This window comes from Pseudomonas sp. PSKL.D1 (assembly GCF_028898945.1).
Taxonomy (GTDB): Bacteria; Pseudomonadota; Gammaproteobacteria; order Pseudomonadales; family Pseudomonadaceae; genus Aquipseudomonas.
In genome coordinates, this window is record NZ_CP118607.1 from 3986373 (window position 1) to 4043824 (window position 57452).

A 57452-nucleotide genomic window follows, 5' to 3' on the forward strand; every position below is an offset into this window, starting at 1 on the left:
GGCTGCCCGAGCTGAGCCACGGCATTTTGGTGGTGCCGATCACCACGGCCCTGCACCGCCTGGCGCCCACGCGCTTTTTGCTGGGCAGCAGCCTGGTGCTGGACGTGGGCCAGACCATCGACGTGGAACAGATGCGCACACGCCTGGAAGCCAGCGGCTACCGGTGTGTCGACACCGTATACGAGCATGGCGAATTCGCCGTGCGCGGGGCGCTGATCGACCTGTTCCCGATGGGCAGCAAGCTGCCCTACCGCATCGACCTGTTCGATGACGAAATCGAAACCCTGCGCACCTTCGACCCGGAGACCCAGCGCTCCATCGACAAGGTCGACTCGATCCGCCTGCTGCCGGCGCGCGAGTTCCCCATGCAGAAGGAAGAGGTAACGCGCTTCAAGGCCCGTTTCCGCGAGCGCTTCGACGTGGACTTCCGCCGCAGTGCGATCTTCCAGGACCTGACCAGCGGCATCATCCCCGCCGGTATCGAGTACTACCTGCCGCTGTTCTTCGAAGACACCTCCACCCTGTTCGACTACCTGCCCAGCGACACGCAGGTGTTCTCGTTGCCGGGCGTGGAACAGGCCGCCGAGCACTTCTGGAACGACGTGCGCGGGCGCTATGAAGAGCGCCGTGGCGACCTGAGCCGCCCGCTGCTGCCACCCGCGGAATTGTTCCTGCCGGTAGAAGACTGCTTCGCCCAGCTCAAGCAATGGCCACGGGTGGTGGTGAGCGCCGACGATCTGGAGCCCGGCGTGGGCCGCGAGCGCTTCCCGGCCCGCGCCCTGCCCAACCTGGCCATCGAGGCCAAGGCCAACCAGCCACTGGCCGCACTGGCCGAGTTCCTCGACCAGTTCCAGGGCCGCGTGCTGTTCACCGCCGAATCCGCCGGCCGGCGCGAGGTGCTGCTGGAGCTGCTCGAGCGCCTGAAGCTGCGCCCGCACACGGTCGAAGGCTGGGCCGACTTCATCACCGGCAACGCGCGGCTGGCCATCACCATCGCCCCGCTCGACGACGGCCTGGTGCTCGACAACCCGGCCATTGCCCTGGTGGCCGAAAGCCCGCTGTTCGGCCAGCGCGTGATGCAGCGCCGACGCCGCGAGAAGCGCGGCGAGGCGGCCAACGACGCGGTCATCAAAAACCTCACCGAGCTGCGCGAAGGCGCGCCGGTGGTGCACATCGACCATGGCGTGGGCCGCTACCTGGGCCTGGCCACGCTGGAAATCGACGGCCAGGCCGCCGAGTTCCTGACCCTGGAATACGCCGAGGGCGCCAAGCTGTACGTGCCGGTGGCCAACCTGCACCTGATCGCCCGCTACACCGGCAGCGATGACGCCCTGGCCCCACTGCACCGCCTGGGCTCCGAAACCTGGCAGAAGGCCAAGCGCAAGGCTGCCGAACAGGTGCGCGACGTGGCCGCCGAGCTGCTCGACATCTATGCCCGCCGCGCCGCCCGCAAGGGCTATGCCTTCGCCGACCCAACTGCCGATTACGCCACCTTCAGTGCCGGCTTCCCGTTCGAGGAAACCCCCGACCAGCAAGCGGCCATCGAAGCGGTGCGCGAGGATATGCTGGCGCCCAAGCCGATGGACCGCCTGGTGTGTGGCGACGTCGGCTTTGGCAAAACCGAAGTGGCCATGCGCGCGGCCTTCATTGCCGTGCACAGCGGCCGCCAGGTGGCGGTGCTGGTGCCGACTACCCTGCTGGCCCAGCAGCACTACAACAGCTTCCGCGACCGCTTCGCCGACTGGCCGGTGACCGTGGAGGTGATGAGCCGCTTCAAGTCGGCCAAGGATATTTCAACCGCCGCCGCGGAGCTGGCCGAAGGCAAGATCGACATCCTGATCGGCACCCACAAGCTGCTGCAGGACGACGTGCGCTTCAAGGACCTGGGCCTGGCCATCATCGACGAAGAGCACCGTTTTGGCGTACGCCAGAAGGAACAGCTCAAGGCCCTGCGCAGCGAGGTGGATATCCTGACGCTGACCGCAACGCCGATTCCGCGCACGCTCAACATGGCGGTGGCCGGCATGCGCGACCTGTCGATCATCGCCACCCCGCCGGCGCGCCGGCTGTCGGTGCGCACCTTCGTCATGGAGCAGAACAAGAGCACGGTCAAAGAGGCCCTGCTGCGTGAGCTGCTGCGCGGCGGCCAGGTGTACTACCTGCACAACGATGTGAAAACCATCGAAAAATGCGCCGCCGACCTCGCCGAACTGGTACCGGAAGCGCGCATCGGCATCGGCCACGGGCAGATGCGCGAGCGCGAGCTGGAACAGGTGATGAGCGACTTCTACCACAAGCGCTTCAACGTGCTGATCGCCTCGACCATCATCGAAACCGGCATCGACGTGCCCAGCGCCAACACCATCGTCATCGAGCGTGCCGACAAGTTCGGCCTGGCCCAGCTGCACCAGCTGCGTGGCCGGGTTGGCCGCAGCCACCACCAGGCCTACGCCTACCTGCTGACGCCACCGCGCCAGCAGATCAGCGCCGATGCCGAAAAGCGCCTGGAAGCCATCGCCAACACCCAGGACCTGGGCGCAGGCTTTGTGCTGGCCACCAACGACCTGGAAATCCGTGGCGCGGGCGAGCTGCTGGGCGAAGGCCAGAGCGGCCAGATCCAGGCGGTGGGCTTTACCCTGTACATGGAAATGCTCGAACGGGCGGTCAAGGCCATCCGCAAGGGCACCCAACCGAACCTTGAGCAACCGCTGGGCGGCGGCCCGGAGATCAACCTGCGCCTGCCGGCGCTGATCCCCGAGGACTACCTGCCCGATGTGCACGCACGCCTGATCCTCTACAAACGCATCGCCTCGGCAGCCGACGAAGAAGGCCTCAAAGACCTGCAGGTAGAAATGATCGACCGCTTCGGCCTGCTGCCCGAGCCGACCAAGAACCTCATGCGCCTGACCCAGCTCAAGCTGCACGCGGAAAAGCTCGGCATCAAGAAAGTCGATGCCGGCCCCAACGGCGGCAAGCTGGAGTTCGAGGCCGAAACCCCGGTCGACCCGCTGACCTTGATCAAGCTGATCCAGGGCCAGCCCAAACGTTACAAGTTCGAAGGCGCGACCCAGTTCCGCTTCCTGGTGCCGATGGAACGCCCCGACGAACGCTTCAACACCCTGGAGGCGCTGTTCGAGCGCCTGACCCCACAGCCTGCTTGAGGAAGACCCATGCGTGCCATCCGTTGCCTGACCCTGCTGCTGGCGCTGTTTGCGCCGGCCGCCTTTGCCGAAGGGATGTATCAGGTGGAAATGATCCTGGTACGGCAAAATGCCGTGCCGGCCGTCACCAGCCCGTTCGCCCCGGAAGACTGGAGCGCCGGCGCCCCGCGCCTGGAGAAAAACGCCGAGCGCCGCGTGGCGCTGGAAGATGAAGTGACCCGCCTGCAGGCCACCCCGAACTACACCGTGCTGATGCACAAGGCCTGGCAGCAGCAGGTTGGCAGTGAACCAAGCCGTATCGCCCTGGGCGACGGTGACGAACGGTTCGGCCACTTCCCCATCGAGGGCAACCTGAGCATCACCGAGGGCCGCTTCATTGCCGTGGAAGCCAATTTCTGGCTCAACCAGCTCGACGGCAACGGCAACGTGCTGCAAAGCGAGCAGTTCAAGCAGAGCAACAGCAACATGAAACGCGGCCAGCTGACCTTCCTGGATGGCGGGCACCTGGCAGTGCTGCTGAAAGTGACGGAGCAGGGTGCACCGAAGATGCCGGTGATGGACCCGGAGATGATGGAGCAGTAACGCAATGAGCCGCGACGCGCCCCAACTGCTGCGCGAGAACTCCAGTTGGACAAGGTCTTTCAACACGGCATTCCTGCAACGCGCCGCGCGCTACGCCGAGGAAGGCAGGGTGGTGATCGAGTCGTGCCGCGGGCCGTTCGTGGAGTCCAGTTGCCGGGGTTCGCAGGGCAACGTCTACCAACAAAGCATCAGCCTGAGCCAGGCTGGCGGCCGCTGTCACGTGCGTGGGTTGTGCACCTGCCCGGTCGGGCAGAACTGCAAACACTGCGCCGCTGCGTTATACCACCTGTGCAAAGCCGATACCGACTCGGACGATGCGCTGCCCGCCGACCTGCAGCACTGGCTCAATGGCCTGCAACAACCTGCGCCAGCGCCTGGCGATACCGAAGACAAGCGTGGGCGCATGGTCTGCTATCAGCTGAAATTGACCGATGGCCCCGGCTGCGCCCTGTTGGTACGCAAAGGCACGCGCGAGGAAAACGGGATACGTTACAGCCGCGTGCAGTCGCTGTATGAGTTGCTGTACGAGCCCCCACGCTTCGTCAAAGAGCAGGACCTGCGCATCCTGCGCCTGCTCTCGGCGCAGAACCAGAGCGGCGGCCAGGACCGCGGCTACCCCCTCAAGGGCCAGGAAGGCGGCGAATTGCTGCAGCGCGCCGTGGAAACCGGGCGCATGATGTTCGACGAAGCCATGCCCCTGCTGCGTGAAGGTGCCGCCCGCACTGCCGAGTTTCGCTGGGTGCGCCAGGACGACGGCAACTATCGCGGCCTGTGGTATCACGGTGATGAGCACCTGCGCTGCGTGATTGGATTACTGCCGCTTTACTATTTCGACTTCCTGACCAGCGAGATAGGCAAGGTCAACCATGGTCTTGACCCCCACATTGCCCTGCAATTGACACTGGCGCCCGACGTGCCGGAACACCTGATCGTCCCCCTCAGCCACAAGCTCAACGCCCTGAACCACCAACTGCCGACACCGACGACCTTGGACGAACAGCTCATCAACGATATCCCGCCCAAGCCGCACCTCACCCTCGGCAGCCTCGAATTCAGCGCCTACATGCCCAAGACCGGGCGCATGCAGCGCCAGATGCAGCACCGCGCCGCCTTGTCGTTCGATTACGACGGCATGCGTGCCATCGGCAACGATGAAAAGCCCCTGGCCCGCCTGGTGGGCAGCACCAGCCAGCGCATCCGCCGCCAGCCACAGGCTGAGCAGGCGCTGCGCAAGACCTTGCGTGACCTGGGCTTCAAGCCCGCCACCCGGCAGAGCAAGGCACTGCCCGACAGCGCCGGCGACATGCTCCAGTTGCCGGACGACGAAGCCTGGCTGCGCTTTGCCCGCGATGGTTTGGCGCAGTTGCGTGAAGCTGGCTGGGAAATCGACATCCATCGCGACTTTGCCTTCAATCTGCAAGAGGTCGACGACTGGTACGCCAGCATCGACGAATCGCCCGGCCACGAATGGTTCGACCTGGAGCTGGGCATCGTGGTCGAGGGCCAGCGTCACAGCCTGCTGCCCATCGTTCTGCAGTTGCTGCGCAGCAACCCGGAGCTGCTGCGCCCCAGCGAACTGGCCCGGCGCAGCGATGACGAACACCTGCTGATCGACCTTAACCGCGGGCGCCAGGATGCCCCGGCCTTGCGCGTCGCCCTGCCCTACGGCCGCATCAAGGCGGTGATGGGCACCCTGGGCGAACTGTACCTGCACGAAGATGCCGCAGGCCCTGCGCTGCGCATGGACCGCGCCGACGCGGCACGCCTTAACGACATCGACCACCTGCCGCTGCACTGGGAAGGCGGCGAGCACCTGCGCGACCTCGGCCGCCGCCTGCGCGATGCCCGCGACCTGCAGGTTGCGCCGCCCACCGCCCTCAACGCCACCTTGCGCCCCTACCAGCAACAAGGCCTTAACTGGCTGCAGGCCCTGCGCGAAATGGGCACCGGCGGGATTCTGGGTGATGACATGGGCCTGGGCAAAACCCTGCAAACCCTCGCCCACCTGCTGCTGGAAAAACAGACCGGTAACCTGGCCCACCCGGCCCTGGCCGTGATGCCCACCAGCCTGGTGCCCAACTGGCTGGACGAAGCCCAGCGCTTTGCCCCCGACCTGCGCGTGCTGGCCTTGCACGGCCCCGCCCGCAGCAAGCACTTCGCCAAGCTGCATGAATACGACCTGGTGCTGACCACCTACGCCCTGGTGCCACGCGACCTTGAGCACCTGCGCGCCCAACCCTGGAGCGTGCTGGTGCTGGACGAGGCGCAGAACATCAAAAGCAGTACCAGCAAGGCAGCACTCGCTGTGTGCGAACTGACTGCCAACCAGCGCATCTGCCTGACCGGCACCCCGATGGAAAACAACCTGGGCGAGCTGTGGTCAATCTTCCACTTCCTGATGCCCGGCTGGCTGGGCGACAGCAAGCGCTTCACCCAGGAATACCGCACCCCCATTGAACGTCATGGCGACAGTGAGCGGCTGGCCCATCTGGTGAGCCGCATCCGCCCGTTCCTGCTGCGACGCACCAAGGAACAGGTGGCCACCGACCTGCCGGCCAAGACCGAAATGGTGTACTGGGTAGACCTGAGCGACGCCCAGCGTGACACCTACGAAGCCGTGCGGGTGGCCATGGACAAGAAAGTGCGCGACGAAATTGCCCGCAACGGGGCCGCGCGCAGCCAGATCGTGATCCTCGACGCCCTGCTCAAGCTGCGCCAGGTGTGTTGCGACCTGCGCCTGGTCAAAGGCGTGGAAACCAAAGGCAACCAGGCCGACAAAGGCAAGCTGGGCGCGCTGCTGGAAATGCTCGAAGAGCTGCTTGGCGAAGGCCGCCGGGTGCTGCTGTTCTCGCAGTTCACCTCGATGCTGGCACTGATCGAGCAGGAACTGGAAAAGCGCGGGGTCCGTTACAGCCTGCTGACCGGCGACACCCGCGACAGGCGGGCACCGGTGAAAGCGTTCCAGCAAGGTGACAGCGAAGTGTTCCTGATCAGCCTCAAGGCCGGTGGCACGGGCCTGAACCTGACGGCGGCCGATACGGTGATCCACTTCGACCCCTGGTGGAACCCGGCCAGCGAAAACCAGGCGACCGACCGTGCCTACCGTATTGGGCAGGACAAGCCGGTGTTCGTGTTCAAGCTGATCACGCGCGGGACGGTTGAAGAGAAGATCCAGCAGTTGCAGCAAGAGAAAGCGGCGCTGGCGGCGAGTTTGCTGGACGGCGGGCAGGCCGGGCAGTGGCGGCTGGGGGATGAGGAGATTGAAGCGCTGTTTGCGCCGCTGCCGGGGAAGCGTGGGCGGTGATTGTTTCCCAGGGCGCATGCCTTCAGCGTTTGCCTGCCAGATCGAGCGCCGCTGGCGCGGCGCATCGCGGATAAATCCGCTCCTACAAGCCGTGTGCAATCCTGTAGGAGCGGATTTATCCGCGATGCGCCGCGCCAGCGGCGCTTGATCTTCAATCCACCAACTGCGCCTCTTTCAACGCCCCCAACGCCTCCAGCCACCGCGGCTGCGCACGGTAATCCGTGCTGGCAAAGCCCTGCCCCCGCATCCGCGCAATGCGCGGCGATGGCGATACCTTCAACCGCTGTGCCGCGCTCAGCGCCAGCTCAGCAGCCGCCCGGTCATTGCACACCAGGCCCATGTCACAACCCGCGCTCAACGCTGCCTCGATGCGATTGGCCGCATCACCCACCACATGCGCCCCGGCCATGGACAGGTCATCACTGAAGATCACCCCGTCAAAGCCCAGCTCGCCGCGCAAAATGCCCTGCAACCAGCGGCGGGAGAAACCAGCGGGCTGATTGTCGACCTGCGGGTAGATCACATGCGCCGGCATCACCGCCGCCAACTGCCCGCTCAGGCGGGTGAAGGGCACTAGGTCGGCCTGGCGCAATTGATCAAGGTTGCGCTCGTCCACCGGGATGGCCACGTGCGAGTCAGCTTCGGCCCAGCCATGGCCCGGGAAATGTTTGCCACAGGCAGCCATGCCCGCGGCGTTCATGCCGCGAATGAAGGCGCCGGCCAACTGCGTGGCGCGCTCGGGGTTACCCTCGAACGCACGGCTGCCCACCACGGCGCTGCGCTGGTGATCCAGGTCGAGCACCGGCGCGAAGCTGAGGTCCAGGCCAACCGCCAGCACCTCGGTGGCCATCAGCCAGCCGCACTGCTCGGCCAGGTACTCGGCGTTGGCGTTGTCAGCGATGGCGCGCATGGCCGGCAGGCGCACAAAGCCCTGGCGCAGGCGCTGAACGCGCCCGCCTTCCTGGTCGACAGCAAGAATGAGGTCCGGCCGGATGGCACGAATGGATGCACACAGCTCGCGCACCTGGCGCGGGCTGTCGATGTTGCGGGCGAAGATGATCAGGCCGGCCACTTCCGGCTGGCGCAGGAGGTGGCGGTCCTCGGCGGTCAGCCAGTGGCCGGCGATATCCACCATCAGGGAGCCTTGCAGGCTGGCGGTCATAGCGAATCCTTGATTACAGGCAAGGGCGCTAGCTTAGCCGAAGCGCCCTGCCCCGCCCAGCCTTCAGGCCTTGGCGGTGGCGCTGCCCGACTTGCTGCGCGGGCGCAGCTGGGCGCTGGCCATGGCCGCGTCGGTAACGCCACTGTCGGCACGCATGCCCGCCGCCAGGAATGGCACCATCAGGCGCATCACCTGTTCGATCGAGGTGTTGATGCCAAAGTCGGTCTCGGCAATTGCCCGCAGCGCCTTGATGCCGGACATGCTGAATGCAGCGGCACCCAGCATGAAGTGCACACGCCAGAACAGCTCAAGCGGCGGAATGCGCGGGGCGGCTTCGTTGACCAGCAGCATGTAGCGGCGGAACACCTTGCCGTACATGTCCTCCAGGTAACGCCGCAGGTGGCCCTGGCTCTGGCTGAAGGCCAAACCCAGCAGGCGCATGAAAATCGAGAGGTCGTTATTGCTGCGTGGCTGTACGGCCAGCGCCTGCTCCACCAGCATCTCCAGCAGCTCTTCGAGCGTAGGCTTTTGTTCAGGCTTGGCCTGGCGGCGCTCCAGCTCGCGCTCGAGGCTGGCACAGAACGGCCCGAGGAACCGTGAGAACACAGCCTGAATCAGCGCCTTCTTGGAGCCGAAGTGATAGTTGACCGCAGCCAGGTTGACACCGGCCTTGCTGGTAATCAGCCGCAACGAGGTTTCAGCAAACCCTCTTTCCGCGAACAGCTGCTCGGCAGCATCGAGAATGCGTTCAACGGTTTCCGATTGGGCCATGACTACTCCGCCAGACAAACAGGTGTTTGAAACATACGTTTCAGCCCTGCTTCTGTCAAGGTTCGGTGACCGGGCGGTCGCCATTTAAAAGCGCCAAGTTGCCGGCTGCAAGCGACAAGATGCGTCGATGATGGCTTTTTATTGTCGATCAGCGCTTGCAGCGCATCCAGTACTGTATATAATCCCAGTCACTGTATAAAAAGACAGAGCGCACGCCATGTTGAAACTGACGCCACGCCAAGCCGAAATCCTGGCTTTCATCAAACGTTGCCTGGAAGACAACGGCTTCCCGCCAACGCGCGCCGAAATCGCTCAGGAGCTGGGCTTCAAGTCGCCCAACGCCGCCGAGGAGCACCTCAAGGCCCTGGCGCGCAAAGGCGCCATCGAGATGACCCCGGGCGCTTCGCGCGGCATTCGCATCCCGGGCGTCGAAGCCAAGCCTGACGAAAGCGGCCTGCCAATCATTGGCCGGGTTGCAGCGGGTGCGCCGATCCTCGCCGAGCAGCACATCGAGCAATCTTGCAACATCAATCCCACCTTCTTCCACCCTCCTGCCGACTATCTGTTGCGCGTACACGGCATGAGCATGAAGGACGTCGGCATCTTCGACGGCGACCTGCTGGCAGTGCACACCTGCCGCGAGGCCCGCAACGGCCAGATCGTCGTCGCCCGTATCGGTGACGAGGTGACCGTCAAGCGCTTCAAGCGCGAAGGCAGCAAGGTCTGGCTCATCGCCGAAAACCCCGAGTTCGCCCCCATCGAAGTCGACCTGAAAGAACAGGAGCTGGTGATCGAGGGTTTGAGTGTCGGCGTAATTCGCCGCTGATCCAGGAGGCGTCATGCAGCAGTTCACCCAAGCACATCAACAGGTTCAGCTTCCGCTGTTCGAAGCTTTCCTCGCCCAGCCGGTACTGCCAGGCCTGAAGGCCAGCGCACAACCGCGCAAGAGCAGCCAGCCGGAGCTGTTCAGCGAACTGTCGCTGCGTGGCGCCCCCGAACATTGCCAAAGCCTGCTGGCCCCAGTGCTGCGCGAGCTGAGCGAAGAGCAAGAGGCCCGCTGGTTAACCCTGATCGCCCCGCCCGCCAGCCTGACACAGGCCTGGCTGCGTGATGCCGGCCTCAACCGCGAACGCATCCTGCTGCTGCAACCCAGCGGCAGCCAGAGCGCCCTGCAACTTGCCTGCGAGGCCTTGCGCCTTGGCCGCAGCCACACCGTGGTGAGCTGGCTGGGCAACGTCAATGCCGCGGCACGCCAACAGCTGGTGCGCGCCGCCAGCACCGGAAATGCACAAAGCCTGAACATCCGCCTCGGCTGATGTTCAGGCTTTGCCTGCCACTTAAAAAACTGATGCCTTAGTGCAGCACGCGCGGCCCTTCGTCGCGCTCGAGCTCGCCTTCAACAAGGCGGCCGGCCATTTGCACACCGACACTGAGCATGGCCTTGGCCACTTCAACGTGCTGACCCTGCAGGAACGCCTTGGCGTCTTCCGAGAAATCCAGGGTTACCAGGGAGCCTTCATCCTCGGCGCGACGCAGTTCGATGCGGCCATCGGGCAACTCGACAATTTCCAGAAACGACGTAGACATATAGGGCTGTTCTCCACGAAAGGCCAGCATTGTACCAGCCATGGCGCGCATCAGCACTCACTCAACGCGTCACGGAAACGTCTCACCAGGCCTTTGAGGTTATTTCTCCAGGCTTCCAACTCTTGTCGCGACAGCGCGGGCTGCTCGGGCTCGTCGAGATTGACGGCTTGAATCAGGGGCTGGGTGACGTCGGTTTTCGGCGCCTTTTTCGCGACAGGTGGTCGGAACAAATCGGCATAAGCGCTGACCAGTTGCGCCAGCCAGGTTTCGCGCTGGCGGACCAGTTCGAGCATTTCGGCCACTTCGGGGATGGCGATGTTGTTTAGCGCGTCATCGGCGAGGGCTTGCTCAACTGAACTCACCACGGGCAGGCGATAGAAGCCACCGATTTCATGGCACAGGCCCAGCAGCGCGCCGTAGAGGTGGAACAGTGCTGCCTCGCGCTCGGCCTGGACCAGGCCCTGGGCGTTCATGGCCTGGCTTTGTTCGGCTTTGGCCATGGATTCGAGGGCCAGGCCGGCGAAGAAGAGTTTCTGGTTGGTGCGGGTGTAGAGTTCCTGGGCCATTTCAGATGACCTCCCATGAGCTGCAAGGCGGATGTCCGAATCATAAATGATTGGGGCCGCTTTGCGGCCCATCGCGGATAAAATCCGCTCCTACAGTCGACGCCGGCTTGTAGGAGCGGATTTATCCGCGATGGGCCGCAAAGCGGCCCCAATCACAGCACTGGCAAATCAGCGCTTGTCTTCAACCTTCCACGCATTGCCGTCGTAAAACGCCTTCCACCCCGTCGGCTTGCCGTCCACCTCGGACTGCACGTACTGCTCCTTGGTCTTGCGGCTGTAGCGGATCACCGCCGGGCGGCCGTCCGGGTCTTTTTGTGGGGCTTCGCACAGGAAGTGGTACTTCGGATCGATCTCGTGCTTGTGCGGCACGATCTCCAGCACCAGCGGCGCACGGGTTTCGCGGTTTTTCGGGAACTGGCTGGCCGCCAGGAACAACCCCGAAGCGCCGTCGCGCAACACGTAGGTGTCGTCAACCTTCTCGCACTTGAGCTCCGGCATTTCCACCTTGTCCATCTTCGGTTCCGCCGCCTCGCCGCTCTTGAGCAGCTTGCGGGTGTTCTTGCATGCCGCGTTGGTGCACCCGAAGAACTTGCCGAAACGGCCAGTCTTCAACTGCATCTCGCTGCCGCATTTGTCGCACTCCAGGCTCGGCCCTTCGTAACCCTTGATGCGGTAACTGCCCTCTTCGATCTCGTAACCGGCACAATCCGGGTTGTTACCGCAGATGTGCAGCTTGTGCTTTTCATCCAGCAGGTAGGCATCCATCGCGGTCGCGCAAATCGGGCAACGGTGCTTGCCACGCAACACCAGCGACTCGGACTCACCCTCGTCGTCCGCGGCAATTTCATCGCCCGGCACCAGGTTGACGGTGGCCTTGCAACGCTCTTTCGGCGGCAGGCTGTAGCCCGAGCAGCCCAGGAACACGCCCGTGGACGCGGTACGGATCATCATCGGCCGGCCACATTCCTTGCACGGAATGTTGGTCATGGTCGGCTGGTTGGCACGCATGCCGTTCTCGGCCGACTCGGCGGTCAGCAGCTTCTTGCTGAAGTCGCCGTAGAACTCGTCCAGCACATGCTTCCAGTCGCGCTCGCCCTGGGCCACGTCATCGAGGTTCTCTTCCATCCCGGCGGTAAAGCCGTAGTCCATCAGGTTGGAGAAACTCTCGGACAACCGCTCGGTAACGATGTCGCCCATTTTTTCGGAGTAGAAGCGGCGGTTGTGCAGGGTTACGTAGCCACGGTCCTGGATGGTGGAAATGATCGCCGCATAGGTCGACGGGCGGCCAATACCGCGCTTTTCCATTTCCTTGACCAGGCTGGCTTCGGTGAAGCGAGCCGGTGGCTTGGTGAAGTGCTGGCTCGGGTCGAGCTGGATCAGCTTGAGGCTTTCACCCTGGGCCATTTCCGGCAGCACGTCGTCTTCGCCCGGCTTGCTCTGCTGTGGCAGCACACGGGTGTAACCGTCGAACTTGAGGATGCGGCCTTTGGCACGTAGCTCGAAGTCACCCGCCGCCACGGTCACGCTGGTGGACAGGTATTGCGCCGGCGGCATCTGGCAAGCCAGGAACTGGCGCCAGATCAGTTCGTACAGGCGCTCGGCATCACGCTCCATGCCGCTGAGCTTGGTCGGGTGGGTGTTGACGTCGGAGGGGCGAATCGCCTCGTGCGCCTCCTGGGCGCCCTCCTTGCTGCCGTACACCACTGGCGCTTCAGGCAGGTACTGCTTGCCGAACTCGCGCTCGATGTACTCGCGGGCCATGCCCAGCGCATCGGCCGACAGGTTGGTCGAGTCGGTACGCATGTAAGTGATGTAGCCGGCTTCGTACAAGCGCTGGGCCATCATCATGGTCTTCTTCACCCCGAAGCCCAGGCGGTTGCTCGCTGCCTGCTGCAGGGTGGAGGTGATGAACGGTGCCGACGGCTTGCTGCTGGTCGGGCGATCTTCGCGCTTGACCACGCTGTAGCTGGACGATTTGAGCTTTTCCAGCGCCGCCATGGCCTGGGCTTCGTTCAGCGGCTTGAAGGCCTCGCCCTTCTCGCGCGCCACTTCGAACCGCACCTTGGCGCTTTTGGCGGTGCCGAGGTCGGCGTGCACTTCCCAGTATTCTTCCGGGTTGAACGCGCGGATTTCGCGCTCACGCTCAACCACCAGCTTCACCGCCACCGACTGCACACGGCCGGCCGACAGGCCGCGGGCGATCTTGGCCCACAACAGTGGCGAGACCATGTAACCCACCACGCGATCGAGGAAGCGGCGGGCCTGCTGGGCGTTGACCCGGTCGATGTCCAGCTCGCCCGGCTGGGAGAACGCGTCCTGGATGGCCTTTTTGGTAATTTCGTTGAACACCACGCGCTTGTAGCGGGCGTCGTCACCCCCGATGGCTTCGCGCAGGTGCCAGGCAATGGCTTCCCCTTCGCGATCCAAGTCGGTTGCGAGATAGATGGTGTCGGCATCCTTGGCCAGGCGGCGCAGCTCTTCGATCACCTTTTCCTTGCCGGGCAGGATCTCGTACTTGGCCTTCCAGCCGTGGTCCGGGTCCACACCCATGCGCGCCACCAGCTGGCGACGGGCCTTTTCTTTCGGCGACAGGGCCGGTGCCTCACCCGCAGCCTTGCCGCGCTTGGCAGCAGGTTCTTTGCTGGCGCTGGCCGAACCGCTGGTGGGGAGGTCTCGGATATGGCCGATACTCGACTTCACCACGTACTGGTTGCCCAGGTACTTGTTGATGGTCTTGGCCTTGGCCGGGGATTCCACAATGACCAGCGATTTGCCCATGGATCGGAGTATTCCTGAATCTGAAGATGAAAAACGCGTCAGGTGCCAGACGCGGCACCGCTATATATAGTGGCAAAAGAGTGAGGTCAAGCGCGGCCTGTCACACGTGCGATTTGCCTGACAGCCCGGGCAGCCCTTCTTCGGCCTTGACCAAAGCAAAGCGTGGCACCTGCTCGCCGTCAACCTCGACGGACTCCTTGAACATCGAAAGTGGCCTTACCCAGAAGCTGTAATCACCATACAGGCACTGGTAGAACACCATCCACTCTTCCGTTTCGGAATGCCGTGCAACACTGAAGACACGGTACTCAGGCCCTTTGTAATGCCGGTAAACGCCTGGTTGTATCTGCATGTTGCCTTCCCTCTTGAACCCTAACCTGTAAAAAACAAAAACCGGGGCACTGGGCCCCGGCTGCTGCCTTGCAACGCGATCAGACGCGTTCGAAGACAGTGGTAATACCCTGGCCCAAGCCGACGCACATGGTGGCGACACCCAAGGTACCGCCATTTTGCTTCATGACGTTGAGCAGGGTGCCGGAAATCCGCGCCCCGGAGCAACCGAACGGGTGGCCCAAGGCAATGGCGCCGCCGTGCAGGTTAACCTTCTCATCCATCTTGTCGAGCACTTTCAGATCTTTCAGCACCGGCAGGGCCTGTGCAGCGAAGGCTTCGTTGAGCTCGATGAAGTCGATATCGGCCATGGTCAGGCCTGCGCGCTTGAGGGCTTTCTGGGTCGACGGCACCGGGCCGTAGCCCATGATTGCCGGGTCCACGCCTGCTACCGCCATCGAGCGGATCACCGCCAACGGCTGGATGCCCAGGTCCATTGCACGCTGGCCGGACATGACGATCATGCACGACGCGCCGTCGGTGATCTGCGACGAAGTACCGGCGGTGACGGTACCCCCTTTCGGGTTGAACGCCGGCTTGAGCGACGCCAGGCCTTCGAGGGTGGTTTCCGGGCGAATGGTTTCGTCGAAGTCGAACACCTTCAGGAAGCCGTTCTCGTCATACCCCTGCATGGGGATGATTTCGTCCTTGAACTTGCCTTCTAGCGTTGCCTTGTGGGCGAGCTGGTGCGAACGCAGGCCGAACAGGTCCTGTTGCTCACGGGTGATGCCGTGCATCTTGCCGAGCATTTCGGCGGTCAGGCCCATCATGCCAGACGCCTTGGCGGCGTGCAGCGACAGATGCGGGTTAGGGTCCACGCCGTGCATCATGCTCACATGGCCCATGTGCTCGACGCCACCGACCACGAATACATCGCCGTTACCGGTCATGATCGCCTGGGCAGCGGTGTGCAGCGCGCTCATGGACGAGCCGCACAGGCGGCTGACGGTTTGCGCCGCCGAGGTGTGCGGGATCTGGGTCATCAGCGACGCCATGCGGGCGATGTTCCAGCCCTGCTCCAGGGTCTGGTTGACGCAGCCCCAGATCACGTCCTCGACCTCTTTGGGGTCGACCTTGTCGTTGCGCTCGAGCAGCTTGCTGATCAGGTGCGCCGACATGTCTTCGGCGCGGGTATTGCGGTGCATGCCACCCTTGGAGCGGCCCATCGGCGTGCGACCGAAGTCGACAATCACCACGTCTCTTGGATTCAGGCTCATATCAATATTCTCGCTCTAGCTCGTTGGGCGCTCAGTTGAAGAAGCGCTGGCCGTTCTTGGCCATTTCGCGCAGCTTCGCAGTGGGGTGGTACAGCGGCCCCAGGTCGGCATACTGGTCGGCCAATGCGACGAACTCGGCAACCCCGATGGAATCGATGTAACGCAGCGCGCCGCCACGGAACGGAGGGAAACCAATGCCGTAGACCAGGCCCATGTCGGCCTCGGCCGCGGTTTCGACGATGCCGTCTTCCAGGCAACGCACGGTTTCCAGGCACAACGGGACCATCATCCAGTTGATGATGTCTTCGTCGGTAACTTCACGCTGCTCGAACACGATGGGCTTGAGCACGTCATGCACGGTGGCATCGATGACTTTCTTCGGCTTGCCGCGCTTGTCGGTTTCGTAGGCGTAGAAGCCCTTGCCGTTCTTCTGGCCCAGGCGGTTGGCCTCGTACAGCGCGTCGACGGCAGAGCGGCGCTCGTCCTGCATGCGGTCCGGGAAGCCTTCGGCCATCACGTCACGGCCATGGTGGCCGGTGTCGATGCCGACAACGTCCATCAGGTAGGCCGGGCCCATCGGCCAGCCAAACTTCTCCATGACCTTGTCGATGCGCACGAAGTCGACGCCAGCGCTCACCAGCTTGGCGAAGCCGCCAAAGTACGGGAACAGCACGCGGTTAACCAGGAAGCCCGGGCAGTCGTTGACCACGATCGGGTTCTTGCCCATTTTCTTGGCGTAGGCCACGGTGGTGGCAACGGCCACTTCGCTGGACTTCTCGCCACGGATCACTTCCACCAGCGGCATCATGTGCACCGGGTTGAAGAAGTGCATGCCGACGAAGTTTTCCGGGCGCTTGAGGGCCTTGGCCAGCAGGTTGATGGAGATGGTCGAGGTGTTGGAAGCAAGGATTGCGTCTTCCTTCACCTGGCCTTCCACTTCAGCCAGCACGGCCTGCTTGACCTTCGGGTTCTCGACCACGGCCTCGACCACGATGTCGACGTTGGCGAAGTCGCCATACGACAGGGTCGGGCGAATGGCGTTGAGCGCCTCGGCCATTTTAGCCGGGGTCAGGCGGCCTTTGTCGACGCGGTTGCCGAGCAGCTTGGAGGCTTCGTTCAGGCCCAGCTGGATGGCTTCTTCGCGGATATCCTTCATCAGGATCGGGGTGCCTTTGACCGCCGACTGATAGGCGATACCGCCACCCATGATGCCGGCGCCGAGCACGGCGGCCTGCTTCACGTCCAGGGCGATTTCGTCGTGTTTCTTGGCTTTGCGCTTGAGTTCCTGATCGTTCAGGAACAGGCCGATCAGGCTCTCGGCAACCGAGGTTTTAGCCAGTTTGGCAAAGCCTGCAGCCTCGATTTCCAGCGCTTTCTCGCGGCCAGCGTTGGCGGCTTTCTGAATGGTCTTGATGGCTTCGACCGGCGCCGGGTAGTTCGGGCCAGCCTGGCCAGCGACGAAGCCCTTGGCGGTTTCGAAGGCCATCATCTGTTCGATGGCGTTGAGCTTGAGCTTTTCCAGCTTGGGCTGGCGCTTGGCCTTGTAGTCCAGCTCGCCGCTGATGGCGCGCTTGATCAGGTCCAGGGCGCCGGCCTGCAGCAGCTCCGGGGCGACAACGGCGTCGACGGCACCCACTTTCAGGGCGTCTTCGGCACGGTTTTCTTTACCGGCGGCAATCCACTCGATGGCGTTGTCCGAACCGATCAGGCGCGGCAGGCGCACGGTACCGCCGAAGCCCGGGTAGATGCCCAGCTTGACTTCCGGCAGGCCGATCTTGGCGGTGTTGGCCATGATGCGGTAATCCGCTGCCAGGCACATTTCAAGGCCGCCACCCAGGGCGATGCCGTTGATGGCCGCCACGGTCGGCACTTCGAGGTCTTCGAAGGCGTTGAAGATGCGGTTGGCTTCCAGGTTGCCGGCAACCAGTTCGGCCTCGGGCAGCTTGAAGTTGTCGACGAACTCGGTGATGTCGGCGCCGACGATGAACACGTCCTTGCCACTGCTGACGATCACACCTTTCACCGAGGCGTCGGCCTTGATGGCATCGACGGCCTGGCGCAGCTCGTCCAGGGTCAGGCGATTGAACTTGTTGACGGACTCACCCTTGAGGTCGAACTTCAGTTCGACGATGCCGCTTTCAAGAGCCTTAACCGTGATGGCTTTACCTTCGTAAATCATCAACTGATCTCCACGATATGGAAGCTGAACTGTACACGCCGATCGCTGCGGGCAATGCAGGCTTGGCTGTTTGCCCCAGGCACACCCGTCAGCGCGCTAGTCGGGATTCTGTATGAGGCTTGTGACATACAAACGCTCAATTCATACGCCCGTTTGATTTGGGTATGCACACATTCTCCGAAAAGATCGGCGTTGTCAAATGCTCGCAAGCACCATGAAAACGCGACTTTGCGGTCACTTTGCAACGGCAGGGTGCGATGAATGATGACAGTGATTACCGTCCATTCATGTCAGCGATTGGCTATATGGAGGGGGCCAGCCTCGGGAGTTTGGGCGCCGCCCTGCGGCGCATCGCGGATAAATCCGCTCCTACAGTCGTTGCTAGCAGAACCGAGTTTGCCACTGTAGGAGCGGATTTATCCGCGATGCGCCGCGCGGGCGGCGCTCGATCTCTCGGGCGACAACCATCTCAAGGCATACACCGAAAATTTTTTGACCTTCCCTCAAACCCCAAACTACACTGCGACTGCAACGAAAATTTTCCCGGCCTGCCTGGCCTTTTCCGCCCTGCGGAACGCAAAGCGGCAACCTGTCCCCACCCCTTCAGGGGAGTCAACAGGTTGCCGCTTTGTCGTTGTGGAGGGGCTTAAGCGAGGGTATCGAAGGCGTGGGCAATATCCTGCAATACAGATTCATCGCCGCGCTCGTTCCAGTACAGGGCAAGCATGCGGCTGTCCGCTTCAACCTTGTAGACGGTAGGCGGCAAGCGGGCGAACACCTCAGCCAGGCGGGGCTCTTCGCACACTTCTTTCCATTGGTTCCACCACACGCCCGGGGTGACCTGCCAGTAGCACCAGGTGTCTTGCTGGCCAGCGCGCCGTGCCCGGTGGTACTGCGGGCACGGGCTGGGCGGCGCCACCTCGAACCAGTGCGGCCACTGCTGGGGCGCCAGTTGCATGGCCAGGCCCATGCGCCGCGCGGCCAGGCGCAGGGTCATCTGCTGGCCCTGTTTGCGCGACAGCTTCAGCCACGACAGCGGGCTGAGAATCAGCGCAAGGATTGACACCACCAGCCATACCGTCATATCTGTAGTTCCCATAAAGCGTTGCAAATGAGCGGGTTACTCATGTTTCACGGAAGACCTGCCCGAATGCGACCATACTTCTACTATCGCGATTGTCAGGAGTACTGCACATGTCCTATGAACATCTTCTGGTCGCCGTCGACCTGACCGAAGAATGCGACCCGGTGATCAAGCGTGCCAAGGCAATCGCCGTGGCTTCGGGTGCCAAGGTCTCGCTGGTGCACATCGTCGAGCCCATGGCCATGGCCTTTGGCGGTGACGTGCCGATGGACCTGTCGCAACTGCAACAGCAACAGTTCGACCAGGCCAAGGAGCGCATGGACCGCCTGTTCACCAAATACCCCGACATCAATCGCGGCGATTCGCACCTGACCTACGGCCAGCCGCGACAGGAAATTCACCAGTTGGCCAAGGAGCAGAAATGCGACCTGATCGTGGTGGGTAGCCATGGGCGGCACGGGTTGGCATTGCTGCTGGGCTCGACAGCCAATGACGTGCTGCACGGGGCACCGTGTGACGTGCTGGCGGTGCGGTTGCAGAAGAAAGAATGATCTAGCCTGTAATGGCGCATCGCGGATAAATCCGCTCCTACAGACGTTTGTGTAGGAGCGGATTTATCCGCGATGAGGCCAGACCTGCTTAACCTTCCAGCTCAGCCCACCGCTCCACCAGCGCATCCAGCTCGCCCTGCAGGGCCTCCAGCTTGGCCAGTACCGCCGAGGTCTCGGCAATCGGCCGCTGATAGAAAGCAGGTGAACTCACCTCTTCCTGCACCACCGCCATGCGCTGCTCCACCTCATCGATCTGCCCAGGCAACATCTCCAGCTCACGCTGCAGCTTGTAGCTGAGTTTCTTCTTCGAAGTATCAGCCGCCGCTGCAACCGGCGCAGGCGCCGCCTGCTCCACCGGCTTCTCGACCACCGCACTGTTGAGTTCGGACTTGCCGCCCTTGCTCTCGGTCACGCCCAGCAGCTTCGGCGAGCCACCCTGGCGAATCCAGTCTTCATAGCCGCCCACGTACTCGCGGACCTTGCCCTGCCCTTCGAACACCAGGGTGCTGGTGACCACGTTGTCGAGGAAGGCCCGGTCGTGGCTGACCATCAGCACGGTGCCTTTGTAGTTCGACAGCACTTCTTCGAGCAGCTCGAGGGTTTCGACGTCGAGGTCGTTGGTCGGTTCGTCCAGCACCAGCAGGTTGGCCGGCTTGCTGAACAGCTTGGCCAGCAGCAGGCGCGCACGTTCGCCACCCGACAGTGCCTTGACCGGCGTGCGGGCGCGCTGCGGGCTGAACAGGAAGTCGCCCAGGTAGCTCAGCACATGGCGGTTCTGGCCATCGATCTCGATAAAATCGCGGCCTTCGGCCAGGTTGTCGATGACGGTCTTTTCCAGGTCCAGCGCGTGGCGCATCTGGTCGAAATAGGCCACTTCCAGCTTGGTGCCACGGTCGACCTTGCCGGCCGTCGGCTCCAGGTCGCCGAGCATCAGCTTGAGCAAGGTGGTCTTGCCGGTGCCGTTGGCGCCCAGCAGGCCGATGCGGTCCTCACGCTGCAGCACCATGGAGAAATCATTCACCAGCTTTGGCCCGCCAGGGTGGGCAAAGCTGACATTCTCCAGCACCATCACCTGCTTGCCGGACTTTTCCGCAGCCTCGATCTGGATGTTCGCCTTGCCTTGGCGCTCGCGGCGTTCGCCACGCTCCACGCGCAGGGCCTTGAGCGCACGCACACGCCCTTCGTTACGGGTACGGCGGGCCTTGATGCCCTGGCGGATCCACACTTCTTCCTGGGCCAGGCGCTTGTCGAACAGCGCGTTGGCGGTTTCTTCGGCGGCCAGCGCGGCCTCCTTGTGCACCAGGAAGCTGGCGTAGTCGCCGTTCCAGTCGATCAGGCCGCCACGGTCCAGTTCAAGGATGCGCGTGGCCAGGTTCTGCAGGAAGGAACGGTCGTGGGTGATGAACAGCACCGCGCCGTTGAAGCCGCTGAGGGCTTCTTCCAGCCAGGCGATGGCGCCGATGTCCAGGTGGTTGGTTGGTTCGTCGAGCAGCAGCAGGTCCGGCTCGGACACCAGTGCCTGGGCCAGCAGCACGCGGCGGCGCCAGCCACCGGACAGCTCGGCCAGGGTCTTGTCGGCCGGCAGTTGCAGGCGGCTCAGGGTGCTTTCCACCACTTGCTGCAGGCGCCAGCCGTCGCGGGCCTCCAGTTCGTGCTGAACATGCATGAGTTTGTCCAGGTCTTCGTCACCCTGGATGTTCTGGCTCAGGTGGTGGTATTCGGCCAGCAGTTCGCCGACGCCGTCCAGGCCCGCGGCCACAACGTCGAATACCGAGCGCTCGTCGGCCACCGGCAGTTCCTGCGGCAGTTCGCCGATCTTCAGGCCCGGTGCGCGCCAGATTTCGCCGTCGTCACCCTTCTGCTCACCCTTGACCAGGCGCAGCATGCTCGATTTGCCGGTGCCGTTGCGGCCGATGATGCACACCCGCTCACCACGGGCGATCTGCCAGGACACTTTGTCCAGCAGCGGCATCGCGCCGAATGCAAGGGACACATCGCTGAATTTGAGCAAGGTCATGGTCGTCTCCAGAAAGCGGGCGCGCATTCTACCTGACTTGGGCCTTTACGGCATTAAGTTGACTGCCCGGCAGGGGCATTGCGACATCCGGTCGAACTTAACGCTTTGATACAAGCACGGTGCTTTCACCCGCCACCGGCAAACAGCTAAGCTAAGGCAATAGCTCCCAACAGTGCTGGCTTCGCCGTCACTACCCCATGGTTCAACTGCCCGGACGTATCATGCGCAGCCGCCTGTTACAAATTGCTTCGTGCCTGCTGATCACCGCCGCCACCGCCGGTGCGGCGCAGGCCATCGACCTTTCCCAGCAACGCCAGTACTACGACGAGGCCAAGCGTGCCCTGGCCAAAGGCGACAAAGGCCCGTACCTGCGTTACGCCCAGGCCCTGCGCGACTACCCGCTGACGCCTTACCTGGCGTACGACGAGCTGACCGCACGCCTGAAGAGCGCCAGCAACCAGGAAATCGAAGGCTTCCTGGCCAAGCACGGTGACCTGCCCCAGGCCAACTGGATGAAGCTGCGCTGGTTGCGCTGGCTGGCCGAACGCGGCGAATGGGACACCTTCGTCAAATACTATGACCCGAAACTCAACTTCACCGAACTGGACTGCCTGAACGGCCAGTACCAGCTCAGCCACGGCCTGCGCGCCGAGGGCAATGCCACTGCTGAAAAACTGTGGAACGTCGGCAAATCGCAACCTGCGGCCTGCGACACCCTGTTCGGCACCTGGGCAGCCCAGGGCCAGCTGACCGAAGCCAAGCGCTGGAACCGCGCCAAACTGGCGGCCCAGGCGCGCAACTATGCCCTGGCCAACAGCCTGGTCAAAACCCTGACCACGCTGGCCCCGCAGGGCCGCCTGCTGGTTGATGTGGCGCAAAAGCCCGAACTGCTTAACCAGCCCTCGCGCTTCGCCCCCGTGGATGAAGCCATGTCCGACGTGGTCAGCCTGGGCCTGCGCCGCCTGGCCCGCCAGGACCCGGAGCGCGCCATGGTGCTGCTGGACGACTACGCCCAGCGCATGCACTTTTCCCGCGACGAAAAGGTCGCCATCGCCCGCGAAATCGGCCTGACCCTCGCCCGCCGCTACGACCCGCGGGCGCTGGACCTGATGACCCGCTACGACCCGGAGCTGCGCGACAACACCGTCAGCGAATGGCGCCTGCGCCTGCTGCTGCGCCTGGGCCGCTGGGAGGACGCCTACGAGCTGACCAAGCGCCTGCCGCAAGACCTGGCCAGCAGCAACCGCTGGAAGTACTGGCAAGCACGCAGCCTGGAGCTGGCCCAGCCGAACAACCCGCAAGTGCCGATGCTGTACAAGAACGTGGCTCGTGAACGTGATTTCTATGGCTTTCTGGCCGCTGACCGGGCACGCACGCCGTACCAGCTGAACAACCGGCCGCTGGTGCTGAGCCCGCAGTTGGTGAACAAGGTGCGCAACACGCCGGGCGTGCAGCGCGCGCTCGAGTTCCACGCCCGCGGGCAAATCGTCGAAGGCCGCCGCGAGTGGTACCACGTCAGCCGCCACTTCACGCGTGACGAGATGGTCGCCCAGGCGCGCCTGGCGTATGACTTGCGCTGGTACTTCCCGGCCATCCGCACCATCAGCCAGGCCCAGTACTGGGACGACCTGGACATCCGCTTCCCGATGGCCCACCGCGACACCCTGGTGCGCGAAGCCAAAGTGCGCGGGCTGCATTCCAGCTGGGTATTCGCCATCACCCGCCAGGAAAGCGCCTTCATGGAAGACGCCCGCTCCAGCGTTGGCGCCAGCGGCCTGATGCAGTTGATGCCGGCCACCGCCAAGGAGACTGCACGCAAGTTCAGCATCCCGCTGGCATCGCCGCAGCAGGTGTTCAACCCGGACAAGAACATCCAGCTGGGCGCGGCCTACCTGAGCCAGGTGCACGGGCAGTTCAACGGCAACCGCGTGCTGGCATCAGCCGCGTACAACGCAGGCCCCGGGCGCGTGCGGCAGTGGCTCAAGGGCGCCAAGCACCTGAGCTTTGATGTGTGGGTGGAGTCCATCCCGTTCGACGAGACGCGCCAGTACGTGCAGAACGTGCTGTCGTATTCGGTGATCTACGGGCAGAAGCTCAACTCGCCGCAGCCGCTGGTGGATTGGCATGAGCGGTATTTTGACGATATGTGATCGGCATTAGGGCCCTTTCGCGGCTAAAGCCGCTCCTACAGGCGCCACAAAACCTGTAGGAGCGGCTTTAGCCGCGATGAGGCCGGCACAGGCGCCCAGTTAATCCAGCACCTCCACCGCCATGCCCACCTCAATCTCGCCGCTGCCCTCCAACGCCAGGTTCTGCCCAAACAGAATATCCCCTTCCCGCTCCCGGAACGTCTTCAGCGTCGTCAACGGCTCCCGGTCAGCACTACGCTCCCCGGTCGCCGGGTCCAGCGTGGTGAAGATGCACCGCACACTTGGCTTGAGCACCCGGAACTCCAGCCCACCGATACGAATCCGCTTCCAGCCATCCTCGGCGAACGGCTCGGCCCCCTGCACCACCAGGTTCGGCCGAAAGCGCAGCATCTCCATCGGCCTGCCGATGCGGCGGTTCAGCTCATCCAGCGAACCCTGCCCGATCAGGAGAAACGGAAACCCATCAGGGAATGCCGCACGGTCACTGTTCAGGCCATAACCGCTGGGCAGGTAACGCGCCCGCTGTTCGGGGCAATGAACCAGGCGCACGTCCTTGCCCAGCAGTTGCGATAACCAGGCTGCCGCTTCATCACCGGCATCCGGCACGCGCAGGGTGTCGCGCCAAATGGTCACGCCACGCAAACCTTCCTCTGCAGGCGGCACCGCCACGTGCAGGGGCGCCAGCCCCGGCGCCTGCAGCAACAGGCGCCCGGTTTGATCATCACTGGCCTGGAGCTGGCCCAGCCGCGGCCAGGCGCGCTGGGTGAGAAAACGCCCGTTGTCCGCTTCAACCACCATCCAGCGCCGGTCCCCCAGCAATCCCAGGTGATCAACCGGCGAAGCCTGCAGGCGTTGCGCCTGGCCCGACTTCACCGGGTACCGATACAACTCACTCAGAAACATCCCTGCCCGCCTCTTGCCCTGTCAAAAGGCAAGCTTATACCCGGCAGGCGGCGGTTTCACGCGCTGGCGGTGTCCAGCAACAGGCGCTGCTTGACCACATCCACCAGGCGGTCGGGCTGGAATTTGGACAGGAAGTTATCGCAGCCCACCTTCTTTACCATGGACTCGTTGAAGCTGCCCGACAGCGAGGTGTGCAGCACCACATAAAGCTGGCGCAAGCGCGCATCGCTGCGAATTTCGGTGGTCAGGCGGTAGCCGTCCATCTCGGGCATTTCAGCGTCGGTGAACACCATGAGCAATTTTTCGCACACATCCTCACCGGCATCCGCCCAGCCTTTGAGCATGCGCAATGCTTTAAGGCCATCACTGGCCACATGCAGTTTCACGCCCAGTTGCGACAGGGTGTCACGCAGCTGCGCCAGGGCCACGCTGGAGTCGTCCACCAGCAGGACCTCGCGGCCACGGGCGCGGGCCAACACCGGGTCGGCCAGCTTGTCGTTGGAGACCCGGGCGTTGTAAGGCACGATTTCGGCCAGCACCTTCTCCACGTCGATCACTTCCACCAGCTTTTCGTCCACCTTGGTGATGGCGGTCAGGTAGTGCTGGCGGCCGGCACTGGTGGGGGGCGGCATGATCGCCTCCCAGTTCATGTTGACGATGCGGTCCACGCCACCAACCAGAAAGGCCTGCACCGAGCGGTTGTATTCGGTGACGATGATGGTGCTGTCCGGCCCCGGCTGCAGTGGGCGCATGCCGATCGCCTGGGACAGGTCGATCACCGGCAGGGTTTGCCCACGCAGGTTGACCACGCCACAGACGAAGGCGTGGCGCTGCGGCATCAGGGTGAGCTTGGGCAGTTGCAGTACTTCCTGCACCTTGAACACGTTGATGGCGAACAACTGCCGGCCAGCCAGGCGGAACATGAGGATTTCCAGGCGGTTCTCACCTACCAGTTGCGTACGTTGGTCTACCGTGTCGAGAATGCCAGCCATTGGAAAGCCCCCAGGCATGAAGAATGGAATGACCTTATATCGGCGGCGCAGAGGCCAGCTTGACCCCTGTGCGAAAATGCCGCGCAGGGTGATTGATATCACATTACCATCATGCTTTACTGCGAAGGGTCGCAACTTGGATCCCATCCACGTTTGCCGAGTAATACCTGAGGCCGGCATCAGGGAAACCCCTAGCGGCAATCGGGTGCAACCTGATGTTCGCGATATCCTTTAGCCATTAATGTGACGCCATTCTCACTGCATGAATGGAGTCAGGCTTTTGCTCGCGACCGACATGGCTAGGCCATCCCCTGCTCCCGCCCTACGCGCCGGAGCCTCCTGATGGACCACACCGTCTTCAACAGCAGCGCCCTGCAGGAGTTCCTGCTGGATGCGCAGGTCTTGCTCACCCAGTCCCAGGAATGCCTGCAGCACCTGGAGCTGATTGCCAATGACCCCGACGCCTGCCATTGCCTGAACAATACCCTGGGCACCCTTGCCAGGCGGGCCAATGGCCTGGGTCTGTTCGAAGTCGCCCACTACGCTGCCGCCCTGCAACAGCTGACCGCCCCTGCCTGCCGGAGCCTGCACCTGCGCGCTGTCGCCCTGCCGCCGTTGCATGCCTGCCTGACCTTGCTGGCTTGGCAGCTGGAACTGGTCGATCCCCGTACCGGGCGGCTCGCCCTCGATACCACTGAGCAAATGGCACTGCTGCATGATCTGGCCACGGCACTGGACCAACCCTTGCCGCAAACGTGTGCGCCCTGCCGTGACAGCGCCAGCGATTGCCTTCACCCGCATCCGCACGCCGAACCGGCAATGTTGCCCGCCTCCCCCTTCCGGGCGCATTAGCGAGCCAACTTACTGCATGGCTGCCTTAGGCACTCTCATGTATTTGCAAGTTCAGGCATCAGACTCTTTTCAAGCGAAACGCTAGTTGAACTTGCAAAACCGTGCGCACGCACTTATTGACATCATTTGGCCATCTAACAAGTTCATCAATTGGCGCTGACCGGCCCGCAAATCCCGAGGTTTCAAAGCATTACGCAGCCGCGACCAACCTGGCCCGAAGTGTTAACATGCGCACCCACCGCCAATGCCTCGGCAAGATGTTTCAAGGCCTCCATCAGCAAGACGTCAGTGGCTCCCCAATCTATGCTCCCACCCTCGAATAGTTCCTTGCGCCGTTGTTCCCGCGCCACAATGTTGCGCTGGGCGACCGCACTGCTGTGCGTGGTGTCGCTGGTGGCCAACCTGCTGCTTTGTGTGGGTAGCCTGGCCATGCCCGCCAGCCTGCTGGTACTGCAAGTGCTGGCCATGCTGGGTGTGGCCTGGCACCTGAGGCTAGGCGCCCGCTCCATCAGCCTGCGCCCGGCGGAGTTGGCCGACCGTATGCTCAAGGTACAGGAAGGCGAGCGTCAGCACCTGAGCCGTGAACTGCACGACGACATCGGCCAATTGCTCACCGCCGCCAAGCTGCAGCTGGAATGGCTGCAACGGCGCATGCCGGGCGAATTGCAGGCACACTGCAGCACGCTGCGCGCCACGCTTGAGGACTCCCTCGGCAAGGTCCGGGATGTCTCGGCACTGCTCAACCCACGGCAACTGGCGAGCCTGGGCCTGGAAGCCAGCCTGCGCGCCCACCTGGTACGCACCCTGGCCAACAGCGAAGTGCACTGGAGCCTGGAATGCCACCAGCGCCTGGGGGGCATTTCCGAAGAAGTGGCCATGGCCGCCTTTCGCATCACGCAAGAAGCCGTCACCAACATGCTGCGCCATGCCCAGGCGCGCAACCTGACCATCCGCCTGCAGCGCAGCCCTGCCGGCCTCGCCCTGTCAATCCACGATGACGGGCTTGGTTTCATCCCGGCCAGCAACCCGGCCGAAGCCGGCCAACGCGGCATGGCAGGCATGCAGGAACGTGCCACCGCGCTCAACGGCAACCTCGACATCACCAGCCAGCTCGGCCTGGGCACGCGCATCGAAGTGCTCTTCCCGTGGCCACCCCGTACCCATGAACGCGCCAGGACGCCCGCCTCCGATGACCTGTAGACTGCTGCTGGTAGACGATCACGCGCTGATCCGTGCCGGGGTGCGTGCCTTGGTGTCCGACATTCCCGGTTACTGCGTGGTCGGCGAAGCCGATGATGGCGACCAACTGCTCCAGCAGGCGCAGCACCTCGCCCCCGAAATCGTCCTGCTGGACATCTCGATGCGCTCCACCAGCGGCCTGGACGCCCTCACCCAGCTGCGCGCCGCCGGCCACACCTGCAAGGTGCTGATCCTGTCCATGCACACCGACCCGGACCTGATCATGCGCGCCCTCGAAAGCGGCGCCCACGGCTACCTGCTCAAAGACGCCACGGCCACCGAGCTGGAGCAGGCGCTCACGGCACTGCGCGCCGGTGAACGCTACCTCAGCCCGGCCATCGCCCACACCGTGATCAACCAGGCACTGATGCGCGCCCATGGCGGCAAACAGGCCAGCACCGACCGCCACAACCTGACCGCCAGGCAGCTGGAAATCCTGCGCCTGATCGTGCGCGGCAAGGCCACCCGCGAGATCGCCACCGGGCTGGGCCTGTCGGTCAAGACCGTGGAAACCCATCGTTCGCAGATCATGAAGCGCCTGCATATCTACGACGTCGCCGGCCTCGTGCTGTACGCCGTCCGCGAAAAAATCATCAGCCTGGACGACTGAGCAACGGCGAATCCACCGGCAAATGCACTTGCAGCGCTGCCGGGCTGGCTTCGAAACGCCAGCTGTCGGCCTGCAAAGGCTCGCCGTCGAGGTTGATGTCCAGGCCTTGGGAGCATTTGATTTCCACCCAGGGCAAGCGCGCCCGCACGAACAGGCCTTCCCCGGCCAGCAGCTCGCGCAAGGCGCCGACGATTTCCTGCGGGGCGGGCAGGATGGCGATATCGAGCAAGCCATCATCTGCCATGGCATCCGGGCACAATACCTGGCCACCACCGGCCTGCCGGCCATTGCCGATACCCAGCGCCAGCAGCTGGCCCTGCCAGTGGAAGTCCGGCCCTTTGAGTTCGACCGAGGCGGCCTGCAACTCGCTGAACCGGGACAACCCGGTAAACAGATAGGCGGCGGCCCCCAGCACTTTCTTCAAATCTTCGGATGTGCTGGCCGTAACCTGGCTGCCAAAGCCCCCCGTGGCCATGTTCAGGAACAACTGATCGCCCACCCGCCCAAGGTCGATTGGCCTTGGCGGCTGCTCCAGCAATGCCAGCGCCCCGGCCGGCTCCAGCGGCACGCCGGCAGCCTTGGCAAAGTCATTGGCCGTACCCAATGGCAGCAGCGCCAGGCTGGCCTTGCCGCCTGCAAGCCCCATGGCTTCAGCCACGTCACGCAGGGTGCCATCGCCGCCACCAGCCACAATGTGGCTATAGCCCGCGGCCAGCGCTTCATTCACCAGGCGCTGTGCGTCGCCCGCTTCCCAGGTAACCCGCACATCCAGCGCCCAGCCACGCTCGCGCATGGCCTTCACCGCCTCACGCACGTCTTCGTTCATTGCCTGCTTGCCATGCAGGATCACTATTGCCTTGCGCTGTTGCATCGCGCCTCTCCCTGAAGACGGTCCGGTCCTGATCTCGACCACACACTTAAGCAGAATGCTGCATGGTTGACGCAAAAACCTGGGAGCGTTCCATCGGCTGGCTGGGCGAAGGGCTGATCGTGGGCTTTACTGATAGCAATGGACGCGTCCCGGCTCCAGCTTCGGCTGAGCGCCTTCGGACGCGTTTTTTTTGCTCGCAGGCTTAGCGAGGTTCCCGGCCCATGCGCATACTCTGGACGCTGCCCTACCTGCCCTGGCCCACCACCAGTGGCTGCAAGACCCGGCAATACCACCTGTTGCGCGCCATGGCGCAACACGGCCACCGGATCACCTTGCTGGTGCAGTCCAAGATCCCGCTCAGCGATGCCACCCGTGAAGCCCTGGAGCCTTTGGTCGAACGCCTGATCGTGCTGCCCCGGCGCGCGCTGCACAGCCCGCTCAACCTGCTGGCCTCGCCGATCATCGATTACCCCATGCGCGCCATCATCAACGGCCTTGCCCCGTGCCTGCGGCACCGCTTCGAGCAACTGCTGGACGAACCCTGGGACGTCATCCAGATCGAACACAGCTACAGCTTCCAACCGTTCGAGAAAGCCCTGCAAGCCCGCGGCCTGCCCTACATGCTGAGTGAGCACAACCTGGAATCGGTGATGGGCGCCGCCAGCCATGACCGCCTGCCCCTGTGGCTGCGCCCGCTCAACGCCTTCGACCGTTGGCGCTACCGCCGTTGGGAGCAGCGCGTGTTGCGCCAACCCAGCGAAGTGGTGGCGGTGAGCGCGCACGATGCCGAACTGATCAGCCAGATCTGCGGGCGCCCGGTAAACGTTGTGGTCAATGGTGTGGATTGCGATTACTTCCAGCACGTGACCCCGGCGTTGCATAGCCAGCGCCTGCTGTTTGTCGGCAACTTCGAGTACGGCTCCAACCTGGAGGCCATCGAGTGGGCGCTGGAAGAGATCCTGCCACAAGTGTGGATGAGCAACCCCGCAGTCCGCCTGGCCATTGCCGGGCATGCCATGCCGGCCAGCTGGAAGCTGCACTGGAACGACCCGCGCATCGAATGGTTCGGTTACCGCCCGGACCTGCGCGAACTGCAACGGCGCTCGGCGCTGTTTTTTGCGCCCCTGCGTTATGCCGGCGGCTCCAAGGTGAAAATCCTCGAGGCCATGGCGGCAGGGTTGCCGGTAATCACCACCGACAAAGGCGTTTCAGGCCTTGCGGTTAACAAGGGTGAACATTACCTGGGCGGTGACGACGCCGACCAGTTGGCGCTGTCGATCACCCAGTTGCTCAACCAACCCTGGCGCATGTGCCAGATGAGCGAAGCCGCCCGCCTGTTCGCCCGGCAACGCCACGACTGGAGCGTGGCGGCCCAGCAACTGGAAAACGTGCACATGCGCCTGACCCAGTCGGCGCCGCAGGCCACGGCGCCGCTAGGTGCCAGCTGGCTGGGGCGTTCAGCCAAGTAGCTCGCTCAGGGGGATGAACGGCACGCTGTCACCGGGCTTTGGCGTACTGCCTTCACGCACTTCCACCAACCCCTCGGCCCACGCCGCACTGCGCAGCACACCGGAGCTCTGGTTCTTGTAGATGCGCACCTGGCCATCTTCAATCCGTGCGCGCAAGTATTCGCGCCGGGTGCCGGCCTTGGGCCAGTCGAAACCTGCCGGCACGTCGAAGCGCAGCGGTGTAACCTGTTGCACCCCTTGGCGGCGCAGCAGGTAGGGCCGTGTAAGCAGGCCGAATGTCACCAGCGTGGAGGCCGGGTTACCCGGCAAGCCGATTACCGGCACGCCCTGGTAGTGCCCGAAGGTCAGCGGCTTGCCAGGTTTGATCGCCAGCTTCCACAAGGCCAGCTCGCCCGCCTCACGCAGCGCTGCCCCCAGGTAGTCAGCCTCGCCCACCGATACCCCGCCCGTGGACAGGATCAGGTCGACATCGCCCAGGCTGGCCAGGCACTCACGCGTACGCGCCAGGTCATCGGGGAGAATGCCCATGTCCCGCACTTCGCAGCCCAGCCGTTGCAACCAGCTGACCAACAGGCGCCGATTGCTGTTGTAGATCTGCCCCGGGCCCAGCGGCAAGCCTGGCTCGACCAGTTCGTCGCCGGTAGACAGCACCGCGACGCGCACCCGGCGCACCACCTGCAGCTCGCCGTGGCCAAGGGTGGCCGCCAAGCCCAGCTCAATAGGACCAAGGCGGGTGCCGGCCGTCATTACCTGCTCGCCCTTGCGGGTTTCCTGGCCTTGTGGGCGCACGTTCTGGTCCAGTGCCAGTGGCTCGAGGAAGCGTACGCGGCCGTCTTCGAGCACTTCGGTGTTTTCCTGCATTTCGACGCAGTCGGCACCGGCCGGCAGCGGCGCACCGGTGAAGATGCGGGCACAAGTGCCCGGCTGCAGCGGCTCGGGGGCGTGGCCTGCAAAGATGCGCTGGCTCACCGGCAGTGGCTCGCCCACGCAGTCGGCCAGGCGCACGGCATAGCCGTCCATGGCGCTGTTGGGCCAAGGCGGCAGGTCAAGCGAAGCTATCAGGTCGACGGCCAGCACGCGGCCCTCGGCATCTCCCAATGCGACGGTTTCCGTTTCACGGATGGGCGCGGCTTCTGCAAGGCCCAACAAACGTTCGAGGGCTTCTTCCACCGGCATCAGCGGCCGGGCCTGGGGCGCCTCAACCACGGCTTTCACACGCAGCGACCGGTTTGAGGTTTGCCACGAAATTGCACGGGCGGTGGCGGGCATCCAGTTGTTCGGCAAGGATGCCGTCCCAGCCGGTGCGCACGGCGTTGGTCGAACCCGGCAGGCAGCATACCAGCGTGCCGTTGGCCAACCCGGCCAAGGCGCGGGACTGTATGGTGGACGTGCCGATATCGGCCACGGAAATCTGCCGGAACAGCTCGCCAAAACCTTCCACTTGCTTGTCCAGCAAGCAGGCAACCGCTTCGGGGGTGCTGTCGCGGCCGGTGAAGCCGGTGCCGCCGGTAATCAGCACCACCTGCACGCTGTCGTCGGCGATCCACGTGGCAACCTGGGCGCGGATCTTGTACAGGTCGTCCTTGAGCAGCACGCGGGCTGCCAGCTGGTGGCCTGCCGCGGTGAGGCGGTCGACGAACATCTGGCCGGAGGAATCGGTGTCGAAGGTACGGGTGTCGCTGACGGTCAGCACGGCGATGTTCAGCGCCACGAACGGGGTATCTGCCTTGGCTTTCATGTAGGTACGTCGCAAGGTAAGTGGATGCCCGCATTTATATCACAGGGCACCCACGCCCGACCCAGGTCAATGCCTGATCACAAAGGCTATGCTGCATTGTGAAAGGAACTTGCGCGAACGCGCTGCGTCATACAGACATCTAGCACCATCGCATTGGAGAACCACGATGATTCAACGGACCCTTCCCGCCTTCCTGCTTGCCCTGGGCCTGGGCGCCCTCGCCGGCTGCGCCTCGCCGACCGTGATCACTTTGAACGACGGCCGAGAGATCCAGGCGGTGGATACTCCGTCCTATGACGAAGACTCCGGCTTCTACGAATTCGAGCAACTTGACGGCAAGCGCACCCGCCTGAACAAGGACCAGATTCGTACCGTCAAAGAGCTCTGAAAGGTGCGTGTTTGAGCAGAAGCTTGTTTAACAACAAGGGCTTGCGCTCGAAAATGCTATGCAGTAGGATTTCGTTCATCGGAGTGTAGCGCAGCCAGGTAGCGCGTCTCGTTCGGGACGAGAAGGCCGCAGGTTCGAATCCTGTCTCTCCGACCAAAATCCTGATCAAAAAGCCCGCCAATGTGCGGGCTTTTTGTTTTGCACCATGGCACCGGCTTCGCCGGTGATCGCGGATAAATCCGCTCCTACAGGAGTAATTCTGTAGGAGCGGATTTATCCGCGATGCAGCCGACACGGTGCATGGCTTGTTTCAGTTAACGCCAGCCACCTCAGCCTGTACCGGCACATACAACAACTGCAAACGCTCGCTGCTCCATTCGCGGGTACGGTTGGTCAGCTCAAGGTTGTTGTTCAGCTTCTGGCCATAGGTCGGCACGATTTCCTTCAGCTTGGCCTGCCACTCGGGCGACTTCACCTTGTCCTTGAAGGTCTTTTCCAGCACGGTCAGCATGATCGGCGCGGCGGTCGAGGCCCCCGGGGATGCGCCAAGCAATGCCGCGATGCTGCCATCCTGGGCGGCCACCACTTCAGTACCAAACTGCAGCACGCCACCGAGTACCGGGTCTTTCTTGATCACCTGAACGCGCTGGCCGGCCTGCAGCAGTTTCCAGTCTTCGTTCTTGGCATTCGGGAAGTACTCGCGCAAAGCATTCATGCGGTCATCGAAACTGAGCATCAACTGGCCCATCAGGTAGGTGCTGAGGTCGATGTTGTCGATGCCGGCGTTGACCATCGGCAGCACGTTATGGCTGTTCAGCGAGGCGAACATGTCCAGCAACGAGCCGTGCTTGAGGTACTTGGTGGAGAACGTCGCGAAGGGGCCGAACAGCAGCACTTCCTTGCCATCGATCACGCGGGTATCCAGGTGCGGTACCGACATGGGCGGCGCACCGACCGAGGCTTTACCGTACAGCTTGGCCTTGTGGCGGGCGACGATGTCCGGGTTGTCGGTCATCAGGAACTGGCCACCCACCGGGAAGCCGGCATAGCCCTCGGCTTCGGGGATGCCCGACTTTTGCAGCAGCTTGAGTGCGCCGCCACCGGCGCCGATGAACACGAACCTGGCGTTGACGCTTTGCTCCTTGCTGCCGTCGGCCAGGTTGGCCACCACGACCTTCCAGGTGCCGTCGTCGTTGCGCACGATGTCGCGCACCTCATGCTCAAGGTGCAGCTTTACGTTCGGGTTGCGGGTCATCGAGGCGAACAGCTGGCGGGTGATTTCGCCAAAGTTCACGTCGGTGCCAATGGCCATGCGCGTGGCGGCCACCTTCTGCTGCGGGTCACGGCCTTCCATCACCAGCGGCACCCACTGGCGGATCTGCTCGTGGTCTTCGGTGATTTCCATGCCACGGAACAGCGAGCTGTGCTGCAAAGCGGCCACGCGCTTGTGCAGGAAGGCGATGTTTTCGTCACCCCACACAAAGCTCATGTGCGGCACGTTGTTGATGAACGACCTAGGGTTGCTCAGCACGCCCTGCTCGACCTGGTAGGCCCAGAACTGCTTGGAGATCTCGAACTGCTCGTTCACGCCAACGGCCTTGCTGATGTCGATGCTGCCGTCCTTGCCTTCGCTGGTGTAGTTCAGCTCGCAGAAGGCCGAGTGGCCGGTGCCGGCGTTGTTCCAGGCATTGGAGCTTTCTTCGGCGACCTGGTCCATGCGCTCGTAGACGTCGACTTTCCAGTCCGGTTGCAATTCGGTGAGGTAGGTGCCAAGGCTGGCACTCATGATGCCGCCGCCGATCAGCAGCACGTCGACGGTTTTTTCCGGCTCGCCGGGCTTGGAGCAGCCGATGACGCTCAGGCAGAGGAGCGCCAGCAGGATTTTCTTCATGGGGTAGATCCAGTTGTTGTGTACGCGCGGCGCTATAGCAGGGAGTGTGCCAACCGGATCGGGGCCTTGATTCATGGGGTGAGGCGGTATGACGCATGGCGACAATCCGCCACAGGCAGCAGCGGATTGGCGTGCGGGTGGCGGAATTCCCCCTCAGGTTTTACGCCGTCAAGCGCGACGTCACCTCCCCCAATTGCCCCGACAACCCGTGCAACCGCTGCCCGGCCTGCTCGGTGTGCTGCACCGCTTCCTGGTTGGCGGTGGCGATGCGGGTGATTTCGATCAGGTTGCGCGAGATGTCTTCGGCCACGCTGGTCTGCTCTTCGGCGGCGGTGGCGATCTGGCGGTTCATGTCGCGGATCGCTTCCACTGCCGTGGTGATGCGCTGCAGCATCTGCCCGGCCTGCTGCACCTGCTCGGCGCCCTCCTCGCTGCGTTGCTGGCCGCTTTCGATGGCCTTTACCGCCTCGACCGCGCCAGACTGCACCGCCTCGATGATCTGGTGGATCTCGGCAATCGATGCCGCCGTGCGTTGAGCCAGGCTGCGCACCTCGTCCGCCACCACCGCAAAACCGCGCCCGGCTTCGCCCGCACGGGCCGCTTCGATGGCCGCGTTGAGCGCCAGCAGGTTGGTTTGCTCGGCAATGCCGCGGATCACTTCCAGCACCTTGCCAATGCGTGAGCTGTCGTTTTCCAGGTGGCGGATCACGGTGGCCGTGCCGGCGATTTCACGGTTGACCACGCCAATGATGTCGATGGTCTGCTGCATCACCTGCTCACCGGCCTGGGCGCTATGGTCGGCATCGTCAGCGGCGCGGGCGGCTTGCGCGGCATGGCGGGCCACCTCCTGGGCGGTGGCGGACATTTCATGCATGGCGGTGGCCACCTGGTCGGTACGCTGGAACTGGTCCTGGGTACCGCGGGCCATGCCGCTGGCAATGCTGCGCAGCTGGCCGCTGGCGCCTTCCAGTTCCTGGGCGTTGCCCTTGAGGCGGCCAACGGTTTCGGCAAGGAAGTCGCGCAGGGTGTTGGCGGCATGGGCGAGGCGGCCCAGTTCATCCTCGCGGTGGCTGTCGACCCGGGCGGCGAAACGGCCCTGGCTCAGTTGCGCCACGTAGTCGATCAACTGGCGGATCGGCTCGATCAGGCTGCGGTTGATCAGCCACAGGCTCAGCAGGCCCACCAGCAACGCCGAACCCAGCATCACCAGCACGCCCAACCATACCGTGCGCTCGGCGTTACCGTTGATGTGGGCCGCACGCGCTCGGGCATCGGTGCGCAACTGCTCAACCAATGCGCTCATCTGCTCGCTGGCGGCGCGGTCGACGCCCTTGACGGCGGCATCGCCAGCAACCGGGTCACCCCCTGCTGCCACAAACGCCTGGCGGCCCTGTTCATAGGCAACGCCCAACTGGCGGTGGCTGTCGCGCAGTTGCTGCAGCGGCGCCTTGAGCGGGCCGTCACTGCTGTCGATCAACTGCCCAAGCAGCTGCTGAACCTGCTGCTCGCGCGCCTGAAACTGCTGCCAGTACTTGTCCAGCTCGGCCGGCTGGCGGCCGCGCAGCAGCACGTTCTTCCACTCCTGCACCTGCACTTTGAACTGCAGGTTGGCTTCATCGATCAGCTGCGATGCCCGTAGCGGCCCATCGACCAGTTCGGCGTAACCGCGCACGCTGGAAGACAGGAACTGGAAGCACACCAGGGCGATCAGCAGCATCGCCGCCAGGCTGCCGCCGAGCAGGGAGAGAATTTGCACTCTGAGGGATTTACGCAGCATGGCGGGTCTCGCGAACAGGAAGGAAAAAGGCAATGCACCGTTCGCAGGCCAAAAAAAAGCTGCCATCGAGCAATGGCAGCCAGGTCGAGCACTTACGCAACAGTTGAGGCAGATACTCTCAGGCAATTGCTACAGATATGTTACAGATGAGAGACATCCTGGCCCGTGGTGAACTGCAACTGCGCCAGGCGGGCATACAACGGGCTGGCCTCGATCAGCTGCTGGTGAGTGCCAACCGCCACCAGGTGGCCCTTGTCGATCACCGCAATGCGGTCGGCATGCTGCACGGTGGCCAGGCGGTGGGCGATAACCAAGGTAGTGCGGCCTGCCATCAGGCTGGGCAATGCCTGCTGGATCAGGTGCTCGCTTTGCGCGTCCAGGGCGCTGGTGGCTTCGTCGAGCAGCAATATCGGTGCATCCACCAGCAACGCCCGGGCGATCGCCAGCCGTTGCCGTTGCCCGCCGGACAGGCCGACGCCCCCTTCACCCAGCAGCGTCTGGTAACCCTCGGGCAACTGGCGGATGAATTCGTCGGCATACGCCCCGCGTGCCGCCGCCTCGACCTCGGCAAAGGTGGCGTCTGGCCGGCCATAACGGATGTTGGCCTCGACCGTGCCCCGAAACAGCGACGGGTTTTGCGCCACCAGGGCGAACTGGCGGCGCAGGTCGTGCAGCGCCAGCGTGGTAATGGGTTTGCCATCAAGCAGAATGCGGCCCTGCTGGGGGTCGTAGAAGCGCAGCAACAGGTCGAACAGGGTCGATTTGCCAGCCCCCGACGGCCCCACCAGCGCCACAGTCTGGCCGGGCTCGATGGTCAGGCTCAAATGGTCGATCGCAGCAATGGATGGCCGTGACGGGTAGGCAAATGCCACCTGCTGCAACTCAATCCGCCCACTTGCCCGCTGCAAGTCCGCCGCCAGGTCGGGGCCAAGAATTGCACTGCGTGCCGCCAACAGTTCGGCAATGCGCTCTGCCGCCCCCGCCGCACGCTGCAGCTCGCCGATCACTTCGCTGAGGGTACCGAACGCGCTGCCCACGATCAGGCTGTAGAACACGAATGCAGCCAGTTCGCCGGCCGAGATACGCCCGGCGATCACGTCCATGCCGCCCACCCACAGCATCACCCCTACTGCGCCCAGCACCAGCACGATCACCAGGGTGATCAGCCAGGCGCGTTGGGCGATGCGCCGCCGCGCGACGGCGAACGCGGCTTCCACGGTATCGGCAAACAGTTCGCGATCGCGGGCCTCGTGGTTGTACGCCTGCACGGTCTTGATCTGCCCCAGGGTTTCGGCCACGTAACTGCCCACGTCCGCCACCCGGTCCTGGCTCTGGCGGGACAGGCTGCGTACGCGCCGGCCAAACAGCAGGATGGGGGCCAGCACCAGCGGCAAGGCCACGACAACGATACTGGTGAGCTTGGGGTTGGTGATGAATAGCAGCACCACGCCACCGAGCACCATCAGCGCATTGCGCAAGAACATCGACAGCGACGAGCCGATGACCGACTGCAGCAAGGTAGTGTCGGCGGTCAGCCGGGACTGGATCTCCGAGCTGCGGTTGTCCTCGAAAAACCCGGGGTGCAGGCTGACAAGGTGGTCGAACACGGCACGGCGGATGTCGGCCACGCAGCGCTCGCCAATCCACGAGACCAGGTAGAAACGGCTGAACGTGCCAACCGCCAGGGCCAGCACCAGCACCAGAAACAAGCCGATGGTCTGGTTGAGCTGGTGCGCGGAGCCGGTCATGAAGCCTTGGTCCACCAGCAGGCGAATGCCCTGCCCCATGGACAAGGTGATACCAGCGGTTACCACCAGCGCCAGTAATGCCAGCAGGGCCTGGCGGCGGTAAGGGCGGACGAACTGCCAGCCCAGGCGCAGGGCACGGCGTTGGCGGGGAGATACGGGTTCGGGCATGGCGGTTACCACAGCGTCAGGAACGGGAAGACTACCACCCATCCCGACAGGGCGCGGCTATAGCCCATCGTTCTAACAGGGCTGTAGCGGTTTTTCGTGCTTTCTGTTGGACTGTGGGTGCAGCACAGGTTTATCTGGAAATTGGACCTGACGAGGAGACACGACATGAGTCTGCAACACGGCAGCGATACCCAGAAGAAGAACGAGAGCAAACCTTGTGGTTCGGTCATTGATGCCCAAGGCCGCGAGGTGCCGATTACCGATGCGATGATCAAAAAGGCCTGCGAGGATCTGGAAAAGAGCCGGGTCCGTAAGGTGCGCAAGGGCTGAGGGCCCCATCGCGGCTGAAGCCGCTCCTACAGGTTTGCACAGGCCTGTAGGAGCGGCTTTAGCCGCGATGAAGCATGGCACGATTTCAGGCCAGCACTGCCCCCAGCGCACTCACCAACTGCCCCAACTGCGGCGCCTCGCCCCGCACCCGTACAGCCAACCCTTCAATCTCCCGCCGTGGCGGGTATTGCTTGCGCAACTGGTCGAACGCCGCCCGCTGTTCGGCCACGTCTTCACTCAGGCTACGGCGGAAATCGGCATCATCCCGGCGCGGGTCATACACGGCACGGCAAATAGCCGCCAGTGCCCAGGCCGGGTCGGCGCTTTCATCCAGTTCAAGCTGGGCCAGTGGCGGGCGGGGCAGCAGGTCGGCAAGCTGCACGCGCTCATCCTGCCCCAGGAAGCGGCACAAGGCCTGGTAGATCTGCGCCGTGCCGCGCTGCCGGCCGTCAAGGCTGTAGCCGGCGATATGCGGTGTGGCCAGGGTGCACAGGTCGGCCAGTGCCAGGTCCACCTGCGGCTCGCCTTCCCACACATCAAGCACGGCATGCACGTCTTCACGGTCCAGCAGCAATTCACGCAGGGCGGCGTTGTCCACCACCGGCCCGCGGCTGGCGTTGATCAACCAGGCGCCGGGGCGCAGGCGTGCCAGTTGCCGCTCACCCAGCAGGTGCCAGGTGGGGTGTTCACCCGCGCGCTCCAGCGGGGTGTGCAGGCTGATCACGTCGCACTGCTCCAGCACCGTATCGAGGCTGACGAAGTCGCCGCCTTCCCGGGCCTGGCGCAGTGGGTCACAGACCAGCACCTTCCAGCCCAACCCATGCAGCACACGCACCAGGCGGCCACCCACTTCGCCCGCGCCCACCACACCGTAGGTGCGCTGCGCCAGCGCCACGCCGTCCAGGTCGGCCAGGGTCAGCAGGCTGCCCAGCACGTAGTCGACCACGCCACGGGCATTGCAACCCGGTGCGCTGCTCCACTGGATGCCGGCTTCGGCGAACCAGGCCAGGTCCAGGTGGTCGGTGCCGATGGTGCAGGTGCCGACAAAGCGCACCTTGCTGCCTTCAAGCAATTGCCGGTCGACCTTGGTCACCGAACGCACCAGCAGCACGTCGGCGTCTTTGACACTGGCGGCGTCGAGGCTGCGGCCGGGGTAGCGGCGGATCTCGCCAAAGCCTTCGAAGAAGGCATCGAGCAGCGGGATATTCTCGTCGGCAACTATCAGCATGGCGCTCTCCTGTCAGGGGAACGCAGTGTAGGCGCTACGCCGCGCGTGTTCCAGCGCGGTTCAGTCGGCTTTCTTGCGGATCCAGTACAGGTAGGTGCCCGCCTCTTCCTGCTGTTGCAGCAGTTCGTGGCCCAGGAAGTTGCAGAACTTGGGGATGTCGCGACGGGTTGACGGGTCGGTGGCGATCACCTTGAGCAGGCCACCGGCAGCCAGGTTGCGCACGTGCTGGTGCAGCATCATGACCGGCTCGGGGCAGTTCAGGCCGGTGGCATCGAGGATGGCGTCAGGGGTGAAATCAGTCATGGGGCGCTCCGGAAATGATGGCTATTGTGGCGCAGAAGGCAGTGCTGACCAAGGGGGCCACAAAGCCCCCGTACCTCAACGCGGCTTCATGTCCAGCCGCCGCAGATGGCACGTCACCTCTTCACGGTCGTGGTACAGCTGCTTGCAGGCAATCGACACCTTGACCTTGCGTGCCTTGAACGTCGCGTCCATCCGGTCCAGCAACTTGCGCACTTCGGCATAGCGCTGCTTCATCGGCAGCTTCAGGTTGACCACCGCCTCGCGGCAAAGGCCCTCGCCCAGCCAGGTCTCGATCAACGAGGTGGTGCGCGCAGGCTTTTCGACGATGTCGCACACCATCCAGTCCACCGGGTGCTTCGGCTGCCAGGTGAAGCCGTCGGCCATGAGGTGTTGCACCAGGCCCGTTTCCATCAGGCTTTCAGCCATGGGGCCGTTGTCGATGGCCGTGACCAGCATGCCCCGGCGCACCAGCTGGTACGTCCAGCCGCCCGGCGAGGCGCCCAGGTCGACACCGGTCATGTCACCGTCCAGGCGCTGCGGCCACTGCTCACGCGGGATGAACTGGTGCCAGGCCTCTTCCAGCTTGAGGGTCGAGCGGCTCGGCGCTTCACGCGGGAATTTCAGGCGCGGAATGCCCATTGGCCACAACGCACTGTTGTTGGCCCCGGCCAGCCCCACGAACACCCGCCGGCCACTGATGAAGGTGAGCAGCAAACGCGGTTTGCCGGCATCCTCGACCAGGCGGCCCGCCTTCTCCAGGGCCTTGCGCAGTGGCACTTCGAACTTGCGGCAGAACGTCGACAGCTCTTTGCCTTCGTTGCTGTCCAGTACCTCCAGCCACAGGCTGCCGAACACCGGCTGACCGGCCAGTTGCTCAAGCAGCACGCTGATGCGGTCGCTTTCCGGCAGTTCGATGTACGCGCCTCGTGCCCACTGGCGCGGGAAGATCAATTGCGCAAAGCGCAGTTCGGCCATCAGCCGTTCGGCCCCTTCGGCCTCGGCGCAGACAAACTCGGCACAGGCGCTCTGCGCCTTGCCCTTGGCATAGCCGGCAACCCCCAGACGGGCCGCGTGTTCGCTGATTTCTGCGCACACCTCACCCTCGAAACCGGGCCGGCAATGCATCAACAGGGTATTCATCACTCACTCCACTACGGCGGGCGCGCTCAACGCGCCGGCAGGCCGGGGATGATAAAGGAAGTTCGGAACCTGCGACATGCCCCGCCGGTCCAGAAAAGGGTCAGGGGTGCCAAAGCGGGCTAACCTGACCTTTCAGCCAGGTCCGTGCCGTGCGGGCCGAAACAGAGCGGTGACACCGGCAAGCTCCAGCCAATGCCGGGCACCGGCGCATAAGGAGTTGGCAATGCCCTCGCTCGATAGCCTGAACACCCTCAAGGCCCTCAAAGTGGCCGACCAGACCTACCACTACTTCAGCCTCGCCGAAGCTGCCCGGCAGCTTGGCGACCTGCAACGCCTGCCCATGTCGCTCAAGGTGCTGCTGGAGAACCTGCTGCGCTGGGAAGACGGGGCAACCGTCACTGGGGATGATCTGCGCGCCCTGGCCGCCTGGCAGCAGGAGCGCCGTTCCGACCGGGAAATCCAGTACCGCCCGGCACGGGTACTGATGCAGGATTTCACCGGTGTGCCGGCGGTGGTCGACCTGGCCGCCATGCGCGCGGCCATGGCCAAGGCCGGTGGCGACCCGCAGCGCATCAACCCGCTGTCGCCGGTAGACCTGGTGATCGACCACTCGGTGATGGTCGACCGCTACGCCACACCTGAAGCCTTCACCCAGAACGTCGACATCGAGATGCAGCGCAATGGCGAGCGCTATGCGTTCCTGCGCTGGGGCCAGAGTGCGTTCGACAACTTCCGCGTGGTGCCGCCGGGCACCGGCATCTGCCACCAGGTGAACCTGGAATACCTTGGGCGTACGGTATGGACTCGTGAGGAAGATGGCCGTACCTATGCGTTCCCCGACACGCTGGTGGGCACCGACTCGCACACCACCATGATCAATGGCCTCGGCGTACTGGGCTGGGGCGTGGGCGGCATCGAGGCGGAGGCAGCCATGCTGGGCCAGCCGGTGTCGATGCTGATCCCGGAGGTAATCGGCTTCAAGCTCACCGGCAAGCTGCGCGAAGGCATCACCGCCACCGACCTGGTGCTGACCGTGACCCAGATGCTGCGCAAGAAGGGCGTGGTGGGCAAGTTCGTCGAGTTTTATGGTGACGGCCTGGCCGACCTGCCCTTGGCCGACCGCGCCACCCTGGCCAACATGGCCCCGGAATATGGCGCCACCTGCGGGTTCTTCCCGGTCGACGAAGTAACGCTCGACTACCTGCGCTTGTCTGGCCGGCCCGAACAGAGCGTGCAACTGGTCGAAGCCTATTGCAAGCAGCAGGGCCTGTGGCGCCTGGCTGGCCAGGAGCCGCTGTTCAGCGACACGCTGGCGTTGGACATGCACGACGTCGAAGCCAGCCTGGCCGGGCCGAAGCGCCCCCAGGACCGGGTTGCCCTGGGCCAGGTGAGCCAGGCATTTGACCAGTTCATCGAACTGCAGCCCAAACCCCTGGCCAAGGACGTTGGCCGCCTGGAAAGCGAAGGCGGTGGCGGCGTGGCGGTAGGCAATGCCGACCAGGCCGGTCAGATCGATTACAGCTTCAACGGGCAAACCCATACCCTGCGCGATGGCGCCGTGGTGATCGCGGCAATCACCTCATGCACCAACACCTCCAACCCCAGCGTGATGATGGCGGCCGGGCTGGTGGCCAAAAAGGCACTGGAAAAAGGCCTGCAACGCAAGCCCTGGGTCAAGAGTTCGCTGGCGCCCGGCTCCAAGGTGGTTACCGACTATTACAAGGCCGCCGGGCTTACGCCTTATCTCGATGAGTTGGGCTTTGACCTGGTCGGCTATGGCTGCACCACCTGCATCGGCAACTCCGGCCCGCTGGACGAGGCCATCGAAAAAGCCATTGGCAGCGCCGACCTCACGGTGGCCTCGGTGTTGTCGGGCAACCGTAACTTCGAAGGCCGCGTGCACCCGCTGGTGAAAACCAACTGGCTGGCGTCACCGCCACTGGTGGTGGCCTACGCGCTGGCGGGCAGCGTACGTGTGGACCTGACCTGCGATGCGCTGGGCACTGGCAAGGACGGGCAGCCGGTGTACCTGCGCGACATCTGGCCCAGCCAGCAGGAAATCGCCGAAGCCGTGGCCAAGGTCGACACCGCCATGTTCCACAAGGAGTACGCCGAGGTGTTTGCCGGTGACGCGCAATGGCAGGCGATTGAAGTGCCGCAAGCGGCTACCTATGTGTGGCAGGACGACTCCACCTACATTCAGCACCCGCCCTTCTTCGAGGCTATCGGCGGGCCGCTGCCCGAGATCACGGACATTCACAACGCGCGCATCCTTGCCCTGCTCGGCGATTCGGTGACCACCGACCACATTTCGCCGGCTGGCAACATCAAGGCCGACAGCCCGGCGGGCCGGTATTTGCGTGACAAGGGCGTGGAGCCGCGGGACTTCAACTCTTACGGTTCGCGGCGTGGCAACCATGAGGTGATGATGCGTGGCACGTTTGCGAACATTCGCATCCGCAACGAAATGCTTGGGGGCGAGGAAGGTGGCAATACCCTTTACGTGCCCAGCGACGAAAAACTGTCGATCTATGACGCGGCCATGCGCTACCAGGCCGAAGGTACACCGCTGGTGGTGATCGCCGGGCAGGAATATGGCACGGGTTCGAGCCGTGACTGGGCGGCCAAGGGGACAAATCTGCTGGGCGTGAAAGCGGTATTGGCAGAGAGTTTCGAGCGTATTCACCGGTCCAACCTGGTGGGCATGGGCGTGCTGCCGTTGCAGTTCACGGCTGGGCAGGATCGCAAGCAGCTGGGGCTGACGGGCAAGGAGCAGATTGACCTGACGGGGCTTGAGGGGGTGGCGATCAAGCCCGGCATGAGCCTTACGCTGGGTATTACCCGTGAAGATGGGCAACAGCAGCAGATCGAGGTGTTGTGCCGGATCGACACGCTCAATGAAGTGGAGTACTTCAAGGCGGGGGGGATTTTGCACTATGTGTTGCGGCAGATGATTCAGCACTAGGCAAAGTGCTGCGTTCAAGCCTTCTGAACCCGAGCAGTTTGCAGTTTGCTTTTTGCTTTTGCTTTTGCTTTTGCTTTTGCTTCTAAGCGCGCGGTAGTTCAGGCGCCGCGGACGGCGACTTCAGGAGGCCGAACGCAGGCGTCTGGAGGGCCAGGGTGCGCAGCACCCCTTCGGCGTTAGCCGAAGGCGCGAGATGTAGGTTTGCGCAGCAAACCGTAGGCCGCGCGGGCCCGGAGGGCGCCGGAGTGAGGGGACCCCGGAGCGCAGCGCAGGGGCCGGATGATGGGAGCCAGCGTTTTTTGGTTACTTTTTGTCGCGTTTGACAAAAAGTGACCCGCCGTAAGGGCGGAAAGGTGACTTCGCGTCGCCATCGCCAATGAATGCTAACGGTGTTGTCAAAACAACTGCTCTGGCTCTTAAGCTTTGGCTGGCTGCTGGCTGCTGGCTGCTTCGAGACCGCGTCAATCCTCAGCTGCTGTGATGGCGCACACTCACCTTTCCGCCCTTACGGCGGGTTACTTTTTGACTGGGCAAAAAGTAACCAAAAACCCCGGCTCCCATCATCCGGCCCCTACGCTACGCTCCGGGGTCCCCTCACTCCGGCGCCCTCCGGGCCCGCGCGGCCTACGGTTTGCTGCGCAAACCTACATCTCGCGCCTTCGGCTGACGCCGAAGGGGTGCTGCGCACCCTGGCCCTCCAGACGCCTGCGTTCGGCCTCCTGAAGTCGCAATCTGCGTCGCCTGAACTATCGCGCGCTGAAAAGCAAAAGCAAAAGCAGGAGCAGGAGCAGGAGCAGGAGCAGGAGCAGGAACTTGCCGGGTTAAATAAACATTCAATAAAAATCCCGCCCAGCCGATACTGGTCCAAAGCCTTGCGGATTACATCAGCCCATGCGTAACAACCAGCCGATAACTCAAAGGGAACGGACTTTCCCAGCCCAACAACGGTTGATCTCCACCACCAGTACCAAAGGGGTGATCACCTATTGCAACGATGCATTTGTCGAGATCAGCGGTTTCTCACGCGATGAGCTGATCGGCGCGCCCCATAACCTCGTGCGCCACCCCGACGTGCCCCCCGCGGTGTTCAACCACATGTGGCAAACCCTAAAACAGGGCCTGCCATGGATGGGCATCGTCAAGAACCGCTGCAAGTCCGGCGACCACTACTGGGTCAACGCCTACGTCACCCCGATTTTCGACAACGACCAGGTTACCGGCTACGAGTCGGTACGGGTCAAACCCACCGCCGAACAGATCCGCCGCGCCGAAGCCCTGTACCAACGCCTCAATCAGGGCAAGCCCGCAGTCCCGCGCCGCGATACCTGGCTGCCCGTGCTGCAGGACTGGCTGCCGTTCATCCTGGTCAGCCAGGTCGGCTTCGTCATCGGCAGTTCGCTCGGCCACTCCTGGGGCTTCGCCCTGGCCGCCGGCCTCTCGGTGCCCCTGGGCCTGCTCGGCCTGAGCTGGCAGCAACGGGGCCTCAAGCGCCTGCTGCGCCTGGCCGAACAGACAACGTCCGACCCGCTGATCGCACAGATGTACACCGACAGCCGTGGCGTGCAAGCGCGCCTGGAAATGGCCATGCTCAGCCAGGACGCACGCATGAAAACCTGCCTGACCCGCCTGCAGGACAGCGCCGAACACCTCAGCGACCAGGCTCGCCAGTCCGATGCCCTGGCCCACAAGAGTTCTTCGGGCCTGGAGCGCCAGCGCGTCGAAACCGAACAGGTGGCCGCTGCTGTAAACCAGATGGCCGCCACCACCCAGGAAGTGGCCAACCACGTTCAACGCACCGCTGACGCCACCCAGGAAGCCAACCGCCTGACCAGCGAAGGCCGGCAGATCGCCGGGGAAACCCGCGATGCCATTGCGCGCTTGTCGACGGCCGTCGGCGAGACCGGCGCCACCGTGACCCAGCTGGCCAAGGACAGCGACGAAATCGGTGGCGTGGTCGACGTGATCAAAGGCATTGCCGACCAGACCAACCTGCTGGCACTGAACGCCGCCATCGAAGCCGCCCGCGCCGGCGAAATGGGCCGTGGCTTTGCCGTGGTGGCGGATGAAGTGCGCCAGCTGGCCCAGCGTACCGCCGAATCCACCGGGCAAATTCACGGGCTGATTGCCAAGCTGCAGCAAACCGCCAACAACGCCGTGCAAACCATGGAAACCGGCCACCGCCAGGCGCAGGAAGGCGTCGAGCGGGTGATGCAGGCCGACCAGGCGCTGGTGGGGATCAGCGAGGCGGTAGCCAACATCACCGACATGGCCACCCAGATTGCCGCCGCGACCGAAGAGCAAACCGCCGTGGCCGACGAAATCAGCCGCAACATCAGCACCATCGCCGAGCTGGCCGACCAGACCAGCGAACAGGCGCAGCATTCGGCGCTGCTCAGCGAAGAGCTGGCGAGTACGGCAGGGAGCCAGTATTCGTTGGTGGAGCGGTTCAACCGCTAAGTTTCAAGCCAAGAAGACCGGTGTAGGAGCGGATTCACCGAGACGTCGGACCGCCGCGAAGCAGGCGACGCGGTGGATGGCACCGGCTGCGCCGGTGCTCGCGGCTGAAGCCGCTCCTACAGGGGCGGCGCAAGGCAGGCTTGTTACCAATCCAGAGCCAATCGGCTCTCGAAGTAACGCTCCTCACCCGTCAGCGGGTCGCTGAAACGCAAACTCTGCGCCAGCAATTTCAGCGGCCTCTGGTAATCGTCTTCTTCATTGACCAGCTCGGGGTAGAACGGGTCATTGCAAATTCCCGCTCCCAACGCGGCCATGTGCACCCGTAGCTGGTGGGTCTTGCCGGTCACCGGCGACAAACCGTAACGCCACAGGTCGCCGTTTCGCTCCAGCACCTCTGCCAAGGTTTCACTGTTGCTCTCCCCTTCCACTTCATGCATGCGGAAAAACGGCTCGCCATGCACCAGGCGGCTTTTATGCACCAGCGGGAACGCATGCTGCGGCAGGGCAGCGGCAATAGCTTGGTAACGCTTGTCGATACGCCGCTCGGGGAACAGACGCTGGTAGGCGCTGCGGCTGTGCGGGTTGGCGGAAAACAGCACAAGCCCGGCGGTGTGACGATCGATGCGATGCAGCGGGACCAGGTGGGGGTTATCCAGCCGCCGGATCAACCGACGCAACAGGGTCTGTTCGACGTATTCACCTGTCGGCGTCACCGGCAGAAAATGCGGTTTGTCCGCCACCACCAGATGCTCATCCACATGCACGATGGTTTCTTGCACCGGGATCGGCCGCTCATTGGGCACTTCGCGGAAATAGTGCAGGCGCATACCCCGGCGGTACGGCAGGTCGGCCGCAATGGCCTGCCCGTCAGCTCCCAGCACACGCCCACGGGCAAAACGGTCCAGCCACTGCTCACGGCCAATGGCCTTGAAATGGTCACACAGGCAATCGAGCACCGTGGCCCAGTTGCCAGGGGGCAGGCAGACCGTGCTGGCTTGCTGGCGGGCGGGGTCGAAGGGCGTGATCATGGCGGGGCTCGTAACGGTGATGGCCGGGTATTATCCGTGCCTCAGCCTGCCTGGTCCATGGCCTCGCTACGCTCCTTCAGCCAGCGCAGTACCTGCACGGGCTCCCAGCGCCCCGGGTCGTAAAGTGCATAGAGCAAACCTTGATAACCCACTACATCCAGGCCACGGTGATAGCCGGCACGCTGGAACAAGGCCTCGATCTCGGCAAAACAGGTATTGAAGTGGACCTTGCCGAACGGCGTACGGTCGTCGGTGACAAGGCCCTCCAGGCGCAGTTCCAGCACGGCGTCACACACCCGCTCCACCGGCATGCGGTTGACGCTGTACTTGAGTTGCTCGACATTGAGCATAGGGGCACCTCGATACTGTATTTATATACAGCATACGAAGGCGTACCCCTCTGCGTCAATGCACAAAAGCCTCACGGCCGGAGAAACGCCACCACTTGTTCCGCGTCGAATGGCCACAACAACTCTGCAGCTGTGTCGCACCGGCGAAGCACCGGGATGATCAACCCGTAACGCTCGGCCAATGTCTCGTTGTCTGCGATATCAACCAGCTCGACCAGCAGGCCTTGGTCGACAAAAGGCATCAGTACACCTTCGGCCACTTCACAGAGGTGACACCCGACAGTACCGAACAGTTGGCATTCAGGCAGCATGGGGCAGGCTCGATTGGCAACGGAAGACCCTATTCTAGGCCCGCCCTGCCCCCTCTGCACCTGACCTGGCTCAATCCTGGCTGGTGGCGCCGATGCGGTGCAGCGACAGGTCTGCGCCCTGGAACTCCTGCTCATGGCTCAAGCGCAGGCCATGCACCGCGCGGATAGCGCCATACACGGCAAAGCCACCGACCAGGGCCACTGCCACACCGGCCAGGCTGCCGATCAACTGGCTGGCCAAGCTAACCCCACCCATGCCACCCAGCGCCACCTGGCCAAAAATACCGCAGGCAATACCACCCCATACCCCACACAGGCCATGCAGCGGCCACACACCCAGCACGTCATCGATCTTCCAGCGGTTTTGCGCGGCCGTGAAGCTCCACACAAACAGCACGCCCGCCACCAAGCCGGTGGCCAATGCGCCGACCGGGTGCATCACATCGGAGCCTGCGCACACCGCCACCAGCCCGGCCAACGGGCCGTTGTGCAAGAAGCCCGGGTCGTTGCGCCCGGCCACCAGCGCCGCCAGCGTACCGCCGACCATGGCCAGCAACGAGTTGATCGCCACCAGGCCGCTAACGCCTTGCAAGGTCTGCGCGCTCATCACGTTGAAGCCGAACCAGCCGATGATCAGAATCCACGAACCCAACGCCAGAAACGGAATGCTCGACGGCGCGAATGCCACCAGCCGCCCGTCACGGTAACGCCCGCGCCGCGCGCCCAGCAGCAGCACCGCCGCCAACGCCAGCCAGCCGCCCATGGCATGCACCACCACGGAGCCGGCAAAGTCATGGAATGGCGCGCCGAAGCGGGCTTGCAACCAAGCCTGAACACCCAGGTTGCCGTTCCACACCACGCCCTCAAAGAAGGGGTAAATAAAGGCCACGATCAACGCCGTGGCGCACAACTGCGGCGCAAAGCGGGCGCGCTCGGCGATGCCACCGGAGATGATGGCCGGGATGGCCGCCGCGAAGGTAAGCAGAAAGAAGCACTTCACCAGCGCGTAGCCATGGTCGCTGGCCAGCGCTGACGCTGGGTGAAGAAAGCTCACCCCGTAGGCAATCCAGTAGCCGATAAAGAAATAAACCAATGCCGAGACCGCGAAATCGCTGAGGATTTTCGACAGGGCGTTAACCTGGTTCTTGTGCCGCACCGTACCAACTTCGAGAAACGCGAAACCGGCGTGCATGGCCAGCACCAGAATGGCGCCCATGAGAATGAACAGGGTATTGGAACCATGGACCAGGGAGTCCATCGCGCTGTGCATGTTTTCCATTGAAAGGCAGACCTGCAGAAAAAGGCACCAGGACAGTTCAAGAACCTGCATCCCTGCACCAAATCGGTGCCAGCCCCTGCGCGTGGTTCAGCGAACCAGGTGGGGCCTGCGCGGTTTTTTCTTGGGTTTGTCGTGGATTGCGTTAAGGTTTATCGGTATCCACCAGGGTCTGTGCCCTGATTGAGCCAACCTCGTTAGCAAAGCCCGTACCAGCACCGGCAGTGAACCTTCCGAACGGCGGGCAACTCGAATGACCTACACACCACAGGGAGAGCACCATGGCCAGCAAATCGGCAAAGACTGCACAAGAGATACTGATGGCTGACTTTCAGGCCTTGGTCCGTGACACGGAAAAACTGCTGGCCGACACCGCCAACCTGGCCGGGGACCAGGCCGATGAACTGCGCGGGCAGATCCACGAGCGGCTGACCCAGGCCCGCGAAACCCTGCAACTGACCCAGGAGTCCGTGCGCGAACGTGGCCAGGCGGCGTTGGGCAGTGCCGAACAATACGTGCAGGAAAACCCTTGGCAAGCCATTGGCATCGCCGCCGGTGTCGGCCTGCTGATCGGCCTGCTGGCCAATCGGCGCTAAGGAGCCCCCATGGAGAATGACGCCAATGGCAGCAGTGCCTCGGGCAAGCGCCTCGGCGCTGCCCTGCTGGGGCTGCTGCACAGTCACATCGAACTGTTCGGCATCGAGTTGCAGGAGCAGAAGGCGCGCACGCTGAGCCTGCTCCTGTTCGCTGGCCTGGCACTGGTGTTCGCACTGCTATTGCTCACCGCGCTGTCTGGGCTGCTGCTGGTACTGCTCTGGGACAGCTACCGCCTGGCAGGCATCATCGGCCTTTGCGTGTTCTACGGTATTGCCGCGCTGTACTGTGCGCTGCGCCTTAAAGCCGCTGTGTTCGACGAGTCATCGCCGTTTGGCGCCACCCTCGAAGAACTGGCCAAAGACCGGGAGCGCCTGTTGCCATGAGCTTGCCTGAACTGCCAAACACCCGTAACCCACGGGAACTGCGCAAGGCGCTGCTGCGCCTGCGCCTTGAAATGCACCGCCAGGAAATCCGCCACGAGTCAGGGCAACTGCTGGAGCCATTGCAGCGCCTGCGTGGCATGGGCGGCTCGCTGCATCAGGGCCTGGGCATCAAGCATGCGCCGCTGTGGGGCATCGGTGCCGTGGTGGCGCTGGGCTTTCTCACCGGCAAAGGCGTACGTAGCGGTAACCTGAGCCGCCTGGTCCGCCTGGGTAGCAGCCTGTTGCCCTTGGTGCGCCTGTACCTGCAAAACGGCCGGCGCTCCTGAGCGCCGGCGGTTTACCCTCTTGCGCGGCCTGCCAGCACACCCGAAGCTATGCCCATCGACCGACAGGAGATCCCTCCTTGGACTGGCACACCCTGCTCACCCGCGAACGCCTGGGCAAAGCCCTGTACAGCGCTGAAGAACTGGGGCGCAGCCCCTTTCACAAGGACCACGACCGCATCATCTTCTCGGGCGCTTTCCGCCGCCTGGGCCGCAAGACCCAAGTGCACCCCGTTACCAGCAACGACCATATCCACACCCGCCTGACCCACTCGCTCGAAGTCAGCTGCGTAGGCCGCTCACTCGGCATGCGCGTGGGGGAAACCCTGCGCGACAACCTGCCCGACTGGTGCGAGCCCAGCGACCTGGGCATGATCGTGCAGTCCGCCTGCCTGGCGCACGACATCGGCAACCCGCCCTTCGGCCATTCCGGTGAAGATGCCATCCGCCACTGGTTCCAGCAGGCGGCCGGGCGCGGTTGGCTGGATGACATGAGCGACGACGAGCGTGGAGACTTTCTCAACTTCGAAGGCAACGCCCAGGGCTTTCGCGTGCTCACCCAGCTGGAATACCACCAATTCGATGGCGGCACCCGGCTGACCTACGCCACCCTCGGCACCTACCTGAAGTACCCCTGGACAGCGCGGCACGCGGATGCGCTGGGTTACAAGAAACACAAGTTCGGCTGCTACCAGAGCGAATTGCCGCTGCTTGAGCAGATTGCGCGCAAACTCGGCCTGCCGCTGCTGGAAACCCAGCGCTGGGCGCGCCACCCGCTGGTGTACCTGATGGAGGCGGCGGATGACATTTGCTACGCGCTGATCGACCTTGAAGACGGCCTGGAGATGGAGCTGCTGCACTACAGCGAAGTCGAGGCCTTGCTGCTGGACCTGGTCGGCGATGACCTGCCCGAGACCTACCGCCAGCTCGGCCCGAACGACTCCCGTCGGCGCAAACTGGCCATCTTGCGCGGCAAGGCCATCGAACACCTGACCAACGCCGCCGCCCGCGCCTTCGTCGAACAGCAGCCCGCGCTGCTGGCCGGGCTGCTTCATGGCGACCTGGTCGAACACATGCACGGGCCAGCCAAACGGTGTGTGCTGCAAGCCAAGGACATGGCGCGCAACAAGATCTTCCAGGACAAGCGCAAGACCCTGCACGAGATTGGCGCCTACACCACCCTGGAAATCCTGCTGAACACCTTCTGCGGCGCAGCCCTCGAGCAGCACGGCGGGCGCAGCCCCTCGTTCAAGAGCCGTCGGGTACTCGACCTGATCGGCAACAATGCGCCATCCCCCGAGGACTCGCTGCATACCGCCTTCCTGCGCATGATCGACTTCATCGCCGGCATGACCGACAGCTATGCCAGTGAAATGGCCCGGGAGATGACCGGGCGCTCCAGCCCCGCCTGAAGCGACATGGCGCCGCTGATCAAAGCGGCGCCATTTATTGAAAGAAGTTTCCTACAAAGTTGTTTAATCAATAAACACATCTTCAAATCACCTTCTTTCCCTGTAAGAAATTTTAAATTTCTGAATAATTTCCTTACACTTCGTAGCTAAACCGCGTTTCTTTTGTAGTCCATTTCCCATAAAGCCTTTAGTGCCCTTCTTCACGTCCCGAACGCCTTCCAACTGGGTTAAGGTGAGCCTGCCTTCGTCATTCACCCCAGGGGAATTCAATATGCATTCTGTATTTATTGTCGATGACCACCCGGTCATCCGCCTGGCCGTTCGCATGCTGCTTGAAAACCAGAACTATAAAGTCGTAGGCGAATCGGACAATGGCGTCGATGCCATGCAGATGATTCGTGAGACCAATCCCGACCTGGTAATCCTCGACATCAGCATCCCCATGCTGGATGGCCTGGAAGTCTTGTCACGCTTCCAGGCCATGGACCTGCCGCTGAAGATCCTGGTGCTCACCGCACAGTCCCCGGCACTGTTCGCCGTACGCTGCATGCACTCGGGGGCGGCCGGTTATGTTTGCAAACAAGAAGACCTCGGCGAATTGCTCAGCGCCATAAAAGCAGTGCTTGCCGGGTATAACTACTTCCCAAGCCAGGCCATCCACGGCGACCATGAAACAGCTGACCACGACCTGCGGTTATTCCGCCAGGTCAATGACCGTGAACTGATGGTATTGCAACTGTTTGCCCAAGGCCGAAGCAACAAGGAGATTGCCGTTGGCATGTTTCTGAGCAACAAAACCGTCAGTACCTACAAAAAACGACTGATGCAAAAGCTGCAAGTCGACACCTTGGTTGATCTTATTGAGATGGCCAAGCGCAACGCCTTGGTCTGAGGTTATCAATGGCACGATTTACCGCCAGTTTGCTCCTCATACTGCTTCTGGTTGCCGGCGCGTCGCAGGCAGGGCCGCTGGAGTCACCCGCCTATACCCTGCACGCCCGCTCAACGGCGATGCCGGTACAGCCGCGCCCGACCGGGCAACAGCAGCTATGGCTCAAGGGGCGTGAGCACCTGACACTGGGGACTTCGGCGCCAGACTATCCGCCATTCGACATCACCAGTGGCGGGCGCGATTACCAGGGCCTCACCGCAGAGTTCGCCAGCCTGATCGGCAAGGCCCTGGGCTTGCCGATCAAGGTAATGCGATACCCCGACCGGCAAGCCGCTGTACGCGCACTCAAACGCGGCGAAATCGACCTGCTGGGCAGCGCCAACGGTTACGAGGCGGCCACCGATGGCCTGATCCTGTCGCACCCCTATGCCATCGACCAACCCGTGCTGGTCACCCGTGAGGACGAAAATCGGGCACTGGACCTGGGCCTGGACGGCATGCGCCTGGGCATGCTTTATCACTACCTGCCCAAACACGAACTGCGTGCGGCCTACCCGAAGGCCGAGCTACTGGCCTTCGGTTCTTCTGCCCAGGCGCTCAATGCCGTGGCGTTCGGGCAAGCGGACGTGTTTATCGGCGATACCCTGTCGACGCATTACCAGCTCAACCGCGGCCACTTGCCACGCCTGCGCATGGCCAGCTTCGGCAAACACGAAAACGTGGGCTTCGGCTTTGCCATGCGGGCTGCGGATACCCACCTGCGCGACCTGGTCAACGCCACCCTCGACCTCCAGCCAAATGCCGTGCGCGCCAGCATATCCAAGCGCTGGAGCGCGGGTGGCGACCTTCTGTTGACAGACCGCAAGCTGCAATTGACTCCGGCTGAGGAGCAATGGCTGCGCAACCACCCCGTCATGCAGGTGGCCGTGGATGAAACTGCGGCACCACTGTCCTACTTCGATGGCAATGGCCATTTTCGAGGCATCACGGCTGACTTGCTGGAACTGATCCGGCTGCGCACCGGCCTGCGGTTTGAAGTGCAACGGGCCAGCGGCATCGCAGACATGGTGGCCCGGCTGGAAGACGGGCGCGTCAGCCTGGTTGCCGCCCTGGCCATCAATGGCATGGACGCGCAACCCCTGCAATTGAGCCGCCCCTTCCTGGAAAGTGCGCATGTGCTGGTCACGCGCACGGAGGACGAGGCCTACTCGTCGCTGGAGGCATTGCGTGGGCGCCGTATCGCGGTCACTCGCTACAGCGCAATGGCCGACCTGCTGGCCAGGCGCTACCCGCAAACTGGCTGGATCGAAACCGAAAGCCCGTATTACTCCATGGCTCTGCTCGGCAGCGGTGCAGTCGACGCGGTAATCACCACCTTGATCGACGCCAACCACGCGCTGGCTGGCAACACCAACCTGATCATCCGCAGCACGGTAGGCAGCGAACCGGCCAGCTTCGCCATGGCAACTGCCCGTCAGGACACCGCACTGGCCTCGATCATCGACAAGGCGCTGCTGAGCATTTCACCCGAGGAACTGGGCGTGATCAACAGCCGCTGGCGTGGCTACAACCCGCATGACGACAGCGGCTGGAAGGATGTGCGCCGGTTGGTGCTGCAGGTACTGCTGGGCACTGGCCTGCTGCTGATCCTGGCGCTGATCTGGAACGCCCGCCTGCGGCGCCAGATCAAGCAGCGCCAACGCGCTGAACGTGCGCTGAGCGACCAGCTGGAGTTCATGGGCGCGCTGCTCAATGGCACACCGCACCCCATGTATGTGCGTGACCGCGAAGGTTGCCTGCAGAGCTGCAACCAAAGTTACCTTGAGGCGGTCGAGGCGAGCCTGGACGCCGTGCAGGGCAAACGCCTGGAAGAAAGCCTGTTTGCCAGTGCCGAATACACCCGCCAGATTCATGCCGACTACCTGCAGGTGATGGCCGCCGGCGTGCCGCTCATCATAGACCGCCCATTGCGCCTGAAAGGTCGCGAGATCACCATCTACCACTGGATCCTGCCGTATCGCGATTCGCTGGGCGAGGTGCAGGGCATCATTGGTGGCTGGATCGACATCAGCGAACGCCGCAAGCTGGTGCAGGAGCTGCGCGAGGCCAAACAGCTGGCCGATGATGCCAACCGCGCCAAGAGCACCTTCCTGGCCACCATCAGCCATGAGATTCGCACGCCGATGAACGCCGTGATCGGTATGCTGGAGCTGGCAGTCAGACGCGCGCGCCACGGCCACATGGATTGCACATCACTGGAAGTCGCACACCACTCGGCCAAGGATTTGCTGGGGCTGATTGGCGATATTCTGGACATCGTGCGCATCGAATCCGGGCACTTGACCCTCTCCCCGGAACCCGTCGATGTGGCCGCGCTCGTCGAATCGGTCGGCCGTATCTTCGACGGCCAGGCACGGCAAAAGGGCCTTGCACTGGAAATTGTCATCTGCCCCGAGGCGCGCTGCCATGCCCTGCTCGACCCGCTGCGCTTCAAGCAAGTGGTGTCCAACCTGATCAGCAATGCCATCAAGTTCACCGAGCAGGGCCAGGTGAGCATCAGCCTGAGCCTGCGCGATGAAGGCCCATGCACGCCGCCCAGCCTGGAGATGGAGGTGCGTGACAGCGGCATCGGCATCAGCGACTCAGACCTGCAGCGCCTGTTCAACCCGTTTGTGCAGGCCAACCCGCACAGCCAGGGGGCACGTGCCGGCACCGGGCTTGGCCTGGCAATCTGCCGCAACCTGTGCGAAATGATGGGGGGCAACCTCAGCATCAAGAGCTTGCCGGATTTTGGCACCCAAGTGCGCCTGTTGATGCCGCTTCAGCGCGTAGCGGCAGCACTCGCGCCCGCAGAGGATGCCGAAGAGCTGGATACACCACACCCGGGGTTGAAAGTACTGGTAGTCGACGATCACCCTGCCAACCTGCTGCTGATGGCGCAACAGCTGAGCTACCTGGGGCTGCGCCAGTGCAGCGCCAGCAACGGCCAGGAGGGGCTGGCCATGTGGCGCACCGGGCACTTCGACGTCGTGGTTCTCGACTGCAACATGCCACACATGAACGGCTACCAGTTTGCCACCCTGGTACGTGCCGAGGAGCGGCAAGCAGGCCGGGCCCGCTGCGTGATCCTGGGGTACACCGCCAATGCTCAGCCGGAAGTACGGCAAAAGTGCCTCAGTGTGGGCATGGACGACTGCCTGCTCAAACCCATTACCCTGAGCACACTCAGCCAACGCCTTACGGGCATCCTGCCCAGTGCAGGGCAATGCCATGAAAGTCATTCGTTGTACAACCTGGATGGTTTGGGCTGCATCGTGGGTAACGACGCGGCAGATCGGGCCCGCTTGCTCACCGCCCTGCACCAGAGCCTGCAGGAGGATCTGGCCGAACTCATGCGCCTGGCACCGGACAATCAGGCGGGTGCCATCCGCGAGCAGGCGCACAAAATTCTGAGCGCGGCGCGCATGTTGAACGCAACCCGGCTGATTTCGGCGTGTGAGGCACTGGAGGATGCTGCATTGCCCGTGTCACATATCAGGCAGCAACGCCAGATACTGGCGCGGCATATGCGCAGAATGGAAAAAGCCCTGGCCAGAGAACTGGCCAGGGCTTGATGAAGCGGGGCCCGGTCGGGCGCCCGCTCAATGACTCATCAGGAAGCCGGGTTGATCGGCTTTTCCGGGTACCAGGCGTCCAGCAGCGGGCTGACTTCGATGTTGGTCAGTTCGTTGCGGCCTTTGAGCCAGGCTTCAACAGTGGCGCGCTGCTCTTCGCTGACCGAGCCACGCTTGGCCGAGCAAACCAGACCAAAGTCATCACCGCCAACGTAGTCCAGGCCATTGGCATCCATGGCTTCTGCCAGGAAAGCGTCGAGGAAGGCGTCGATGGCTTCGTCAGACAGGTCTTCCTTGAAACCCAGGTTCAGTTCAAAACCCAGCTCCTGGAACTCATCCACGCACAGTTTTTTGCGCAGACGACGGGAACGGTTGGTAGCCATGGAACAATCCTCTTAATAAATTACGCGCGGCACTTTACCAGTTTCCACGTGACAACGGCGCTTTTCCGTCGAACGTAACCCACCGCTGCAGCGCTTGGGGCATAATGCGCACTATTCTTCGTGCTGGGGCGACCATTTCTTACAGCCCCAATGTCCTTTTCCCTCGTCAGCAGGGTATTTATCACACATGATCAAAGCGCTTCGACCCCTCATTCTCGCGGGCCTGCTCCTGCCAGTCGCATTGCCAAGCCAGGCCGCCGCCGTCAACACGTCATTGCCACCCAAGGTGCAGCAGGCCCTGAAGGCCAACAAATT

49 protein-coding genes, 1 tRNA gene and 1 pseudogene (2 of these 51 cut by a window edge) are annotated in these 57452 nt (G+C 63.2%); 24 read left to right on the forward strand and 27 right to left on the reverse strand.

Features of this window, described 5'->3' with window-relative positions:
- The 3 genes in view from mfd to PVV54_RS17595 are tightly spaced (at most 9 nt apart) and all read left to right on the forward strand, a layout consistent with a single transcriptional unit that may run on beyond the window.
- Positions 1–3161, forward strand: the 3' portion of a protein-coding gene (gene mfd, locus PVV54_RS17585; protein ID WP_274906485.1) for a transcription-repair coupling factor. 289 nt of this gene lie to the left of the window's left edge; the window shows 3161 of its 3450 coding nt (coding positions 290–3450); its start codon lies beyond the left edge, outside the window; its stop codon occupies positions 3159–3161.
- A 9-nt stretch (positions 3162–3170) separates the two neighbouring features.
- A complete protein-coding gene (locus tag PVV54_RS17590; RefSeq protein WP_274906486.1) occupies positions 3171–3743 on the forward strand; it encodes a CsiV family protein in 573 nt (190 codons plus the stop codon).
- 4 nt (positions 3744–3747) lie between these two features.
- The gene (locus PVV54_RS17595; RefSeq protein ID WP_274906487.1) at positions 3748–7047 is read left to right on the forward strand and encodes a DEAD/DEAH box helicase; all 3300 of its coding nucleotides are present in this window, start codon (positions 3748–3750) and stop codon (positions 7045–7047) included.
- Between the two features lie 151 nt (positions 7048–7198).
- Here the strand turns inward: PVV54_RS17595 and nagZ are convergent, their stop codons facing one another.
- Positions 7199–8197 (reverse strand): beta-N-acetylhexosaminidase, encoded by a 999-nt coding sequence (nagZ, locus tag PVV54_RS17600; protein WP_274910455.1) that lies wholly within the window; start codon positions 8195–8197, stop codon positions 7199–7201.
- A gap of 75 nt (positions 8198–8272) precedes the next feature.
- Positions 8273–8980: a TetR/AcrR family transcriptional regulator gene (locus PVV54_RS17605; protein ID WP_274906488.1), complete on the reverse strand. Its 708-nt coding sequence runs from the start codon at positions 8978–8980 to the stop codon at positions 8273–8275.
- 217 nt (positions 8981–9197) lie between these two features.
- Between PVV54_RS17605 and lexA the strand changes: the two genes are divergently transcribed.
- Positions 9198–9806 (forward strand): transcriptional repressor LexA, encoded by a 609-nt coding sequence (gene lexA, locus PVV54_RS17610; RefSeq protein WP_274906489.1) that lies wholly within the window; start codon positions 9198–9200, stop codon positions 9804–9806.
- A 13-nt stretch (positions 9807–9819) separates the two neighbouring features.
- A complete protein-coding gene (gene sulA / locus PVV54_RS17615) occupies positions 9820–10296 on the forward strand; it encodes an SOS-induced cell division inhibitor SulA (RefSeq protein WP_274906490.1) in 477 nt (158 codons plus the stop codon).
- Positions 10297–10333: 37 nt separating this feature from the next.
- On the opposite strand, the gene PVV54_RS17620 is transcribed toward sulA, so the two are convergent.
- The 7 genes from PVV54_RS17620 to PVV54_RS17650 form a co-directional block, all read right to left on the reverse strand.
- Positions 10334–10567: a hypothetical protein gene (locus PVV54_RS17620; protein WP_054883489.1), complete on the reverse strand. Its 234-nt coding sequence runs from the start codon at positions 10565–10567 to the stop codon at positions 10334–10336.
- 50 nt (positions 10568–10617) lie between these two features.
- On the reverse strand, positions 10618–11133 hold the full coding sequence (locus PVV54_RS17625) for a DUF6586 family protein (RefSeq protein ID WP_274906491.1): 516 nt from the start codon (positions 11131–11133) through the stop codon (positions 10618–10620).
- Between the two features lie 168 nt (positions 11134–11301).
- Positions 11302–13911 carry a type I DNA topoisomerase gene (gene topA / locus PVV54_RS17630; protein WP_274906492.1) on the reverse strand — a complete coding sequence of 870 codons (2610 nt, stop codon included), beginning with the start codon at positions 13909–13911 and terminating at the stop codon, positions 11302–11304.
- Between the two features lie 100 nt (positions 13912–14011).
- The gene (locus tag PVV54_RS17635) at positions 14012–14263 is read right to left on the reverse strand and encodes a DUF1653 domain-containing protein (RefSeq protein ID WP_274906493.1); all 252 of its coding nucleotides are present in this window, start codon (positions 14261–14263) and stop codon (positions 14012–14014) included.
- Positions 14264–14342: 79 nt separating this feature from the next.
- Positions 14343–15518: an acetyl-CoA C-acyltransferase FadA gene (gene fadA, locus PVV54_RS17640; protein ID WP_274906494.1), complete on the reverse strand. Its 1176-nt coding sequence runs from the start codon at positions 15516–15518 to the stop codon at positions 14343–14345.
- A 31-nt stretch (positions 15519–15549) separates the two neighbouring features.
- Complete coding sequence (gene fadB / locus PVV54_RS17645) at positions 15550–17697, reverse strand: fatty acid oxidation complex subunit alpha FadB (RefSeq protein WP_274906495.1); 2148 nt, start codon at positions 17695–17697, stop codon at positions 15550–15552.
- 646 nt (positions 17698–18343) lie between these two features.
- Entirely contained in the window at positions 18344–18781 is a 438-nt protein-coding gene (locus tag PVV54_RS17650; protein ID WP_274906496.1) for a hypothetical protein, read from the reverse strand.
- Between the two features lie 110 nt (positions 18782–18891).
- On the opposite strand from PVV54_RS17650, the gene PVV54_RS17655 reads away from it, so the two are divergent.
- The gene (locus tag PVV54_RS17655) at positions 18892–19332 is read left to right on the forward strand and encodes a universal stress protein (protein WP_274906497.1); all 441 of its coding nucleotides are present in this window, start codon (positions 18892–18894) and stop codon (positions 19330–19332) included.
- Between the two features lie 88 nt (positions 19333–19420).
- Here PVV54_RS17655 and PVV54_RS17660 read toward each other — a convergent pair whose 3' ends face one another.
- A complete protein-coding gene (locus PVV54_RS17660) occupies positions 19421–21349 on the reverse strand; it encodes an ATP-binding cassette domain-containing protein (protein ID WP_274906498.1) in 1929 nt (642 codons plus the stop codon).
- Positions 21350–21570: 221 nt separating this feature from the next.
- Between PVV54_RS17660 and PVV54_RS17665 the strand changes: the two genes are divergently transcribed.
- On the forward strand, positions 21571–23499 hold the full coding sequence (locus tag PVV54_RS17665; RefSeq protein WP_274906499.1) for a transglycosylase SLT domain-containing protein: 1929 nt from the start codon (positions 21571–21573) through the stop codon (positions 23497–23499).
- 99 nt (positions 23500–23598) lie between these two features.
- On the opposite strand, the gene PVV54_RS17670 is transcribed toward PVV54_RS17665, so the two are convergent.
- Both PVV54_RS17670 and PVV54_RS17675 read right to left on the reverse strand, forming a co-directional pair.
- Complete coding sequence (locus tag PVV54_RS17670) at positions 23599–24402, reverse strand: MOSC domain-containing protein (protein WP_274906500.1); 804 nt, start codon at positions 24400–24402, stop codon at positions 23599–23601.
- Between the two features lie 56 nt (positions 24403–24458).
- The gene (locus PVV54_RS17675) at positions 24459–25394 is read right to left on the reverse strand and encodes a chemotaxis protein CheV (RefSeq protein WP_274906501.1); all 936 of its coding nucleotides are present in this window, start codon (positions 25392–25394) and stop codon (positions 24459–24461) included.
- Between the two features lie 342 nt (positions 25395–25736).
- Here PVV54_RS17675 and PVV54_RS17680 point away from each other — a divergent pair, with 342 nt between their 5' ends.
- The 3 genes from PVV54_RS17680 (at position 25737) to PVV54_RS17690 (ending at position 28095) form a co-directional block, all read left to right on the forward strand.
- On the forward strand, positions 25737–26246 hold the full coding sequence (locus PVV54_RS17680; protein ID WP_274906502.1) for a histidine kinase: 510 nt from the start codon (positions 25737–25739) through the stop codon (positions 26244–26246).
- A gap of 303 nt (positions 26247–26549) precedes the next feature.
- Positions 26550–27446, forward strand: a complete 897-nt coding sequence (locus PVV54_RS17685) for a sensor histidine kinase (RefSeq protein WP_274906503.1) — start codon at positions 26550–26552, stop codon at positions 27444–27446.
- Positions 27436–28095, forward strand: a complete 660-nt coding sequence (locus PVV54_RS17690) for a response regulator (RefSeq protein ID WP_274906504.1) — start codon at positions 27436–27438, stop codon at positions 28093–28095. The genes PVV54_RS17685 and PVV54_RS17690 overlap by 11 nt, the downstream gene beginning before the upstream one ends.
- Here the strand turns inward: PVV54_RS17690 and yegS are convergent.
- The gene (yegS, locus tag PVV54_RS17695) at positions 28079–28966 is read right to left on the reverse strand and encodes a lipid kinase YegS (RefSeq protein WP_274906505.1); all 888 of its coding nucleotides are present in this window, start codon (positions 28964–28966) and stop codon (positions 28079–28081) included. The two genes, PVV54_RS17690 and yegS, sit on opposite strands and share 17 nt — an antisense overlap.
- A 221-nt stretch (positions 28967–29187) precedes the next feature.
- Between yegS and PVV54_RS17700 the strand changes: the two genes are divergently transcribed.
- Positions 29188–30435, forward strand: a complete 1248-nt coding sequence (locus tag PVV54_RS17700; RefSeq protein ID WP_274906506.1) for a glycosyltransferase family 4 protein — start codon at positions 29188–29190, stop codon at positions 30433–30435.
- Here PVV54_RS17700 and PVV54_RS17705 read toward each other — a convergent pair.
- Together PVV54_RS17705 and moaB are read right to left on the reverse strand one after the other, a co-directional pair.
- Positions 30424–31611, reverse strand: a complete 1188-nt coding sequence (locus PVV54_RS17705) for a molybdopterin molybdotransferase MoeA (protein ID WP_274910456.1) — start codon at positions 31609–31611, stop codon at positions 30424–30426. The two genes, PVV54_RS17700 and PVV54_RS17705, sit on opposite strands and share 12 nt — an antisense overlap.
- Before the next feature lie 22 nt (positions 31612–31633).
- Entirely contained in the window at positions 31634–32173 is a 540-nt protein-coding gene (gene moaB / locus PVV54_RS17710) for a molybdenum cofactor biosynthesis protein B (protein ID WP_274906507.1), read from the reverse strand.
- 166 nt (positions 32174–32339) lie between these two features.
- Between moaB and PVV54_RS17715 the strand changes: the two genes are divergently transcribed.
- A complete protein-coding gene (locus tag PVV54_RS17715) occupies positions 32340–32561 on the forward strand; it encodes a YgdI/YgdR family lipoprotein (RefSeq protein ID WP_110631211.1) in 222 nt (73 codons plus the stop codon).
- 79 nt (positions 32562–32640) lie between these two features.
- Positions 32641–32717 (forward strand) — tRNA-Pro (locus PVV54_RS17720).
- Between the two features lie 154 nt (positions 32718–32871).
- Here the strand turns inward: PVV54_RS17720 and mqo are convergent.
- From mqo to PVV54_RS17735, 4 genes and pseudogenes are all read right to left on the reverse strand, one after another.
- A complete protein-coding gene (gene mqo / locus PVV54_RS17725) occupies positions 32872–34452 on the reverse strand; it encodes a malate dehydrogenase (quinone) (RefSeq protein ID WP_274906508.1) in 1581 nt (526 codons plus the stop codon).
- 160 nt (positions 34453–34612) lie between these two features.
- The gene (locus PVV54_RS26625) at positions 34613–35380 is read right to left on the reverse strand and encodes a methyl-accepting chemotaxis protein (protein WP_446731471.1); all 768 of its coding nucleotides are present in this window, start codon (positions 35378–35380) and stop codon (positions 34613–34615) included.
- A gap of 165 nt (positions 35381–35545) precedes the next feature.
- Positions 35546–36295: pseudogene (locus PVV54_RS26630) on the reverse strand (methyl-accepting chemotaxis protein); the annotation flags it as partial.
- A gap of 74 nt (positions 36296–36369) precedes the next feature.
- Positions 36370–38145: an ABC transporter transmembrane domain-containing protein gene (locus PVV54_RS17735; protein WP_274906510.1), complete on the reverse strand. Its 1776-nt coding sequence runs from the start codon at positions 38143–38145 to the stop codon at positions 36370–36372.
- A gap of 165 nt (positions 38146–38310) precedes the next feature.
- On the opposite strand from PVV54_RS17735, the gene PVV54_RS17740 reads away from it, so the two are divergent.
- Positions 38311–38475: a PA1571 family protein gene (locus PVV54_RS17740; protein ID WP_274906511.1), complete on the forward strand. Its 165-nt coding sequence runs from the start codon at positions 38311–38313 to the stop codon at positions 38473–38475.
- 85 nt (positions 38476–38560) lie between these two features.
- Here the strand turns inward: PVV54_RS17740 and pdxB are convergent, their stop codons facing one another.
- The 3 genes from pdxB to rlmM form a co-directional block, all read right to left on the reverse strand.
- The gene (gene pdxB, locus PVV54_RS17745; RefSeq protein WP_274906512.1) at positions 38561–39703 is read right to left on the reverse strand and encodes a 4-phosphoerythronate dehydrogenase PdxB; all 1143 of its coding nucleotides are present in this window, start codon (positions 39701–39703) and stop codon (positions 38561–38563) included.
- A 60-nt stretch (positions 39704–39763) separates the two neighbouring features.
- On the reverse strand, positions 39764–40006 hold the full coding sequence (tusA, locus tag PVV54_RS17750; RefSeq protein ID WP_027919534.1) for a sulfurtransferase TusA: 243 nt from the start codon (positions 40004–40006) through the stop codon (positions 39764–39766).
- A gap of 75 nt (positions 40007–40081) precedes the next feature.
- Positions 40082–41146 carry a 23S rRNA (cytidine(2498)-2'-O)-methyltransferase RlmM gene (gene rlmM, locus PVV54_RS17755; RefSeq protein ID WP_274906513.1) on the reverse strand — a complete coding sequence of 355 codons (1065 nt, stop codon included), beginning with the start codon at positions 41144–41146 and terminating at the stop codon, positions 40082–40084.
- A 223-nt stretch (positions 41147–41369) separates the two neighbouring features.
- Between rlmM and acnA the strand changes: the two genes are divergently transcribed.
- The 3 genes from acnA to PVV54_RS17770 all read left to right on the forward strand — a co-directional run bounded on the left by acnA (position 41370) and on the right by PVV54_RS17770 (position 46568).
- Positions 41370–44111 (forward strand): aconitate hydratase AcnA, encoded by a 2742-nt coding sequence (gene acnA, locus PVV54_RS17760; protein WP_274906514.1) that lies wholly within the window; start codon positions 41370–41372, stop codon positions 44109–44111.
- Between the two features lie 677 nt (positions 44112–44788).
- The gene (locus PVV54_RS17765) at positions 44789–45010 is read left to right on the forward strand and encodes a hypothetical protein (RefSeq protein WP_274906515.1); all 222 of its coding nucleotides are present in this window, start codon (positions 44789–44791) and stop codon (positions 45008–45010) included.
- Positions 45003–46568: a methyl-accepting chemotaxis protein gene (locus tag PVV54_RS17770; protein ID WP_274906516.1), complete on the forward strand. Its 1566-nt coding sequence runs from the start codon at positions 45003–45005 to the stop codon at positions 46566–46568. Before PVV54_RS17765 ends, PVV54_RS17770 begins: the two co-directional genes overlap by 8 nt.
- A gap of 143 nt (positions 46569–46711) precedes the next feature.
- Here the strand turns inward: PVV54_RS17770 and PVV54_RS17775 are convergent, their stop codons facing one another.
- The 4 genes from PVV54_RS17775 to PVV54_RS17790 form a co-directional block, all read right to left on the reverse strand.
- Complete coding sequence (locus PVV54_RS17775) at positions 46712–47596, reverse strand: pseudouridine synthase (protein ID WP_274906517.1); 885 nt, start codon at positions 47594–47596, stop codon at positions 46712–46714.
- A 41-nt stretch (positions 47597–47637) separates the two neighbouring features.
- Positions 47638–47946 carry a transcriptional regulator gene (locus PVV54_RS17780; RefSeq protein WP_274906518.1) on the reverse strand — a complete coding sequence of 103 codons (309 nt, stop codon included), beginning with the start codon at positions 47944–47946 and terminating at the stop codon, positions 47638–47640.
- A 71-nt stretch (positions 47947–48017) separates the two neighbouring features.
- Entirely contained in the window at positions 48018–48257 is a 240-nt protein-coding gene (locus PVV54_RS17785; protein ID WP_274906519.1) for a glutaredoxin family protein, read from the reverse strand.
- Positions 48258–48327: 70 nt separating this feature from the next.
- Positions 48328–49536, reverse strand: a complete 1209-nt coding sequence (locus tag PVV54_RS17790; protein WP_274906520.1) for an ammonium transporter — start codon at positions 49534–49536, stop codon at positions 48328–48330.
- A 278-nt stretch (positions 49537–49814) separates the two neighbouring features.
- On the opposite strand from PVV54_RS17790, the gene PVV54_RS17795 reads away from it, so the two are divergent.
- The 6 genes from PVV54_RS17795 (at position 49815) to PVV54_RS17820 (ending at position 56754) form a co-directional block, all read left to right on the forward strand.
- On the forward strand, positions 49815–50129 hold the full coding sequence (locus PVV54_RS17795; protein WP_274906521.1) for a DUF883 family protein: 315 nt from the start codon (positions 49815–49817) through the stop codon (positions 50127–50129).
- 9 nt (positions 50130–50138) lie between these two features.
- Entirely contained in the window at positions 50139–50513 is a 375-nt protein-coding gene (locus tag PVV54_RS17800; RefSeq protein ID WP_274906522.1) for a phage holin family protein, read from the forward strand.
- Complete coding sequence (locus PVV54_RS17805; RefSeq protein WP_274906523.1) at positions 50510–50839, forward strand: hypothetical protein; 330 nt, start codon at positions 50510–50512, stop codon at positions 50837–50839. The genes PVV54_RS17800 and PVV54_RS17805 overlap by 4 nt, the downstream gene beginning before the upstream one ends.
- Before the next feature lie 77 nt (positions 50840–50916).
- Positions 50917–52248, forward strand: coding sequence for a deoxyguanosinetriphosphate triphosphohydrolase (locus PVV54_RS17810; RefSeq protein ID WP_274906524.1), 1332 nt, complete (start codon positions 50917–50919; stop codon positions 52246–52248).
- Between the two features lie 271 nt (positions 52249–52519).
- A complete protein-coding gene (locus PVV54_RS17815) occupies positions 52520–53140 on the forward strand; it encodes a response regulator transcription factor (protein WP_274906525.1) in 621 nt (206 codons plus the stop codon).
- Between the two features lie 8 nt (positions 53141–53148).
- A complete protein-coding gene (locus tag PVV54_RS17820; RefSeq protein ID WP_274906526.1) occupies positions 53149–56754 on the forward strand; it encodes an ATP-binding protein in 3606 nt (1201 codons plus the stop codon).
- A 38-nt stretch (positions 56755–56792) separates the two neighbouring features.
- Here the strand turns inward: PVV54_RS17820 and PVV54_RS17825 are convergent, their stop codons facing one another.
- Positions 56793–57137: a YggL family protein gene (locus tag PVV54_RS17825; protein WP_274906527.1), complete on the reverse strand. Its 345-nt coding sequence runs from the start codon at positions 57135–57137 to the stop codon at positions 56793–56795.
- Positions 57138–57324: 187 nt separating this feature from the next.
- Here PVV54_RS17825 and dacB point away from each other — a divergent pair, with 187 nt between their 5' ends.
- Positions 57325–57452, forward strand: partial view of a D-alanyl-D-alanine carboxypeptidase/D-alanyl-D-alanine endopeptidase gene (gene dacB, locus PVV54_RS17830; RefSeq protein WP_274906528.1) — the 5' portion only. Its footprint extends 1327 nt past the window's final position; the window shows 128 of its 1455 coding nt (coding positions 1–128); the start codon lies at positions 57325–57327; its stop codon lies off the right edge, out of view.

Bases quoted from the DNA above. Each gene is read 5' to 3' on its own strand.
- PVV54_RS17590 (WP_274906486.1), top strand. From the start codon at position 3,171: ATGCGTGCCATCCGTTGCCTGACCCTGCTGCTGGCGCTGTTTGCGCCG.
- PVV54_RS17595 (WP_274906487.1), top strand. From the start codon at position 3,748: ATGAGCCGCGACGCGCCCCAACTGCTGCGCGAGAACTCCAGTTGGACA.
- PVV54_RS17605 (WP_274906488.1), bottom strand. From the start codon at position 8,980: ATGGCCCAATCGGAAACCGTTGAACGCATTCTCGATGCTGCCGAGCAG.
- lexA (WP_274906489.1), top strand. From the start codon at position 9,198: ATGTTGAAACTGACGCCACGCCAAGCCGAAATCCTGGCTTTCATCAAA.
- sulA (WP_274906490.1), top strand. From the start codon at position 9,820: ATGCAGCAGTTCACCCAAGCACATCAACAGGTTCAGCTTCCGCTGTTC.
- PVV54_RS17620 (WP_054883489.1), bottom strand. From the start codon at position 10,567: ATGTCTACGTCGTTTCTGGAAATTGTCGAGTTGCCCGATGGCCGCATC.
- PVV54_RS17625 (WP_274906491.1), bottom strand. From the start codon at position 11,133: ATGGCCCAGGAACTCTACACCCGCACCAACCAGAAACTCTTCTTCGCC.
- topA (WP_274906492.1), bottom strand. From the start codon at position 13,911: ATGGGCAAATCGCTGGTCATTGTGGAATCCCCGGCCAAGGCCAAGACC.
- PVV54_RS17635 (WP_274906493.1), bottom strand. From the start codon at position 14,263: ATGCAGATACAACCAGGCGTTTACCGGCATTACAAAGGGCCTGAGTAC.
- fadA (WP_274906494.1), bottom strand. From the start codon at position 15,518: ATGAGCCTGAATCCAAGAGACGTGGTGATTGTCGACTTCGGTCGCACG.
- fadB (WP_274906495.1), bottom strand. From the start codon at position 17,697: ATGATTTACGAAGGTAAAGCCATCACGGTTAAGGCTCTTGAAAGCGGC.
- PVV54_RS17650 (WP_274906496.1), bottom strand. From the start codon at position 18,781: ATGACGGTATGGCTGGTGGTGTCAATCCTTGCGCTGATTCTCAGCCCG.
- PVV54_RS17655 (WP_274906497.1), top strand. From the start codon at position 18,892: ATGTCCTATGAACATCTTCTGGTCGCCGTCGACCTGACCGAAGAATGC.
- PVV54_RS17660 (WP_274906498.1), bottom strand. From the start codon at position 21,349: ATGACCTTGCTCAAATTCAGCGATGTGTCCCTTGCATTCGGCGCGATG.
- PVV54_RS17665 (WP_274906499.1), top strand. From the start codon at position 21,571: ATGCGCAGCCGCCTGTTACAAATTGCTTCGTGCCTGCTGATCACCGCC.
- PVV54_RS17670 (WP_274906500.1), bottom strand. From the start codon at position 24,402: ATGTTTCTGAGTGAGTTGTATCGGTACCCGGTGAAGTCGGGCCAGGCG.
- PVV54_RS17675 (WP_274906501.1), bottom strand. From the start codon at position 25,394: ATGGCTGGCATTCTCGACACGGTAGACCAACGTACGCAACTGGTAGGT.
- PVV54_RS17680 (WP_274906502.1), top strand. From the start codon at position 25,737: ATGGACCACACCGTCTTCAACAGCAGCGCCCTGCAGGAGTTCCTGCTG.
- PVV54_RS17685 (WP_274906503.1), top strand. From the start codon at position 26,550: ATGCTCCCACCCTCGAATAGTTCCTTGCGCCGTTGTTCCCGCGCCACA.
- PVV54_RS17690 (WP_274906504.1), top strand. From the start codon at position 27,436: ATGACCTGTAGACTGCTGCTGGTAGACGATCACGCGCTGATCCGTGCC.
- yegS (WP_274906505.1), bottom strand. From the start codon at position 28,966: ATGCAACAGCGCAAGGCAATAGTGATCCTGCATGGCAAGCAGGCAATG.
- PVV54_RS17700 (WP_274906506.1), top strand. From the start codon at position 29,188: ATGCGCATACTCTGGACGCTGCCCTACCTGCCCTGGCCCACCACCAGT.
- PVV54_RS17705 (WP_274910456.1), bottom strand. From the start codon at position 31,611: ATGCCGGTGGAAGAAGCCCTCGAACGTTTGTTGGGCCTTGCAGAAGCC.
- moaB (WP_274906507.1), bottom strand. From the start codon at position 32,173: ATGAAAGCCAAGGCAGATACCCCGTTCGTGGCGCTGAACATCGCCGTG.
- PVV54_RS17715 (WP_110631211.1), top strand. From the start codon at position 32,340: ATGATTCAACGGACCCTTCCCGCCTTCCTGCTTGCCCTGGGCCTGGGC.
- mqo (WP_274906508.1), bottom strand. From the start codon at position 34,452: ATGAAGAAAATCCTGCTGGCGCTCCTCTGCCTGAGCGTCATCGGCTGC.
- PVV54_RS26625 (WP_446731471.1), bottom strand. From the start codon at position 35,380: ATGGCCCGCGGTACCCAGGACCAGTTCCAGCGTACCGACCAGGTGGCC.
- PVV54_RS17735 (WP_274906510.1), bottom strand. From the start codon at position 38,145: ATGCCCGAACCCGTATCTCCCCGCCAACGCCGTGCCCTGCGCCTGGGC.
- PVV54_RS17740 (WP_274906511.1), top strand. From the start codon at position 38,311: ATGAGTCTGCAACACGGCAGCGATACCCAGAAGAAGAACGAGAGCAAA.
- pdxB (WP_274906512.1), bottom strand. From the start codon at position 39,703: ATGCTGATAGTTGCCGACGAGAATATCCCGCTGCTCGATGCCTTCTTC.
- tusA (WP_027919534.1), bottom strand. From the start codon at position 40,006: ATGACTGATTTCACCCCTGACGCCATCCTCGATGCCACCGGCCTGAAC.
- rlmM (WP_274906513.1), bottom strand. From the start codon at position 41,146: ATGAATACCCTGTTGATGCATTGCCGGCCCGGTTTCGAGGGTGAGGTG.
- acnA (WP_274906514.1), top strand. From the start codon at position 41,370: ATGCCCTCGCTCGATAGCCTGAACACCCTCAAGGCCCTCAAAGTGGCC.
- PVV54_RS17770 (WP_274906516.1), top strand. From the start codon at position 45,003: ATGCGTAACAACCAGCCGATAACTCAAAGGGAACGGACTTTCCCAGCC.
- PVV54_RS17775 (WP_274906517.1), bottom strand. From the start codon at position 47,596: ATGATCACGCCCTTCGACCCCGCCCGCCAGCAAGCCAGCACGGTCTGC.
- PVV54_RS17780 (WP_274906518.1), bottom strand. From the start codon at position 47,946: ATGCTCAATGTCGAGCAACTCAAGTACAGCGTCAACCGCATGCCGGTG.
- PVV54_RS17785 (WP_274906519.1), bottom strand. From the start codon at position 48,257: ATGCTGCCTGAATGCCAACTGTTCGGTACTGTCGGGTGTCACCTCTGT.
- PVV54_RS17790 (WP_274906520.1), bottom strand. From the start codon at position 49,536: ATGGAAAACATGCACAGCGCGATGGACTCCCTGGTCCATGGTTCCAAT.
- PVV54_RS17795 (WP_274906521.1), top strand. From the start codon at position 49,815: ATGGCCAGCAAATCGGCAAAGACTGCACAAGAGATACTGATGGCTGAC.
- PVV54_RS17800 (WP_274906522.1), top strand. From the start codon at position 50,139: ATGGAGAATGACGCCAATGGCAGCAGTGCCTCGGGCAAGCGCCTCGGC.
- PVV54_RS17805 (WP_274906523.1), top strand. From the start codon at position 50,510: ATGAGCTTGCCTGAACTGCCAAACACCCGTAACCCACGGGAACTGCGC.
- PVV54_RS17815 (WP_274906525.1), top strand. From the start codon at position 52,520: ATGCATTCTGTATTTATTGTCGATGACCACCCGGTCATCCGCCTGGCC.
- PVV54_RS17820 (WP_274906526.1), top strand. From the start codon at position 53,149: ATGGCACGATTTACCGCCAGTTTGCTCCTCATACTGCTTCTGGTTGCC.
- PVV54_RS17825 (WP_274906527.1), bottom strand. From the start codon at position 57,137: ATGGCTACCAACCGTTCCCGTCGTCTGCGCAAAAAACTGTGCGTGGAT.